This is a genomic window from Pseudofulvimonas gallinarii (assembly GCF_004343305.1).
Classification (GTDB): Bacteria; Pseudomonadota; Gammaproteobacteria; order Xanthomonadales; family UBA2363; genus Pseudofulvimonas; species Pseudofulvimonas gallinarii.
Genome location: NZ_SMAF01000002.1, coordinates 194971 through 252641, shown reverse-complemented (window position 1 = coordinate 252641; position 57671 = coordinate 194971). Strand labels below are relative to the sequence as shown.

The window sequence follows — 57671 nt, the reverse complement described above, 5'->3', positions numbered from 1 at the left end:
AAGACCTCATCTTCGCCGACGGCTTCGAGGACTGACCGCCTCCGGCAGCAGACCGCTGCCCGGCGCAAGCCCCGATTCTCATGGCGTACGCGGGAGCTTTCCAGTCGTCCTTCCCGCGAAGGCGGGAATCCAGTGCTCTTTGGGCACTGAAGCCACTGGATCCCCGCCTCCGTGGGGACAGCGCCCCGAAGTCAATGAGCATTGGAGCTTGCGCCGCACGATCTCCTGGTCTTGCGACGACGGTCGAGTTGGCGATTCGGCCGAGCGTTGCCTCACTCTTCCGGCAGGATCAGCCGTCGCTGTTCGCGGCTGTCGCAGGTCCAGCCCAGACCTTCCAGCGGCGGGCTGAGACGGTGGATGATGTAGTTTCCATCGGTCCAGTCCGGGTCGTCGGCCTGCCAGGTGACCTGTCCGGTCTGGCAATTGTCCAGGGCGACGCGCAGGCTGCCCCAACGTTCGCGGGTCACCAGAGCCGGGTTGTCGGTCGAGGCGAATTCGCCGCCGGTGGTCAGGTACATCTCCACATCGGCGAAGGCCTCCTCGTCGTCCATATCGGCCATGCCGGCCAGCCATACCTGCTCGCCGCTGCCGTCGGGAGTGAAGGTGTACCAGTACACCAGGATGCGCGGGTTCTGGCTGTCCGCCGCCGGCTCGACGAGTTCGATATTGAATCCCTCGCCGGCGCGCTCCGGGCTGTACCACGAGCCGGTGAGGCTGACCGGTGCCACCCAGCGGCTGATCTGCAACTGCCCGATGCGATAGCCGGGCCGGGAAAAATCGGCGTTGACGGGGTCGTAGAACGAATGTCCCGTGCTTCCGGACGGCACATACGAGGTGCTGCCACCCAGCACGCGCTGCGGCTGGCCGTCCGGATTGCGGTGCGAGCCGTTCAGGCCCGGATGCCAGGTCACCGTCCCGTCCTCGGCGCTGCAGGCCTGCCCGGTGAATTCGGCTACATCCAGGTTCGCCAGTTGTGCCTCGTTGTTCACGCACAGGCCCAAGTCGACGACCTGGTTGCCGTGGATGTTCAGCAGCAAGGGGCCGCGGAACCTGCCCTGGCTGTTGAACAACTCGATCTGGTACGGATCCTCGTTGGCGACCATGGCGTCGTTGGCCGGGTGCAGCAACGAAAAAAACGTCAGGAAACGATGTTGCGCGGGGTTGACCGTCACAACCGTCTGCCAGGGGATCGGGCGGTTGAAGCCCGGTGAAGGGATCGTGGCAGCCAGCGGCGGCTTCGGATTCAAAATCTGGCTGATCTTCGCGTCCGGCCAGGCCGCCAGGAACGCCGCATGGAACTCCGGCACTGGCGTGAAATTGCGTCCGGCCCACTCGGCGAGCACGGTCGGCAGCGGCTTGCCCAGATCGAACACATCGAATTGGCCGTTATGGAAGGCGACCTGCACCCGCGTGTTGTGCAGGGAATCGTCCGGCATGGTGTCGTACCAGCGCAGCAGCAGCTTCACCGGTGCATCGGCCGATTGCGCCAGGGCGGGCGTGGCAAAGGTGCTGGCGGCCAAAGCCAGCGCCGCGCCAGCCATGCTGGCGAGAGCCGCGCCACGCTTGCGCGAACGAAGAAAGATCAGGGAATGGGGGTCGTTCATCTCAATCCTCCGGCAGGATGAGGCGCGCCTCGTCCGGAAGCGCGCAGGGCCAGCCCAAGCCCTCGATCTGTGGACTCAGGCGGTTGATGAAGTAGTCGCCGCTGGGCCAGTCGGGATCGTCGGGCTGATAGAACACCCGTCCATGGCCGCAATCGCCGAAGCCGATACGGATCGTGCCCCAGCGCTGGCGATCCACCAGATCGGGGTTGCCGGTCGAGGCGAACTCGCCTCCGGTGGTGACATACATCTCCACATCGGAGGCGATGCCGCCGTCGGCATCCATCTCGCCCATGCCGGCCAGCCAGACCTGCTCGCCGCTGCCATCGGGCTTGAAGGTGTACCAGTAGACCAGGATGCGTGTGTGTGGCTGGCCCGGCTCCGGCTCCACCAGTTCGATGTTGAAGCCTTCGCCGGCGCGTTCGGGGCTGTAATACGAGCCGGACGTATAGCCACTGGACCAGCGGCGTGTGATCAGCAGGCGGCCGATCTTGTAGCCGGGACGGGAGAAGTCGGCGCGCTGGGCATCATAGTGCGGGTTGAGGGCAGGATTGTCATGATGGAAGTGGCCGGTGCCGCCTAGGACACGCTGCGGCGAGCCATCGGGATTCCGCCATGAGCCATTCAAGCCCGGATGCGGCATGACAACTCCGTTTTCGGGATCGCAAGTCTGTTCATCCCACAAACCGACGTCCAAGCGGGTCAGAACGGCTTCATCGTTCCGGCACAGGCCCGCATCGACAGTCTGGTTGCCGAACACGTCGATATAGAGCGGTCCTTTGAATTTTCCCTCGCTGTCGAACAGTTCGATCTCGAAGGGATCTTCGTTCGCTACGAACGCATCGTTCGCTGGATAGAGACGAAAGACATAGGACAAAAACCGGTGTTTTTCCGGATCCAGCGTCACCAATGCTTTCCACGGGGGAGTTCCTATGATGTGTCCGAGACCGTTTGGCTTGGGATTCCAGATCAGTCCCAGCTCGGCATCCGGGTAGTTCTGAAAAAAGTTCTCGATGAACGCATCTGCGGGGAGGAAGTCGGAGGGTATCCAGTTGCGCAGGAACGGCGGTAAGGGTTGGCCTCGGTCGAATGCATCGAATTCCCCGTTATGGAACGCCAGAACGATGCGGTCATTATTCAGCGAGTTGTCTGGCATCGTGTCGTGCCAAACGGCCAGAATTTCCACTTCGCTTGATGTGCTCTGAACAGGAGGGGGTGTGGCATTGCAAATCATACTGGCAGTTGCCAACAGCACCAGTAGCGGGAACGTTGAAGATTTCATCAGATGCACCATGGAGTATACGTTGCGGATATATCGCCATTCGTCCAGCTGCTGCAGCTTGGGCCGTTGCATGCGCGCACCCGCACCCATGTGGTTCCGGTTACGTCGATATGGGCAAATGCAGCGGTTCCCGAGTACAGCGAGAAGGGGGAAGAGTAGATCGATGAATACGATCCTTGGAGTTCATAGTGGCTGAATGGCCCGCTACTGCCTGACCAGTACACCCAGTTGGACCCATAGCAAAGCATCCGTTCGACTGTGGCAGTAGTGGGTGAGGTAGGTTTTGCCACCGCGTCGCCAAGCTGGATGAGTGGGATCGTGTAAGAGGTTGCGCCTTGGGTGAAGCTGATGGGCAAGCCGGTATCCTTCAAGTGATCGACGATAACATGCACAGGTACGCTGGTCTTCGGCCAAAGGTTGCGGAGTCCAGCAAATGCGCCGGCAACGTGCGGTGCGGCCATTGAGGTGCCGAAGGAATAACCATAACTGGATCCTGGAATGGCAGACAGGACACATTGATGAGTGCCAGTGCAAAGAAAGCTTGCGTTGCCCATTCCGCCGGGCGCAAGTATATCAAGTGCGCTGCTCGCATTACTGTAGTTCGCATGATTATTACTTTTGTCGGTTGCGCCAACCGCCAGAGTGTTCTCGATGCATGCGGGTGCGGCGATTATGTTGGCAAGTCCGTCCATTGCTGAATTCCCGGAAGCCGCTACAACCGCGACCCCCGCGCCGGTGAGAAGGTCTACCAGCTGCGCCAAGTCGGTATATGCGACATCACAATAACCTGGGAACCAGGCAAACCATCCATAACTCATGTTTACAGCAGCAATGTCCAGCGTGGATCGCATTGAGTAGACGTGCTCCAGCGCAGCTTCTGTGTCGCTTATGTCAAACCCCAAGCATGGCCCTGGATCCCAGCCACAGTTGTCGGACAAGGACCCGGTTCTTACCGTCATCAGGTTACCGGCATAGGCAACGCCTTTAAGAACCGGCCCAGATGGCGGAACGGTCTGCTGCGAGCCGATCGCAATGCCCGCCACATGGGTCCCGTGGTCGCAGGCGGCTGAGCCGGTGCACGTTTCGCCAGATCCGGCACTGACCGATCCCCAGCTGTGTCCGGCCGGGCAGCCGGCGTAGCTGAACTTATTGGTTGAAAAGCAGGCTTCTCCGACGATTTTTCCGCTGAACATCGGGTGGCTTCGTTGTACGCCGCTGTCGAGTATGGCGACAGTGTGCCCCGAGCCAGTCGCGCCGCCACTGTGTGCGGTCCCGGCTTGTATCTGCGGCAGGGTCTCCTGCAAAAAGGCTCGCATGGAAACTTCTTGATAGAGAACTTGAATGCCTGCATCAGCGAGGAGCCAAGTCAACCCTTGGGCGTCAGCTTCCACAATTGCCAACGGAAGGGGTAAGAGCTCCTTGATGATCGTTAGCGAATTGTTTGCAAGTTCCTCGGGAACCCGTTCGCGTAGCTGGTGGAAGGTTTCGGCATGACGGGTGCCGATCTGCTCCGCCAACTCGTCGTCTACGCCCATGGCATAGGGATCGTAGCCGGGCCCGGTGTAAACTTGGATGATCAGCCGTTGTGGCGATGACAGACCAGCAAACTCTTCGAGCAATTCGGTTGCAATACGTGGATCGAGCACGTTGCCCTCACCGTCCTTGCGCACGACCAAACGCTCAGGCGGCAACGCCTGAGCGAGCAAGGGGGGGGCGAATACGGAGATGGTGAGCGATGCGGCCAGCAATTTCGAGAAGAGGCGGCTCATGACGATGACTCCATGCAGGAGCGTGGTTCGACCGTAGCCCACTTCTCCACATGAATCAACCTGAAATGATCTTGTGTACGTAAATACTGTGTATTAGCGTCAAGTGCTCCCTTGAGTTGCCCCACCATTCACGACACCTAATCGGCCCTAAAAAAACCTGATGTCATGTCGCAGTTGTTGGTCTCGAGCGATACTGGTGTGCGGCGAGCTTGCCAGCGGCCTTGCGGCCGCAGCGGGCAGCAAGCTACCCGCCTACAGGGGCAGAATCCTGCGGCATGAATTCGACACGTGCGCTGCACGACGCAGGGTGTGCGCGTCAGCGCTTGCCCATGAACAGCAGGGCGAGGCCGCCGACGGCGGCGACGCCGCCGCCGATCAGATACCACATGGTGCCGTCGGTGTAGCGGCCGGTGACGCCTTCGACAACGCGTTCACTCAGGCTGTCAGTGGCGGTCAGGCCGAAATACAGGGCGATGGCGCCGCCGACCAGCAGGGCGATTCCGATAAAGGTGTTCGAGGACATGGGCAGGACTCCTTCGTCTGGGAGGGGTTGAGGGACGTCGTGTTGTGTGTTGCTGCGGCCATGAAGCCGTGCAACGGCTGGCCTGGCGCTGAACGGAGCCGGCAAAGCCCGTGCCTGCATGGCTTGGCGGGGTGCCGGCCTAATCAGTACAATTCTGGTCCCATTTGGAGTGCCGCGATGCTTCGCGTCAGCAAACTCACCGATTACGCGACCATCCTGCTGGCCGAAATGGCGCGCAAGCCGGATGCGCTGCGGGCCGCCACCGAGCTGGCGGAAGCGACACGACTGGAGCTGCCGACCGTCAGCAAGGTCCTGAAGCTGCTGGGTTCGGCGGCGCTGGTGCAGTCGCAGCGTGGCGTCGCCGGCGGCTACCGCCTGGCGCGTCCGGCACAGGAGATCAGCGTGGCGCAGATCGTCGAGGCCATCGACGGCCCGATCGGCATGACGCGTTGCAGTGCGTCGGCTGGCGAATGCAGCCATGAATCGCACTGCACCGCCCGCGTGTCCTGGCAGCACATCTCGCGCGCCATCGAACGCGTGCTCGCCGACATGACGCTGGCCGACATGCTCGGCGGCCTGCCGCCGGCACCTCCACCCGCACCTGCGCTGCGCACGGCCAATGGCGGACGCATCGACATCCGCCTGGGCTGAACCCCGAGCCAGCCAACGCCAGCTTGAGAATCCACGACATGGTTGCCACACCCGAACAGATCAGCGAACGCCTGGGCCAGCGCTACAAGGCCGGCTTCGTGACCGACATCGAGACCGACGTCGTCCCGCCCGGCCTGAGCGAGGACGTCATCCGTGCGATCTCGGCAAAGAAGGGCGAGCCGGACTGGCTGACGGAATGGCGGCTGGCCGCGTATCGCCACTGGCTGACCATGCCGATGCCGGACTGGGCCAAGCTGGAGATCGCGCCGATCGAATTCCAGGCAATCAGCTACTACGCCGCGCCAAACCTCAAGAACCGGCCGAAGTCGCTGGATGAGGTCGATCCCAAACTGCTGGAAACCTTCGACAAGCTCGGCGTGCCGCTGCACGAGCGCGCGCGCCTGGCCGGCGTCGCGGTCGATGCCGTGTTCGATTCGGTCAGCGTCGGCACCACGTTCAAGAAGGAACTGGCCGAGGCCGGCGTGATCTTCTGTTCGTTTTCCGAAGCGGTGCACAGCCATCCGGAGCTGGTGCGGAGGTACCTCGGTTCGGTCGTGCCGCATACCGACAATTTCTTCGCCGCGCTGAACTCCGCGGTGTTCACCGACGGCAGTTTCGTGTTCATTCCCAAGGGCGTTCGTTGCCCAATGGAGCTGAGCACCTATTTCCGCATCAACGCCCGTGACACCGGCCAGTTCGAGCGCACGCTCATCATCGCCGAGGACGATGCCTACGTGTCGTACCTGGAAGGCTGCACGGCGCCGATGCGCGACGAGAACCAGCTGCACGCCGCGGTGGTCGAGCTGGTTGCGCTGGAGCGCGCCGAGATCAAGTACTCGACGGTGCAGAACTGGTATCCGGGCGACGAGAACGGCGTCGGCGGCATCTACAACTTCGTCACCAAGCGCGGCGCCTGCCGTGGTGCGCGCTCGAAGATTTCCTGGACCCAGGTGGAAACGGGGTCGGCGATCACCTGGAAGTATCCCAGCTGCGTGCTGATGGGCGAGGAATCGGTCGGCGAGTTCTACTCGGTGGCGCTGACGAACCACATGCAGCAGGCCGATACCGGCACCAAGATGATCCACATCGGCAAGAACACCAAGAGCAAGATCATCAGCAAGGGCATTTCCGCCGGCCGTGGCCAGCAGACGTATCGCGGCCTGGTGCGCGTGCAGCCGACGGCCGCGAACGCGCGCAACTACACGCAGTGCGATTCGCTGCTGATCGGCAAGAAGTGCGGCGCGCACACCTTCCCGTACATCGAGGTGCGCCGCCCGGATGCCATCGTCGAGCACGAGGCCACCACCTCGAAGATTTCCGACGACCAGCTGTTCTACTGCCGCTCGCGCGGCATCGGCGAAGAAGACGCCGTGTCCATGATCGTCGACGGCTTCTGCCGTGACGTGTTCAAGGAGCTGCCAATGGAGTTCGCCGTCGAAGCCAAGCGCCTGCTGGAGGTGTCGCTGGAGGGCTCGGTCGGATGAAGCTTCGTCCCCACCAGCGCGCCGCCTACGACAACGAAATGGCGCAGGCCCGCCGCGCCGAAGCCGCAGGCGATCTCGACGCCGCCTTCAGTCATCTGGAGCGCGCGCACATCCTCGGCCAGCGCAACACCCGCGCGCATACACGCGCGCACCTGCACATGCTGCGCATCGGCTGGCGCCGTCGCGACCCGCGCGAGCTGGCCGGCCAGCTGCTGCGCATTCCCGCGGCGCTCACCAAGAGCCTGATCTGGGTGCCGGTCGGCAACACCGGTGGCGCCAATGTCTCCGCCATCAAGCCGATGCCGATCCCGGCCGACCTCAAGCCCTACCTGGACTGACCCGACATGCTGACCATCGACAACCTGCACGCGCGTACCGCCGGCAAGGACATCCTCAAGGGCCTGGACCTCAAGGTCGGCGCCGGTGAAGTGCACGCGATCATGGGGCCGAACGGTTCCGGCAAGAGCACGCTGGCCTCGGTGCTGTCCGGACGCGACGGCTACGAAGTCACCGCCGGTTCGGTGCGGTTCAACGGCCAGGACCTGCTGGAACTGGAGCCGGAAGAACGCGCCGCCGCCGGCGTGTTCCTGGCACTGCAGTATCCGGTCGAGATTCCCGGCGTCAACAACACCTATTTCCTGCGTGCGGCGCTGAATGCGCAGCGACGTTCGCGTGGCGAGGCGGAGATCGATTCGGTCGAGTTCCTGCGCCTGGTGCGCGAGAAGCTGAAGGTGCTGAGCCTGCCCGACGACCTGCTCAAGCGCGGCGTCAACAGCGGCTTCTCCGGCGGCGAGAAGAAGCGCAACGAGATCTTCCAGATGGCGGTGCTGGAACCGGCACTGGCCATCCTCGACGAAACCGATTCCGGCCTCGACATCGACGCCCTGCGCCAGGTCGCCGACGGCGTCAATGCGCTGCGTTCGCCGGAGCGCGGCTTCATCGTCATCACCCATTACCAGCGCCTGCTCGACTACATCCAGCCGGATTTCGTGCACGTCCTGGTCGATGGCCGCATCGTCGAATCCGGCGACCGTACGCTGGCCAGGGAACTGGAAGCGCACGGCTACGGCTGGGTCGCCGAACGCCACCTTGCCGACGCCGGGGCCTGAGCATGGACACCGTGCTGCAACAGACCCTGGCGGCGCAGTTGCCGCCACCCTCGGCAGGCTGGCCGGCATGGTTCATCGAACGCCGGCAGCGCGCGCTCGACGCCCTGGTATCCGCGCGCTGGCCGCAGCGGAAGGACGAGGCCTGGAAGTACACCAGCCTGCACGAACTGGCGCAGCAGGCGCCGCAGGTCGTGCAGGCAGCGGTGCCGGCCGCCGTGGACGATGCCGCAATGGTCTTCGTGGCAGGGCAGGGCGCGGTCGGCAATGCGCCGCCCTTCATGCGTCGCCTCGCCGATGCGCTGGCGTCCGGCCAGGCCGGACAGGCGCTGGCACCGGCCACCCCGGCGGCTGAAGGTGGCGACGTCTTCGACCATGCCAACGCCGCGTTTGCCAGCGATGGCGCGCTGATCGACGTGCCGGCCGGTTACGTCGACGACGACTGGTTCCGCATCCATATCCGTGGCGCCGGACAGGCGGCATCGACGCACTGGCACCTCGCCCACCGCATCCAGCTCGGCGAAGGCGCGAACCTGCGCCTGCACCTGGACCAGGAAGCCCTGTCCGGCAGCGGGCTGGCGACCATCGTCAGCGACATCCGCGTCGCCCGTGGCGCGCACCTGGAGCTGGCGTGGACACGCGCTGCCGGTGACATGGCCAGCATCGCGCGCACGCGCATCGAACTGGAAGCCGACGCGCGGCTGACGCTGCATGTCCTCGACGCCGGCGCGTCGCCTTCGCGCCATGACCTCACCGTCGTGCTCGCGGGCGAAAACGTGCAGTCCGATGTCGGTGGCGTGTTCATGCTCGAAGGCCGCCGCGTCGCCGACCTGCAGTTCGACCTGCGCCACGACAGCCCGAACGCCTCCAGCAACACGACCTGGCGCGCGATCGCCAACGAACGCTCGCGCGCCGTTTTCAACGGCCACATCAATGTCGCGAAAGGGGCCGACGGCACCGACGCGCAGCTGGGCTGCAAGAGCCTGCTCGGTTCGGTGCAGGCGGAAGTGGATGCGAAGCCGGTCCTCGAGATCTATGCCGACGACGTGAAGTGCGCGCATGGCGCCACCGTCGGCCAGCTGGATGCGCAGGCCCTTTTCTACCTGCGCAGCCGCGGCATCGGGCTGGACCAGGCGCGTTCGATGCTGACGCGCGCGTTTGCCGCCGAAGCCTTCGGCGAGCGACAGGATTCGCCAGCCGCCCTGCGCCTGGCGCAGTGGCTGGAGGTCGCGTGATCGCCACGGCGGAACGGCCCGGGCTGCCGGCCGCCTCGCGCGATTGGCAGACCCTGCGCGACGACTTCCCGGCGCTGCGCCGGCAGGTGCACGGCAAGCCGCTGGTGTACCTGGACAACGCCAACACCGGGCAGCGGCCCGAGGCCGTGCTGGCGGCGATGGAGCGCTACTACCGCCAGTACAACGCCAATGTCTCGCGCGCCGTGCACACGCTCGGCACCGAGGCGACCGAAGCCTACGAGGGCGTGCGCGACCGGCTGGCCGCGTTCGTCAACGCGCCGTCGCGCAATGAAATCATCTTCACACGGGGCAGCACCGAGGCCATCAACCTGGTCGCCTACAGCTGGGGCGGCGCCAACATCCAGGCCGGCGACGCCATCCTCGTCACCGGCATGGAGCACCACGCCAACATCGTGCCGTGGCAGCTGCTCTGCGAGCGCAGCGGCGCGACGCTGAAGGTGCTGCCGGTGCTGGACAGCGGCGAGCTGGATCTGGACGCGCTGCCGGCGCTGCTGACGCCCGAGGTGAAGCTGTTCGCCTTCACGCATGTCTCGAACGCGCTCGGCACCATCAATCCGGTCGTCGAGCTGTGCCGGCTGGCGCGCGAGCGCGGCATCACCACGCTGATCGACGGCTCGCAGGCGGCGCCGCACCTGCGCATCGACGTGCAGGCCATCGGCTGCGATTTCTACGCCTTTACCGGCCACAAGATGTTCGGGCCGACCGGCACCGGCGTGCTGTGGGCGCGCCATGCGCTGCTGGCGGCGATGCCGCCGTTCCTGTCCGGCGGCGAGATGATCCGCGAAGTGGATTTCGCCGGCACGACCTTCGCCGATCCGCCGCATCGCTTCGAAGCCGGCACGCCGAACATCGCCGGCGTGATCGGGCTGGGTGCCGCGGTCGATTACATCGAAGCGCTGGGCATGGAGGCGATCGCCGCCCGCGAACAGGCCCTGGCCGACTACGCGCTGTCCCGCCTGCAGGCGATGCCGAGCCTGCGCCTGGTCGGCGCCGGCGCGCGCGAGCGCGTACCGGTGTTCTCGTTCCTGGTCGAAGGCGTGCAGGCACAGGACCTCGCCACGCTGATCGACCTGGAAGGCGTGGCCGTTCGTTCCGGCCATCATTGCGCGCATCCGCTGATGAAGCGTTTCGGCGTGTCCGCCACCTGCCGCGCCTCGCTGGCGTTCTACAACCAGGAAGGCGAGGTGGACCAGCTGGTCAACGCGCTGGAGCGAGCGCGCACGCTGCTGGCCTGAGCGGCACAATCGCGGTGTCATGACCGACCCCTCCCGCATTCCGCTGCGCTACCGCTGGGCGACGGCCGGCGATGCCGATGCCATCGTCGCGCTGGCGCAGTCCGCCTACCGTGGCGACGCCAGCCGTGCCGGCTGGACGACCGAAGCGGATTTCCTCGACGGCCAGCGCATCGACCGCGAAGGCGTGCTTGAACTCATCGGTGAAGGGCAGGGCATCGTCCTGGCCGAGCGCGACGACGTCGAAGCCGCGCTGGTCGGCTGCTGCCATGTCAGTCGCGAGGGCGATGACGCCTGGTTCGGCCTCTTCGCTGTCGATCCGGGGCTGCAGGGCCACGGCATCGGCGACCGCCTGCTCATTGAAGCCGAGCGCCGCGTCGTCGAATCCTTCCACAGCCGCCGCCTGCGCATGAAAGTGATCTGGCTGCGCGACAGCCTGATCGCCTGGTACCAGCGCCGCGGTTTCCAGCGCTGCGAAGATACGCATCCGTTTCCCTATGGCGAGCCGCGCTTCGGCCTGCCCCGGCGCGACGACCTCTACTTCATCGTGCTGGAAAAACCGCTCGTCCCGGCGTGATCGCGCACGCGGCGGGTTTGCCCCCGGTTTCCCCTACTTCTATCCTGCCCACCTCCCGACTTTCCGGAAACAACCCATGCGCGTCCTGCCCGGTTTACTGCTGAGCCTGTCCCTCGTATTGCCCGCCATGCACGGCCACGCCGACGAAGGCATGTGGCAGCCGGCGCAACTGCCGGACCTGGAAGTCCAGCTCAAGGCCCGCGGCCTCGACCTGGAACCGGAAGACCTGGCGCGCCTGACCGAATACCCGCTCGGTGCCATCGTCGGCTTCGGTTTCTGCACGGCGTCGTTCGTGTCGCCGGATGGCCTGGTGGTCACCAACCATCACTGCGCCTATGGCGCCATCCAGTACAACTCGACGCCGGAGCGCAACCTGCTCGCCGACGGCTTCCTGGCCGCGACCCACAAGGACGAGCTGCCGGCTGAGCCGACGATGCGCATCTTCGTCACCGAATCCATCGAGGACGTGACCGCGCGCATCACCGAAGGCCTGGACGACAGCGTCACCGGTACCGCGCGCCACCAGGCCATCGACCGCGCCAGCAAGGCCGTCGTCGCCGAATGCGAGGCGACGCCGGGCTACCGCTGCGACGTGTACGTCTTCCATCAAGGCCTGTCCTTCCAGCTCGTTCGCCAGCTGGAAGTGCGCGACGTGCGCCTGGTCTATGCCCCGGCCAGCGCCATCGGCAAGTTCGGCGGCGACATCGACAACTGGATGTGGCCGCGCCATACCGGCGACTTCAGCTTCCTGCGCGCCTACGTCGGCCCGGACGGCAAGCCGGCCGCCTATTCCGAAGACAACGTGCCCTACAAGCCACGCCACCACCTGAAGGTGCAGCCGGAGGGCGTCTCCGCCGGCGACTTCGTGATGGTCACCGGTTATCCCGGTCGCACCAACCGCTACCGCCTGTCGGAGGAAGTGCGCGACGCCATCGAGTGGCAGTACCCGACCACCATCGAGCTGTACCAGCGTTACGTCGATATCGTCGAAGGCCATCCGGATGCCGAGGCGCGCCTGAAGTACGCCGGCAACATCGCCTCGTGGAACAACACACTGAAGAACTTCGGCGGCCAGATCGAAGGCCTTCGCCGCGCCGATGCCGTCGCCGTGAAGGCCCGGGGCGAAGAGGAGCTGGAGCGCTGGCTCGACCGCAACCGCGACGGCGAACGCCTGAAGGCCGGTGTCGCCCGCCTCCGCGAAGAGCTGGCGAAGGCGCGTGGCACGCGCGAGCGCGACCTGCTGTTCCGCCAGTTCAGTGGCCTGGCGATGCTGCGCGCCGGCTACAGCATCGAGCGCCTGGCGATGGAACGCGGCAAGCCGGATGCCGAACGCGAATACGGCTTCCAGCAGCGCGACGAGGCACGCCTGGAAGGATTCCTGCGCACGATCGACCGCCGCTTCGACCCGGCCGTCGAGGTGAAGCTGGGCACCGAGCTGCTGGTGCGCTACGCACGCCTGCCTGCCGACCAGCGCATCGCCGAGCTGGACGCCTGGCTCGATGGCGCCAGCACCGCCGAAGCGATCAGCGCCCGGCTCACCGCGCTGTATGCGGGCTCCAGCCTCACCGATCCGGCCAGGCGCCTTGAGTGGTTCGCCGCCGATCTCGACGCCATCAAGGCCAGCGACGACGCCCTGCTGCGTTTCGTCGATGCGCTGATGCCGGCCTGGCTGCGTGCCGAGGAACAGGACAAGCAGGCCAGCGGCAACGCCTTCCTGTACCGCCCGCAGTACATGCAGGCGATGATCGACTACAACCGAAGCCGCAACCGTCCGATCTACCCGGATGCCAACAACTCGCTGCGCGTCAGCTACGGCACCGTCACCGGCTATTCGCCGCGCGACGGCATGCAGTACCTGCCGTTCACGACGCTGGAAGGCCTGGCCGCCAAGCACACCGGCGAGGATCCCTTCGACGCCACGCAGCGGCAGCTGGACGAGATCGCCGCCAGGCGCCACGGCAGCTATGCCGATCCGGCGCTGGGTTCGGTACCGGTCAACTTCCTCGCCGATCTCGACATCACCGGCGGCAACTCCGGTTCGCCGACGCTCAACGGCAAGGGCGAACTGATCGGCCTGGCCTTCGACGGCAACATCGAATCGGTCAGCGCCAGCTGGCTGTTCGAGCCGGCCATCACCCGTTCGATCCATGTCGACGTGCGCTACATGCTGTGGGTGATGGACGTCGTCGATGGCGCCCACCACCTGCTGCGCGAAATGGGCCTGTCCGCGGCGCGACGCTGAGCCTGCCGCCGCGCCCCGCGGCCATGACAGGCGGCATCGACAACCGGCCCCCGGCGATCGCGCTGATGGGGCCGACGGCCAGCGGCAAGACCGACCTGGCCATCGCACTGGCTGGGCGGTTCCCGCTCGGCCTGGTCAGTGCCGATTCGGCGCTGGTCTATCGCGGCCTGGACATCGGGTCGGCGAAGCCGGATGCCGGCACGCTTGCGGTGCATCCGCACGAGCTGGTCGACATCCGTGAGCCCGACCAGCCGTTCTCGGCCGGTGATTTCCGCACCGAAGCACTGGCCGCCATGGCGCGCATCCATGCCGCCGGCAAGGTGCCGCTGCTGGTCGGCGGCACCGGCCTGTACTTCCGCGCCCTGACACGCGGCCTGGCCGAACTGCCGGTCGCCCAGCCGGCCCTGCGCCAGGCGCTGTCGGCACGCGGGGGCCGCGAAGGCTGGCCGGCACTTCACGCCGAACTGGCAAGGCTGGATCCCGTCGCCGCCACGCGCATCCGGCCCACCGATCCGCAACGCATCCAGCGCGCGCTCGAGGTCTGCCTCAGCACCGGCCAGCCGCTCAGCGTGCTGCAGGCGCAGTCGTCGCAGCGGCCGCCGTGGCGCCTGCTCAAGCTGGTGCTGCTGCCGGCGGACCGCGCGCAATTGCATCGCCGCATCGCCCGGCGGTTCGACATCATGCTGGCGGCCGGCTTCCTCGACGAGGTGAGGCGCCTGCGCGCCGATCCGCGCCTGGCTGGCCGTCCCGACCTGCCGGCGCTGCGGGCCGTCGGTTACCGCCAGGCCTGGTCGCATCTGGACGGCCAGACCGATACCGACGGCTTCCGCCAGCAGGCCATCGAGGCGACGCGCCAGCTGGCCAAGCGCCAGCTCACCTGGTTCCGCGGCGAACGCGACGCCTTCGCCCTGGATCCACTGGCCGCCGACCCCTTGCCGGCGGCGGTCCGCTATGTCGAAGCCTTCCTCGGCGACCGGTCTGAATGAACGGATGCCAATCCGAGTGAAAGTTTCCGTAAGTCACTGAACTATAAGAATTGCCGGGCCGTCGACCCGCTCTCCTGCGTGGCGGCCTCGACGCGATTTCCTTGTCGAACAACGACTTGCGACACAGATCCGGGCGCCCGCGCGCCGGGCCAACCAACGGCAGGGGCAAGGCCGGATCGGATCACCTATACTCGGGCGACTTGAAAAAGCCGGTGCGCCCCTTAGGTCGTGGTCAGTTCGCGGCCCGTATCAGGCAGAAAATACAACAGGTTGCACGCATAAGGAGAAGCACCATGTCGAAGGGCCAGTCACTGCAGGATCCTTTTCTGAACGCACTGCGCAAAGAGCGCGTGCCGGTTTCGGTTTACCTGGTCAATGGCATCAAGTTGCAGGGCACGATCGAGTCGTTCGACCAGTTCGTGGTTCTCCTGCGCAACCAGGTCAACCAGATGGTCTACAAGCACGCCATCTCCACCGTGGTTCCCGCGCGCAACGTGCGCATGACCGAACATGGTCCGCAGGTCGCCCCGGCGCCGGGTGGCAGCCATGACCACGGCAATGGCCACGGCAACGGCAACGACGACGATTGAACGAGTCGAACCCGCAGATCGACCGGCCTGACATCGAGGCCGGTCCCGATCCTTTCAGCCGTGCCCGCGGCGGCGAGCGAGCCATCCTCCTGGTTCCGCTCGCCACGGGCGAGGATGCCGACGGCGAGATCGCCGAATTCTCCGAACTGGCCGCGTCGGCCGGTGCGCAGGTCGTCGCCGTCGTCACGGCGCGCATCAATCGACCGCACTCCGCCACCTACGTCGGTTCCGGCAAGGTCGAGGAGGTTGCGACGCTGCGCCAGTTGCACGACGCCGACGTTGTCCTGGTGGACCAGGCGCTGTCGCCGGTGCAGGAGCGCAACCTCGAACGCCACTGCAAGTGCCGCGTCATCGACCGCACCGGGCTGATCCTCGACATCTTCGCGCAGCGTGCGCGCAGTTTCGAAGGCAAGCTGCAGGTCGAACTGGCGCAGCTGCGCCACCTGTCCACGCGCCTGGTGCGCGGCTGGACCCATCTCGAACGACAGCGCGGCGGCAGCATCGGCCTGCGCGGTCCAGGTGAAACGCAGCTGGAAACCGACCGCCGGCTGCTCGCCGAGCGCGTCAAGATCCTCAAGCGCCGCCTCGACCAGGTGCAGGTGCAGCGCAGCCAGTCACGGCGTTCGCGCCGCCGGGGCGAGCTGCCGACGCTGGCGCTGGTCGGCTACACCAACGCCGGCAAGTCCACGCTGTTCAACCAGCTGACCGGTGCCGGGGTCTATGCCGCCGACCAGCTGTTCGCCACGCTGGATCCGACGCTGCGTCGCATCGAAGGCCTGCCCTGCGGTCCACTGCTGCTGGCCGACACCGTCGGCTTCATCCGCGAGCTGCCGCACGAGGTCGTCGCCGCGTTCCGCTCGACGCTGGCGGAGGCGCGCGAAGCCGACCTGTTGCTGCACGTCGTCGACGCCGCCGATCCCGAACACACCGAACGCATCCGCCAGGTTGATGCCGTCCTTGAGGAAATCGGTGCCGGCGACCTGCCGCGCATCCTGGTGATGAACAAGATCGACTGCCTGGAAGGCCGGGTGCCGCATCGCGACCGCATCGACGGCGACAACCAGCCGCGTGTGTGGCTGTCGGCCGCGAAAGGCGAGGGCATGGACCTGCTGTTCGAGGCCATCGGCGAACACTTCGCCGAACGCCGCCTGCGCTACCGGCTGTTCGTGCCGCACAGCCAGGGTTCGGTGCGCGCCGCGCTGTATCGCCAGCAGGCCATCGAATCGGAAGCGTCGACGGACGAAGGCTGGCAGTTGCAGGTCCGCCTGGGCGACGCCGAGGCCAACCGCCTGCGGCAGCGCGGGGAGGCCGACGGCCTGCTTATCAGGGCCATCGATGTCCGCGCCGCCGACGATGACGACGATGACGCCTTCGACTTCGGCGAACCGCCCGACGACACGCTTGATCCGCGCGGCGGCAGCGACGACGCGGCGGCATGACAGGCAGGACGACACACCCCTTCCCCGGCCGGACGCTTCCGACGGCTGGGGTACAATCAGCAGCCCTGTGGTGCGCCGTAAAGGGCGTACTCCACCGGTCGGCGCCCTGCGCCGGCCGCAACGACGGAGCAGTCGATGGCTTGGAATGAACCCGGCGGCGGCCAGCGCGACCCCTGGTCCGGTGGCGGCAACAACAAAGGTGGCGGTGGAAACGGCGGCAATGGCCCCGATTTCGATCGCTGGCTGAAGAACATGGGCGATCGCCTGAACCGCCTGTTCGGCGGTGGCCGCGGCAAGCGCGGCGGCGGCGGTGACGGCCTGGGTTCCGGTGGTCCCGGTTTTGGCGGTATTGCGCTGATCGCGCTGGCCGCGTTGCTGATCTGGGCCGCGTTCGATTCGGTCGTCGTCATCGAGGAACGCGAGCGCGGCGCCGTGCTGCGCTTCGGCAAGTTCGACCGCCAGATGAATCCCGGCCTCAACTTCAAGTGGCCGCGTCCGATCGAGGATGTGCGCAAGGTCGATTTCACCTCGGTGCGTTCGGTCAACGCCGAAGCGCGCATGCTGACGCGCGACGAGAACCTCGTCGTCATGCGTTTCAACGTGCAGTACCGCGTCGCCGATCCCAACCTCTACCTGTTCGGCAGCCGTGATCCGGACCTCGCCCTGAGCGAGGCGGCCGAAGCGGCCGTTCGCCAGGTCATCGGCGCCAATACGCTGGACGAAGTGCTGATCGGCCAGCGCGCGGTGCTGGTCGCATCGGTGCGCGACCACCTGCAGGAAGCGCTGAACGACTACAGGACCGGCATCGAGATCAGCGACGTCAACTTCCAGGGCGTCGAGCCGCCGCAGGAAGTGAAGGCCGCCTTCGACGACGCCATCGCCGCGCGTGAGGACCGCGAGCGCCTGGTGCGCGAGGCCGAGGCCTACGCCAGCCGCGTCGTCCCGGAAGCGCGCGGTGAGGCCGCCCGCATCACGCTGGATGCCGAAGGCTACAAGGAAGTCACCATCGCCCGCGCCGAAGGTGAATCCAAGCGCTTCAGCCTGCTCGTGGACGAATACCGCAAGGCACCGGAAGTCACGCGCAAGCGCCTGCTGCTGGAGACCATGCAGGAAGTGCTGGCGCGCAATCCGAAGATCATGGTCGACGTCAGCGGCGGCGGCAGCCAGTCGCTGATGTACCTGCCGCTGGACCAGCTGCTCAAGGGCCGCCAGGCCCAGCTCTTCGAGCCGCCCGCCGCGTCCGGCAGCGTCGCGCCCGGCCGCGCCGAACCGTCGACCGGCAGCAGCGCGTCCAGCAGCCGTGACAACCGTTCCACCGGACGGGAGAGCCGCCGATGAGACCCGCCATCCTGATCGTCGCCGCACTGGTCCTGCTGGTGCTGGCCAACAGCCTGTTCACCGTCAGTGAACACCAGACCGCGGCGCTGTTCCGCCTGGGCGCCATCACCCGTTCGGACATCCAGCCGGGCCTGCACTTCAAGGTGCCCTTCATCGAGTCGGTGCGCCGCTTCGACCGCCGCCTGCTGACGCTGGACGCGCAGCCGGAGCGCTACCTCACTTCGGAAAAGAAGGACGTCAGCGTCGACTTCTTCGTGCGCTGGCGCATCGTCGATGTGTCGCGTTTCTACCAGGCCACCGGTGGCAACGAGAGCAACGCGCTGGCGCGCCTGAACCCGATCGTCAAGGAAGCCCTGCGCAACGAATTCAACCAGCGCACGCTGGCCGAAGTCGTCGCCGACGTGCGCACCAACCTCACCGACGTGCTGAAGGCGAAGTCGGACGAGGCGGCGCGCGCGCTGGGCATCACCGTGGTCGACGTGCGCATCAAGCGCATCGAGCTGCCCGAGGACAGCGAAGTCATCGACTCGGTGTTCCGCCGCATGCGCGAAGAGCGCCGCCGCGTCGCCAACGAACTGCGCGCGCAGGGTGGCGAAGCCGCCGAGCGCGTCCGCGCCGATGCCGACCGCCAGGCCAATGTGCTGCTTGCGGAGGCCGAGCGTGACGCCCAGACCCTGCGCGGTGAGGGCGATGCCCGCGCCGCCGAAGTCTATGCCGCCGCCTATGGCAGCGACGCCGAGTTCTACGGTTTCTACCGCAGCCTGCAGGCCTACCGCGAAGCGTTCCGCGGCGGCACCGACGTGATGGTGCTCGACCCGAATTCGGAATTCTTCCGTTACTTCGGCGAAGGCGCGCGCGCCCGCTGACCCGGCCGCCGCAGCCATGAGCGAGCTCTGGGCCGCGCTGTGCCTGGTCATGGTGCTGGAAGGGCTGATGCTCTTCGTGTCTCCCGATGGCTGGAAGCAGATGGCGATGCGCATCCAGGAGCTGCCCTCGCGGCAGCTCCGCATCGGCGGCGCGATCATGATCGTGCTCGGCCTCATCAGCCTGCAGTTCGTGCGCGGCTGATCCGCCCGCACCCGGCCGCGTCCGATCGTCTGCACTCGACCCCGCCCGATCTCCGCATTCGACCCCGCCGATCGCCCGCATCCGATCGTCCGCAATACACCGCATCCGATCAGCCCAACACCGCCGCCACACACCAGCCAACCCCGTCGTCATTCCCGCGCAGGCGGGAATCCAGCGCTCCGGAAGCGTGGTCGTGACTGGATCCCCGCCTTCGCAGGGATGACGAGCCCCAGCGACTCGCCGGGCGACGAATCGATGCTGCCCGCATTGCCGTCATTCCCGCGCAGGCGGGAATCCAGCGCTCCGGAAGCGTGGTCGTGACTGGATCCCCGCCTTCGCGGGGATGACGAGCCCAAATCGATTCGCGAAGTACTGACCTGAAGTGTGCCGAGTTCGAGGGGCCGCCGGAACGCGACCATTGCCGAGCGGGCATGACCGGCCAGGTCTGCTCTGCGCCGTCATTCCCGCGCAGGCGGGTATCCAGCCTTCCAAGAGCGTGATCGTGACTGGATCCCCGCGAAGGCGGGAATCCAGCGCTCCGGAAGCGTGGTCGTGACTGGATCCCCGCGCAGGCGGGAATCCAGCCTTCCAAAAGCGTGATCCTGACTGGATCCCCCCTTCGCGGGGATGACGACCAATCCGATTCGCGGGATGCCAACCAAGCTGATGACGGGATGCCAACCAAGCTGATTCGCGGAATGGAGACGCAGCCTGATTCCAGGATGGGGCGCCCCGGCCGCGCCGCCTCGGTCACGCCACGGTCGCCCAGCCTCGACAACGCCACTTGAACCCGCGCCGACCCGGGATCGGTCGGCGCTGGCATTGCCCGCGGCGAGCCCTCATACTTCCGAAAAGCCGGTCGGGGCAACCCGCCGGCTTTCTCCGTGTCTGGGCCTTGCGTGGCGGGCGCTTCCCCGATGGAACCGCCCAGCGCCTTCGCCAGGACCAGCGCGGCTCACCAGCGCGGCCCCGATGGCCGCACGAATACAGGAGTCAGCGGTCATGGGTCAGTCGGTCGTGGTGTTGGGCGCCCAATGGGGCGATGAGGGCAAGGGCAAGATCGTCGATCTGCTCACCGAGGAAATCGGCGCCGTCGTGCGCTTCCAGGGCGGCCACAACGCCGGCCACACGCTGGTCATCGGTGGCAGGAAGACCGTGCTGCACCTCATTCCATCCGGCATCCTGCGCGAAGGGGCGCTGTGCCTGATCGGCAACGGCGTGGTGCTGTCTCCGGCCGCGCTGCGCAAGGAGATCGAAGAGCTGGAAGCCAACGGCGTCGAAGTGCGTTCTCGGCTGAAGATCTCGCCGGCCACGCCGCTGATCATGCAGTACCACATCGCCCTGGACCAGGCGCGCGAACGCGCCGCCGGCGGCAAGGCCATCGGCACCACCGGCCGCGGTATCGGTCCGGCCTACGAGGACAAGGTCGCGCGTCGCGGCATCCGCGTCGCCGACCTGCACTATCCGGCCCAGCTCGAGGAAGTCCTGCGCACCGCGCTGGACTACCACAACTTCGTGCTGACCAAGTACCTCAACACCGACGCCGTCGATTTCCAGCAGACCTACGACGAGGCGCTGGCCTTCGGCGAATACGTCGAGCCGATGAAGTCCGACGTCGCCGGCATCCTTCACGACCTGCGCAAGCAGGGCAAGCGCGTGCTGTTCGAAGGCGCGCAGGGTGCACTGCTCGACATCGACCACGGCACCTATCCCTATGTCACCAGCTCCAACACGACGGTGGGCGGCGCGCTGGCCGGCACCGGCGTCGGCGCGCAGGACATCGACTACGTGCTGGGCATCTGCAAGGCCTACGCCACGCGCGTCGGTGGCGGCCCGTTCCCGACCGAACTCAACGACGACATCGGCCAGGGCATCCGCGACCGCGGCGCCGAGTACGGCGCCTCCACCGGCCGTCCGCGCCGCTGCGGCTGGCTCGACATCGTCGCGCTCAAGCGCGCCGTCGCCATCAACGGCATCACCGGCCTGTGCATCACCAAGCTGGACGTGCTCGACGGCATGGACAAGCTGAAGATCTGCATCGCCTACGAATACCGCGGCAAGCGCAGCGAATACGCGCCGCTGGACGCGCAGGGCTGGGAAGAGTGCACGCCGGTGTACCTGGAATTCCCGGGCTGGGAAGAAAGCACCCACGGCATCACCGAATGGGACAAGCTGCCGCCGGCCGCCCGCGCCTACCTGCGCGCGCTGGAAGAACTCGCCGGATGTCCGCTGGCCATCGTCAGCACCGGCCCGGACCGCGAGCACACGATGGTGCTGCAGGATCCGTGGGGCTGAGAGGCTCTGATCGAATTTGAAGGAAAAGCCCCGCGAAAGCGGGGCTGTCGCCGTGAGGCGGTGAGCCCAGGTCAAGGCTGCTTCCTGGGGGCTTCTTTCGGTCGGAGAGCTGACCTATATTCGCTATTCGCGAATAGCGAATAAGACCATGGACCTCAAGCCGCAAGAACTACTGGTGATTCTCAAGGTGTCGGCCCATCCGGACCGGCACTTTACCTTTGCCGCCCTGGCCCAGGAGCTGGGAATGAGCCCTGCCGAGGTTCACGCCAGCGTCAAGCGTGCCAAGGGTGCGGGTCTGGTGAACATCCGGGGCAGGGGGGACTGGTCTCCGGTCCGGCCCGCCGTGCAGGAGTTCCTAGTGCATGGGGCGCGCTATGCCTTCCCGGCGGAGATCGGGCCTGTGAAGCGGGGCGTTCCCACGGCGCATGGCGCGGAACCGCTTGTCAGCCTGCTGCACAGCGAGGGCGACCCACCCGTCTGGGCGCATCCCCAAGGCAATGCGCGCGGCCCATCGGTTTCCCCGATCTATCGCACGGCGCCACAGGCTGCCTTGGCGGACCCGGCCTTGCATCGCCTCCTGGCGCTACTCGATGCCTTGCGTATGGGGCGGGCCCGCGAGCGGGAGCTTGCGGCGAAGCTGTTGGCCGATGCTCTGAAGCCTCACGATGCCGCGGCCTGACTCAGACCTTCCCCGCCTTCAGGCGATTGCACTGGCCCTTGGTGATCTCTGCGAGCAGGTTGTATTCGTAGCGGGTTCCACGGCCGGCCTGTTGCTTACCGATCCGTTCGTGGAAGGGATCCGCCCCACCATGGACGTCGATGCCATCGTCCCTGCCGAAACACTCCCGCAGTTCTACCGCGTGGAAGAGCAGCTGGAGCAGCGCGGATTCGTTCGTGACGCCGCCAGTGGGGTCATCTGCCGCTGGCTGCATCGCGAGTCGGGTGTTGTGTTCGACCTCATGCCCACTGCTGGCGCCGTCCTCGGCTTTACCAATCGCTGGTATGAGGAGGCAATCGCAACCGCCTCCCCGTTTGAGCTGGGTAACGGAATAACCATCCGGCTGGTTTCGGCGCCCGCGTTTGTCGCTACCAAGCTTGAGGCCTTCATGAGTCGCGGCAAAGGCGACTTCCTGACGAGCCACGATCTGGAGGACGTAATCCAGGTCGTGGATGGGCGCCCCGAACTCGTGGAGGAACTTGCCGCTGCCTCGGAACCGCTCAGGCGGTCGGTGGGGCAAACATTCGCCGGGCTGCTGGCGAATGACGATTTCAACAACAGCCTGCCGGGCCTGGTCGAAGACCCGGATCGGGCAGATGTAGTCCGCGAGCGCCTGCAGCAGATGGCGCTCCATGCAATTACCAGGAACACCTGAATCATGCCACTGACGTTAACCCAGCTTGAACGCCACCTGTTCAAAGCCGCCGACATCCTGCGCGGCAAGATGGATGCCTCGGAGTTCAAGGAATACATCTTCGGAATGCTGTTCCTCAAGCGCTGCTCCGACGTGTTCGAGCAACGTCGCGAGGAAGTGATCCGCCTGGAAACGGAAAGCGGCAAGACCGAGGCCGAGGCGCAGCAGTCCGCCGAGAACCCGCGCTGGTACAAGAAGGAGAACTCATTCTGGGTGCCACCGCAGTCGCGTTACGCGTTCCTGCTCAATGAGGCTCATCAGAACGTCGGCGACTACCTCAACAAGGCGCTGGCGGGTATCGAGAGTGTCAACGTCAGCCTGGACGGAGTGCTGGAGCACATCGACTTCACCCGCAAGGTCGGCCAGAGCAAGATCCCCGACATCAAGCTGCGCCAGTTGATCTCGCACTTCGGCACCTACCGGCTGCGCAACGAAGATTTCGAGTTCCCCGACCTGCTGGGCGCCGCCTACGAATACCTGATCGGCGAGTTTGCCGACTCGGCCGGCAAGAAGGGCGGCGAGTTCTACACGCCGCGCTCGGTGGTGCGGATGATGGTGCGGCTGATCAAGCCCTCATTGGCCCACGACATCTACGACCCCTGCTGCGGCTCCGGCGGCATGCTGATCGCTGCCAAGGAATACATCGACGAGCATGGCGAAGACGGCCGCAAGGCCAACCTCTTCGGCCAGGAGTTCAACGGCACGGTGTGGTCCATCGCCAAGATGAACATGCTGCTGCACGGCATCAGCACCGCCGACCTGCAGAACGAGGACACCTTCGCCGATCCCAGACATATCGAGAATGGAGAGCTGAGGCGCTTCGACCGCGTGCTCACCAATCCCCCCTTCTCGATCAACTGGGGCAACACCGAGAAGAACGCCGACGGCACGCCCGCCTGGGCGCCGAAGTTCCCCGAGCGCTTCCGCTTCGGCCAAGTGCCGCTGGGTGCCAAGAAGGCCGACCTGATGTTCCTGCAGCACATGATCGCCGTCACTCGCGACGGCGGCATGATCGCCACCGTCATGCCGCACGGTGTGCTGTTCCGTGGGGGTGAAGAAAAGACCATCCGCGCCGGCATCATTAACGAAGACCTGCTGGAAGCCGTGATCGGCGTCGCACCCAATCTGTTCTACGGCACCGGCATCCCCGCCTGCATCCTGGTGCTGCGCCAGCAGGTGCAGAACGGCGCTCAGCGCGTCAGCGGCAAGCCGAAAGAGCGCCTGGGCAAGGTGCTGTTCATCAATGCCGACCGCGAATACTTCGAAGGCCGGGCGCAGAACTTCCTGCTGCCCGAGCACATCGAGAAAATCGTCACCACCTTCGACGAATTCAAGGAAGTGCCCGGCTTTTCGGCCATCGTCGACAACGCCACGCTCAAGGCCAACGACTACAACCTCAACATCCGCCGCTACGCCGACAACGCCCCACCGCCCGAGCCGCACGACGTGCGCGCGCATCTGGTCGGTGGCGTGCCCAAGACCGAAGTGACTGACAAGGCCGCGCTGTTCCAGGCCCACGGGCTGGACCCGCTGGATCTGCTCGTCGAGCGCGATGCGAAGTACTTCGACTTCAAGCCCGGGCTGACCAGGCGCCAGGACCTCAAGCCCGCCATCGAAGGCAACGCCGGCATCACTGCCAGGGAAGCCGCCATCCGTGAAGCCTTCGAGCAATGGTGGCAGGCGCACAGCGGCCGCATCACGGCACTGGCCGGTCAGATGGACAACCCCGCCAGTCTCGTCGCCCTGCGCAATGACCTGCTGGCCAGCTTCAGCCAGAGCCTGGAGGCCATCGGCCTGCTCGACCCCTTCCAGGTGCGCGGCATCGTCGCCGGCTTCTGGTACCAGACCAAGTACGACTTCCTCACGCTGATGGCGCGCGGCGCCAAGGGTGTGGCCGACGCCTGGCGCACCAGCATCGTCACCGCGCTGGAAGACAAGGCCAGCAAGGAAAGCCCGCTGGAGCACAAGCTGGTCAAGTTCCTGATGGGCGATTTCGTCGAGGCCATCAACGAACTGGAGGCAAAGAAGGCCGAGCTGGTCAGCCAGATCAAGGCGGCGGATCCCAAGTCCGCCAAGGATGCCGACGGCGAGGATGGCGAAGCTGCCGACGCTGAGGGTGAGGGCGACGAGGAGAACGCCGTCGACGAAGCCCAGCTGAAGGCCTGGAAGAAGGAGCTCGCCGCCGTGAAGAAGGCCCTGAAGGCCAAGAAGGACAGCTTTGCGGCGCACATCAACGCCGCCGTCGATGGCCTGTCACCCGAGCAAGCCGCCGAGCTGCTGCTGACCATCCTGCACGACGACATGCGCGCCATCGTCGAGCGCTACATCGCCGCCCAGCGCAAGGCCATCGTTGCCGCGTTCGAGAACTGGTGGGACAAGTACCGGGTGACGCTGACCGAGATCGAGGGCAAGCGGGATGCGGCGGCGAAGGCGCTGGAGGGGTTCTTGAAGGGATTGGGGTATGTCTGACTTCAGCTCGGTTCCCGATAACTGGACGTCAAAGAAACTTGCGGAAGTGGTTAATCCTCATCGCAGGATTACATACGGAATCGTCCAGCCAGGCCCTCGATTTACCCCAGAGCTCGGCGTCCCAATGATTCGCGGCCAGGATTACAGCGGCGGCGAAGTTCGTGTCGATGACCTCTACTATGTTTCCCCTCGACTTGCGGCAAGCTTCGACAGAGCCTCGGTTCGAGGTGGCGACATCCTTTTGTCCATTGTTGGCTACGTTGGCCTAGTCGCAGAAGTGCCGGAGATTCTGTCCGGTGCCAACCTAACGCAGACCACAGCGCGCATCGCAATCCAAGAGGAACTCCACTCACGATTTTTCCTTCACTTCTTCCGCTCGAAGGCATTTCACTCTGAGGTGAAGAAGTACATGAAGGGCTCCGCGCAGCCGGGGCTTAACCTTGCCGATGTCGAGAAGATGAAGGTGATCTTCCCGGAGCGTAGGGAAGAACAGGCGGCTATTTCGAAAATCCTCGACACCCTCGACACCGCCATCCAGGAAACCGAAGCGATCATCGCCAAGCTCAAGGCCGTCAAGCAGGGCCTGCTGCACGACCTGCTGACGCGCGGCATCGACGCCAACGGCGAACTGCGCCCGCCCCAATCCGAGGCGCCGAATCTCTACAAGCCGTCGCCGCTGGGGTGGATTCCGAAGGAGTGGGATATCGCCACATTGGAGGCGGTGTCCTCCACTGTCACTAGCGGCTCTCGTGACTGGGCGCGCTTCTATGCCGAAAGCGGCGCGCTGTTCGTGCGCATCGGAAATCTTACGCGCGAGCACATCAACTTTCGGTTTGACTCCACCATCTACGTGTGCCCGCCACACAACGCAGACGGTCAACGAACGCGGTTGGAACCGGGCGATATCCTGATTTCGATCACGGCCGATCTGGGTATTGTTGGAGTCGTTCCAGATGGCATGGGCGAGGCGTATATCAATCAGCATATCGCCCTCGTGCGGCCCAATATCGGTGCCGTCAACCCGCGCTTCGTAGGCCACTATTTGGCCAGCCCCGTCGCTCAAGCCTATATCAGCAAGCTGAACGATGCCGGTGCGAAAGCTGGTCTGAACCTCCCAACCATTCGCGGGCTGCTGACAGCAAGGCCCGAGCATACCGAGCAGAACCTCATCGCCGAGCGGTTGGACGAGATCGACAACCGCATCCAGAACGCGACAAGGGAATCGGCGAAGCTTCGTGACCTCAAATTCGGTCTCATGGACGACCTCCTCATCGGCCGCGTCCGCGTCACCCCTCTGCTACAGGAGGCGCAACAAGCATGACGCCCAGGCTGCCACCTGCCGAATCCCTGACGGTCGAATTCAAGAGCGACCGCCAGCGCCTGTCGGACCACGATCTGGTCGAGGCCATTGTCTGCCTTGCCAATGCAGAGGGCGGCGAGCTGTGGCTAGGTGTTGAAGATGACGGCACGCCTACGGGACTGCATGCGGAGCACCGGATGCTCGATGGCCTGCCCGGCCTGGTGGCGGCACGGACCTCCCCTTCGGTCAACGTGACGGTGCAGGCCTTGGGAGTGGATGGCCTTGTACCGGCTGGGGGAACGGGGATTGAAATTGGATAAAAACGGATGAAAACGGATGCAATTGGCACGCTGCATCCGATTTCACCAGAGGAGTCTTTGATGGGGTGGGAACTCGAAGACGTTGAAAAGCCGCTCGTAGCTCAGCTTGCGGGACTGGGCTGGGTCCATGTCGAGGGCAGCCTGGACGACCCGGAGGTGACGGGGCGCGGCAGCTTCTCGGAAGTGATCCAGGAGGGCGTGCTGCGCGAGCGGCTGCGGGCTTTGAACCCCGGCCCGGACGGCCAGCCCTGGCTGGACGATGCACGCCTGTCGGAAGCCGTGGCCGCCATCACCCGGCTCGGTACGCACAAGCTGATGGAGGCCAACCAGAAGGCCACCGAGTTGCTGATCAAGGGTCTGACGGTCGAGGGCCTGCCGGGCTGGGATGGCGGGCGCGGCCAGACGATCCGCTACTTCGACTGGGATACGCCGGCCAACAACCGCTTCACCGTCGTCAACCAGTACCGCGTCGATTGCCCGCCCGGCTACAACAGCGGCAAGGCTTTCATCGTGCCCGACCTGGTGCTGCTGGTGAACGGCATCCCGCTGGTGGTGGTGGAATGCAAGAGTCCGTCCATCCCCGAGCCGCTGACCGAGGCCGTGAACCAGCTGCGCCGCTACAGCAATCAGCGCAAGACTGCGTTGGAGGTCGAAGATAACGAGGGCAACGAGGCATTGTTCGCCACCAATCAGTTGCTGATCGCGACAAGCTTCGACGAAGCGCGCGTGGGCAGCATTGGTGCGACCTTCGAGCACTACGCGCAGTGGAAGACCGTCGTCGGGCCTGATGGCTCCGGCAGCGAGATCGAGGTGGCGCAGAAGCTGGGCAAGTCCAGCCTGTCGGAGCAGGAACGGCTGGTCGCCGGCCTGCTGGCTCCGGCACACCTGCTGGACGTGATCAAGAACTTCCTGCTGTTCATGCAGGTGGGTGGCCAGACCATCAAGTCGGTCTGCCGTTACCAGCAGTACAGGGCCGTCAACCGCGCCCTTGCCCGGCTCAAGACCGGCAAGACGCGCCTGCAGCACGGCGAACATGACCAGCGCGGCGGCATCATCTGGCACACCCAGGGCTCGGGCAAGAGCCTGACGATGGTGTTCCTGGTGCGCAAGATGCGCGCCGACGCGCAACTGCGGCGCTTCAAGGTCATCGTCGTTACCGACCGCAAGGATCTGCAGCGCCAGCTTTCGGAAACCGCCACCCTGACCGGCGAGGTGGTGGAGGTGGCCGAAAGCACGGCCGGCGTGAAGGCGCTGGCGCGGCGCAAGGGACCGGGCCTGATCTTCGCCACGATCCAGAAGTACCGCGACGCGGATACGGCGGGCGAGGTGCCGCTGACAGCCGACGACCTGCCCAAGGTGGAAGAGCCGAAGGGCGCCTACAAGGCCGGTGAAAAGTTCGAAGTGCTGAACGAGGACGACAGCATCCTCGTGCTGGTGGACGAGGCGCACCGCACCCAGGCGGGCGACCTGCACGCCAACCTGTTGGCCGGGCTGCCCAACTGCGCGCGCATCGGCTTCACCGGCACGCCGATCATCATGGGCGAGAAGAAGCGCACCCATGAGATCTTCGGCGAGTTCATCGACCGCTACACGATCAAGCAGGCCGAGGCCGACGGCGCCACGGTGCCGGTGCTGTACGAGGGTCGCACCGCCAAGGGTGCGGTCAAGGACGGCGCCAGCCTGGATGCGCTGTTCGAGGACCTGTTCCGGCAGCGCACGCCCGAGGAGCTGGAGGCGATCAAGCAGAAGTACGCCACCAAGGGCCATATCTTCGACGCTCCGGCGCTGATCGCCGACAAGGCGCGCGACATGCTGCGTCACTACGTGACCAACATCCTGCCCAATGGCTACAAGGCCCAGGTGGTGGCCTACAGCCGGCTGGCGGCGATCCGTTACTTCGCGGCACTGAAGACCGCGCGCGACGAGCTGCTGGCCGAGGCCGAGGGCCTGAGTCCGCAGGACAAGGCGCTGGATGACGAGGCGTTATGCCAGCGCCCGCCCAAGGTCCAAGCCTTGGTGCAGGCCTGGCGCCACCGCGACACGCTGGCGCGCCTCGAGTTCGCGCCCATCATCTCGGGCAGCAACAACGACGATCCGGCGTGGAAAGCCTGGACCGATGGCGCTGCGCACGAGCAACTGATCAAGCGCTTCAAGAAGCCGCTGTTCCACGCCGATCCTGCGAAGACCGACCCGCTGGCCTTCCTGGTGGTGAAGTCGATGCTGCTCACCGGCTTCGATGCACCCATCGAGGGCGTCATGTATCTGGATCGGCCGATCCGGGAAGCCGAGCTGCTGCAGGCCATCGCCCGCGTCAACCGCACCGGCTTCGGCAAGCGCTGCGGCATCGTGGTGGACTACTACGGCGTGGCGCAGCACCTGAAGGAAGCCCTCGCCGCTTACGCTGACGAGGACGTGGAAGGCGCGCTGGCCAGCCTCAAGGATGAAATCCCGGTGCTGCGCGACCGGCACCTGCGCGTGGTGGACCTGTTCCGCCAGCAGGGCATCGAGTCTCTCGATGACACCGAGGCCTGCGTCGAGGCGCTGGGCAGCGAGAGGCTGCGGGCCGAGTTCGCGGTCAAGCTCAAGGCCTTCCTGGCATCGCTGGACACGGTGCTGCCGCGCCCGGAGGGGCTGCCGTACTCGGGCGACGCCAAACGACTGGCCTACATCTACGCGCGGGCACGCAACCGCTACAAGGACACGCCGGTTCTCGGCAAGGACGTCGGCGCCAAGGTGCGCAAGCTGATCGACGACCACGTGATCTCGCTGGGCATCGATCCCAAGATCCCGCCGATCCAGCTGACCGACGCCGAGTTCGATACCCACCTGGCTCGCGCGGCCAATGATCGCGCCAAGGCCTCGGAAATGGAGCACGCGATCCGCTCGCACATCCGGAAGCATGCGGACGAGGACCCGGTGCTGTACCGCAAGCTGTCCGAGCGGCTGAACGAGATTCTCAAGTCCCTGGGTGAGCAGTGGAACGAGGTCATCGCGCAGCTGCAGAAGATCATCGACGAACTGCGCACGGGCACGGCGGGGGCTGTCGATGTGCCCGGCGACCTGCCGGAGCATTGTGCGCCATTCCTGCGCACGGTGCTGGACGTGGCCTTTGCGGGTCAGGCGCCCACGTCGGCCGAACTGCTGCGCCTGAAGGATGTGACGGTCGAACTCGTCGATCTGCTTGTGCAGGAGCTGAAAGCCAACCCGCGCATCTGGAGTCCCAACAAGATGCCCGATCAGGAGAACCTGCGCGACGGCATCCTGTTCGACCACCTGATGAATCTGAAGCCGCGACTGATCGACGCCGAAATGGCCGGTCTTCTGGCTGACCGACTGATCGAGCAGGCTCGCGCCAACCACGACAAACTGGTGCAGGTATGAACCGATGCTGGCACCTGTGAAATCGCCCAGCCTTCAGGTGGATGACCTGCACTTCGTGCTCCGACGCAGCACGCGCCGCAAGACGATGCAGATCACCGTGGAGCGTGACGGCGAGCTGGTGCTGTCGGCACCGCCCAAAGTGGACGAGTCCGCGCTGCGCGCCTTCGTGTTGGAAAAGCGCTTCTGGATCTATACCAAGCTGGCCGAGAAGGATCGCTTGCAACGCCAGGTGCCACGCAAGGAGTTCGTTGGCGGAGAGGGCTTCCTGTACCTCGGGCGCAGCCATCGGCTGAAACTTGTGGACGAGCAGGACGTTCCGCTGAAGCTGGCGGCGGGCAGCTTCTGCCTGCGCCGGGATGCCTTGCCTGCCGCGCGCGAGCACTTCATCCGCTGGTACAGCGAGCGTGCCAAGGCCTGGTTGTCCAGTCGCGTGGCCGACTACCGGTCGCGTATGGAGGTATCGCCCGCCGGCGTGAAGGTACAGGACCTGGGCTACCGTTGGGGCTCATGCGGCAAGGGCGACTGGCTGTACTTCCACTGGAAGGCAATCCTGCTGCCGGCGCGTATTGCCGAGTACGTGGTGGTGCACGAGATCGCCCACTTGCACGAGTCGCACCACACGCCCGCGTTCTGGCTGCGCGTGGAGCGCGCAATGCCGGACTACGCGCAGCGCAAGGCGTGGCTGGCCGAGTTCGGCATGAACGTTGAAGGATTGTGATCGTTCGCCCGCGACAGTGTGTGCGATCAGCCCAGCAGCTGCGCCACCGCCGCATCCGCGCAGACGCGGTTGCGGCCGGCGGCCTTGGCGCGGTAGGTCTGGACGTCGGCCTGGTTGAGCAGGGTCTGGACATCGGCGCCGCGCGTGCGTGAGGACAGGCCGACGCTGACGGTATAGCGGATGACGCGGCCGTCGGCGAGGACCACGGGCGATGATTCGACGGCACTGCGCAGTGCCTCGCAGCATTCCAGCGCATCTTCCTGCGACAGGTCGGGCAGGATCATCAGGAATTCCTCGCCGCCCAGGCGGGTGCAGGTGCCGCGGCCGGCGACGGTGTCGCGCAGGTGGTCGCCGAGCGCGACCAGCACGCGGTCGCCGGCGTCGTGGCCCCAGGTGTCGTTGATGTGCTTGAAGTGGTCGGCATCGACCAGCGCCACCTGCATGATGCGTTGTTCGTCCACCAGGCGCGCCAGCTCGCGGCGCGCGGCGCGGCGGTTGGGCAGGCCGGTCAGTTCGTCGTGGGTGGCCTGCAGTTCCAGTTGTTCCAGCAGCTGCTGGCGTTCGCGCGATGCCACTTCCAGCGCCTTGTTCTTCTCCTGCAGTTCGGCGGTGCGCTTCTCGACCAGCAGCGACAGCGCGCGCTGGCGGCGGATGTGCACCATCTGCGTCGCCCGCTGCACCAGCGCGAAGATGATCAGGAACAGCGCCAGCATGGCGAAGCGGAACGGCCAGGATTCCCAGAACGGCGGCGAGGCATGCAGCGAAACCGACGCGGTGCCGACGCGCTGGCGCATGCCCCAGTCGTCGGGCCGGATGATCGACTCGACATGGAAGACGAGGTGTCCGGCCGGCAGGTTGGTGTACACCGCCTCGGTGCTGGTGCCGGCTTCGATCCAGTGGCTGTCCACGCCGTCGAGGCGGTAGCGGTAGACCATGTTGCCGAGGTTGCGGAAGTTCAGGCCGGCGAAGCTGAAGATGACGCGGTTGAGGTCGCGCGATCTGGCGTGCAGCGAGTCGCCGGCCGGATGCACTTCGCCGTTGATGGAAATGGAATGGATGACCGTGCGCGGCGCGGTCGCCTGCTGCGCCGACATGGCGCGCGGGTCGACGGTGACGACGCCGTCGGCGGTGGGAATCCACAGGTGACCGTCGCGATCCAGCGCGCCGGCGGGAAAGGTGTTGCCGTTGGCCTGGTTGCTGCGCATGCCGTCGGCGCGATCGACGATTTCCGGCGCCAGGCGGTTGCGCTGGCCGCTGTCGATTTCGGCGAACTGCGTGCGGCTGATGCGGAACACGCCCTGGTCGCTGGTCAGCCACAGCCCGTCTTCGTTCGCGGGCAGGATGCGGAACAGTGATTCGTTCGGCATGCCCAGTTTATGGCCGAAGGTCTTGAACCGGCCATCGCGGAAGCGGATCAGGCCGCCATCGCTGCCGATCCACACCGTGCCGTCGCTGTCGGCGAGGAAGTCGAACGCGGTTTCGACCGGATAGGCCGGATCGGTGCGGCGGTCGTAGTGGCGTAGCGTGCCGTCCGGCGCGCGGTAACCGACACCGTTGGCGGTGCCGATCCACAGTCCGCCGTTGGCATCCTCGTGCAGAGAACGCACGACGCCGTTCTCCGGCAGCGGCATGCCACGGATGTCTTCCAGCCGGCCGTCCGGAAAGCGCCGCACCAGGCCGACGATGGTGCCGATCCACAGGCTGCCGTCGCGGCCGCCGAGCAGTGCGCGGATCTGGTTCGCGGGCAGGCCGTCGGCGCGGCCGATGCGCAGGACGGGCTGCTTCGGGTCATGCGGCAGCCGGATCAGGCCCTGGTTGTCGGTGCCCAGCCAGATGCCTTCGCTGTCCTCGGCCAGGCCCATGACGGAGCCTTCGCGGCCGTCCTGCCAGGGCACGTCGATGGTCTGCAGCTGGCCATCGTGCCAGCGGTTGACACCACGGGCGCTGCCGATCCAGATGCTGCCGTCGCTCGCTGCGAAGGCGCTGCGCACGTAGTTGTCCACCAGCCCGAGGTCGGCGTGCAACGTGCGTGCGACGCCGTCGGCGACACGCACCAGACCATCGCTGGTGCCGGCCCAGACCAGGCCTTCGCGGTCCTGCATCAGCGCGAAGGTGGCGCGGCCACGCAGGCCCATGGCGCTGTCGATGCGCGAGAAGTCGCGGTCGCCGTCCCAGATCAGCAGGCCGTTGTCGTTGGTGTTGGCCCAGATGTTGCCTTCGTCGTCCTGCAGCAGCGCATCGACGCGCAGCGCGGAAATCTGCGGCACCGATTCGAAGCGCGCGCCGGGCGTGTTGCGTACATAGACGCCATTGTCAGCGCCGACCAGCAGGCGGCCGTCGCGCAGGCGCAGCGCCGCCAGCACCATCGACGAGGGCAGGCCGTCGTTTTCGTTGAACAGCGTGCCAGGCGAGGTGTCGGAAACGCCGGTGAACAGGCCGTCCTCGCTGCTGACCATGATGGTGCCGTCGCCATCGGGGGCGATGCCGTTGATCCAGGCGCTGGCAACCACCGCGCCTTCCGGCCACTGGTCGAGGCGGCGGCCATTGCGATCGATGTGCACCAGGCCGCGTTCGGTGCCGACCCACCAGCCGAGCTGGCCGTCGGACATCACTGTCGTCACCCAGAGGTTGTCGAGCGTCTCCGGCGACAGCGCGGTCCAGTGGCCATTGAGATAGCGCCAGATGCCCTGGCGGCTGGAACCGGCAATGAGGTCTCCCTGCGCGTTGCTGGCGACGGACTTGAAGCCGCGCGTGCGCAGGCCGGGCGTGTTGCGGGTGTCGAACAGCGTGAAGCGGTCGCCGTCGAAGCGCACCAGGCCGTTCCAGGTCGCCACCCAGATGAAACCTTCGGCGTCCTGGGTGATGCCATGGATCTTGTTGTGCGGCAGGCTGTCGAGCGTGGTCCACTGCCGGATGTTGTAGCGCCACGCCGGCTTGATCTGCGGCGTGTCGGCGGACACCGGCGGACCGGAAACCAGCAGCAGGCAGAAGGCTGCGCAGGCAATCCGGATGGCGGTGCGGACACGATCCATGGCAGCCATTATGTGAAGGTCCCCAGCGGCAAAGGTACCACCCGATCGGGGGTGGCGCGCTACGGGCGACGGGCTGTTGCCGTGGCGCGTGTGCCCGTAATCGTCTGGACCCGGACTGTGGCTGCGGCGCCGCGCGCGTGTTTTTCAGAAGGATCCCGAGGCGATCGACGCGCTGCGCACGCCTTGATCCGGTGTGGTTGCCAGCCGCACCGGGCATGGCGCTAGACTCGGTGGCAGGGATGTCTGGGGCCGGGAGAGCAATGACGGGCAGGCAGCGGAACATCGGCAGCAGTGTCGTCGTGATGCTGGGGCTGGTGTTGTGCACCTGGGCAACGATTTCGCCGGCGAAGGAGCAGGTGTTTGAACTGGCCGGGTACCGCCTGCGCGCCGCCAGCAACCGGGCCGCCGGCATCGCCGAGGGCCGCGCGGCGCTGGACGCCGACGTCTTCAAGGACGACCCGGTCGGCGAGCGGTCGCTGCTGTGGTACATGGGCGGCGCCGCCCTCGGCATTCCCGACGCGGTGGCACTGGACGAAGTCGTCCTGCGGCTGCGCAGCCTGCACGACCAGAACGGGGATGTGGTGGCCGGTGCCTACGCCGGCTTCCTGCGCGGATCGCGCATGATCGAACTCGGGCAGGTCGGCGCCGGCATGGCCGAAGTGCTGCGCGCGGCGAACGTGCTGGACGTCAACGCCGATCCGGCGCAGCGCTCCATCGCCGCTTCCGAACTGTGCCGCTCCTACCTGCTGGCCGAGTGGCCGGGCCAGGCCATCGACCATTGCCGACGCTACTCCGCGCTGGCTGAAGAGCTCGGCGACCCGGTGACCCTCGCGCGCGCCCGCTATCTCGAGGCCTCGGCGAACAGCAACGCCGGCGAGCTGGATCGCGCCGTCGGCCTGTGGCGACAGTCGCGCGAGGGATTCCTTGCGGCGGGACTGGATACGCTGGCCGGACGCGCCGCCGGCAGCCTTGCCGGCGACCTGGTCGCGATGCATCGATTTGAAGAGGCCCTGGCGCTGGCGCAGGAAGCGATCGCCGCGGCCGAAGCGGCCGGCAATCCGATCAGCGTTGGCCTCGTCCGGGGCGTGCGCGCCGAAGCGCTGGCCGGGCTGGACCGCGTGCAGGAGGCGCTGGCGGACATCGACGCCGCCATTGCCATCGTGGAGGACCTGGACGCGCCGTCGCAGCTGTCCACGCTGCTGCGCACGAAGAAGAATATCCTCCAGGGTCACTATGGCGGCGCCCGAACCGGTGCCGCGGCCGGCGCCGATGCCGGCAAGCCGGAGGTCGCCGCGCTGGGCGACCGCATCCGCGCGCTGGAGGCGGCGATTCCCGATGCCAGCGAAAGCGAGGAGATCGTTTCGCTGGAATCGCGCCACATGCAACGCGAACAGACGTTGCGCATCCGCGAGCTGGAACACGAGAACCGCCTGCGCCAGCACGAACTGCGGGTGGCGGAACTGGAAGCCACCCGGCAGGAACTGCTGTTGCGCGAGCAGCGCCGCTTCATGCTGATGGCCACGGTCGTCGTCGTGCTGCTGGTGATCACCTTGGTGGCGCTGGCGCTGCTGCTGCGCACCCAGCGGCGCCTGGCGCGCAGTTTCCGCGACCAGGCCTACCGCGATGCGCTGACCTCGCTGCCGAACCGGCGGGCGATCATGGAGCGCATCGGCCAACTGCTGCGCGAGCCGCACGCCGCCGAGCAGGGCCAGTGCTGCTGATGATCGACCTGGACCACTTCAAGACCATCAACGATGTCGGCGGCCATCCCTTCGGTGACGCGGTGCTGGCCGATCTCGGCCGCTGCCTGCTGCAGCTGGTGCCGGAAGACGGCATGATCGCGCGCCTGGGCGGCGAGGAATTCCTGATGCTGTGCCCGCGGCTGGGTCGCGAGCACGCGCTGGCGCTGGCCGATCGCATCCGCTTCGCCGTGCACGGCCTGTCACGGCATGCCGGTGAGCGCTTCATGCCGGTGACGGTGAGCCAGGGCCTGGCCGTGTTCGACGGCGTCGACTGCCACGACCAGTCCAGCTGGATGCAGCGGGCGGACCACGCCGTCTATCGCGCCAAGGCCAACGGCCGCGACCGCGTCGAGGTCGCCGTGCCGACAGTGCGAACGGCGGGCGATGCGGTGTGCACGTAAAGGCCGACAACCCAGGCTGGACAGAGGCTCATGCGAAGTCCACTAAAAATGTGAATGACGGCGCATAATTTCCGGTGCACGATCAGGGCCCATGCGGCCGTGGGGGGACGGGTGCCAGCCGGCGCGACAGGGCGTTCGCAGCCTGGTGGGCCCGCAACGGCATGCACATCAGGCTGGGCACCGGGAGGATTCGATATGCGTAACAGGATGGGGGTATGGCTGGCGTCCGGGCTGGTCGCTGCCATGGGCACGGCCGCTGCGGTGCAGGGCGGTCCCGCAATGGACAAGGAAGGGCGCCGTACGGCGGCTGCCCCGGGTGGCGCCGCGGCGCCGCAGGGCTCGCCGGCCGCCGGTCCAGGCGTCATCAGTGACGGCTTCGCCCGGATCGTGTTCGCCGTGGAAGGCACAAGCAGTGACCGTGATGGTGGATTCGAGCTGAATATCGAATTTCCCTATGCCCATGATCACGGCTACGAAGTGGGCTGGTTCATCCGCGGCCCCGGCGATGAAACGCAGGTGCGCCAGCCGTTGCCCGCGACCGCGACCTACCAGGGCGATACCGCCGTCTTCACCTGGACCGATGTCGCCACCATCGCCGCCGAGGCCACGCTGGAAGTGAAGGTGGATGACACGTCGGCGGGCAGGGATGGCAGCAAGGGCGCGACGACGTGGACGCTCACCATTTCCAACACGACCAGCCAGCCGCAGGAGATCAACGTCTTCACCTACGTGGACCTGGACCTGGCGGATTCGTCCTCCGACCATACCGCCACGTTGCTGCAGGCCAACAACTGGATGGAAGTCCTTGGCAATGACAAGGGGCCGACGATCGGTGAAATCCGCGGCATCGGTGCGGATCGATACGCCGTGACCACGCACTCCGACCTGCGCGACGAGCTCAACGGCCCAGAGCCGATCACGCTGGGAAATACCGGACTCCCCTACGGCCCGGGCGATTTCACCGGCGGGCTGCAGTGGCAGAACCGCACGCTGCCGGCGAATGGCAGCCTGCAGTTCCAGTGGGTCATCTCGGTCGACGAATCGGCCTTGCTGGGTGATCGACTGTTTGCCGACGAGTTCGATTGCAGCTGGTTCGAGAGCTGCCCGGGCCAGGTGTTCACCAACCTGCCGGCGCTGGAGGAGGACGATGCGACGACCGGCCTCAGCGATGTGCGCCGCAAGGCCGTGATGTTCTATACCGAGTACTACGAGGCGACCACCATCGACCAGCTGGTGCTGCGTCTGCAGGACTACGACCTGACGGGCGAAGTGGTTGCCAGCCTGAAGGCGTTCGACGTGGACAACATGCAGGCGCCCGGTGAGTTGCTGGTGTCCTTCACCGCGCCGCCGCCGGGCGGCGCGGGAATCCAGGAGTACGTGTTCACCACGGCAAGCCCTTTCGTGCTGCAGCCGAACACCATGTACTGGCTGGAAGTCGGTGGTATCGCGGGTGGCAGCTTCGACTGGATGGCATCGACCACGCAGGGCTACGAGGGGCTGTCGTATTTCTGGCATGCCGCCGCCACCGCCGATGGCGTCAACTGGTCGGATGATTTCTCGGTCTTCAACTATTTCGGATTGACCGGAACGCGTGCGCACTAGGCGTTCTTGACCGATCCGGCGAGCGGCGTGGAGGGCGACCTTCACGCCGCTCGCGTGTTCTGACCCTTCGGCGCCGTTCGGCCGGATCAGCACACCGGTCCGTGCGTCTTCAGGCAGCGGCAGGGCGCACAGTCGCGTCAGCGCGGTCGGTACCAGGCCACCGCGCAGCCGCGGGGCACCGGGGCGCGTCCGGCGCCACGGCTTCGTGATCACGCCCACGGGTACAGCTGCTCGACGGACAGCGGCGGTGCATGCTTCGTCGCGCCGGCGTGCAGGGCGCGCCGGCCTTCCACTGCGTGGATAGAGGCCTGAACGTCAGTGTCCCATGACTGGCGGGAAGCTGCCGCGCGCTCGCGCGTCCAACGGCGATGGAAACATCGGACGGCGGGGACCTGCGATCCCGCGCAGACACATCGAACCGGCATTTAGCCGGCGCTCGCCCTGTCGCCATCCTGATGGGCGACAATCGGGGCTGACCTTTTCCTGCCCCGGACCTGGTGAGACGCGAACGCCTGCTGCCGCTGATCGTTGCCAGCGCCCTGTTCATCGAGAACATGGAGTCGACGGCGATCTCCACCTCGCTGCCGGAAATCGCGGCGGACCTGGGCGTGGAAGCGGTGGTGCTGAAGCTCGCGCTGACTGCCTACATGCTCGCGCTGGCGGTGTTCATTCCCATCAGTGGCTGGGTGTCCGACCGCTTTGGTTCGCAGCGCACCTTCATGGCGGCGATCGCCGTGTTCATGTGCGGCTCGATCGCCTGCGCCGCCAGCCACACGCTGGGCGGGCTGATCACCGCGCGCTTCATGCAGGGCATCGGCGGCGCGATGATGGTGCCGGTCGGCCGACTGGTCCTGTTGCGCAGTATCGAGAAGTCGCAGCTGGTGCGCGCACTGAGCTGGCTGACCGTGCCGGCGCTGCTCGGGCCGATGCTCGGGCCGGTCGTCGGTGGCTTCATCACCACCTACAGCCACTGGCGCTACATCTTCCTGGTCAACCTGCCGATCGGCGCGCTCGGCATCTGGTTCGCGTGGCGGCATATCCCGCAGCTTTACGGTCCGGTCGGACGGCTGGACTGGGTCGGTTTCTTCCTGTCGAGCATGGGCCTGGCGGCAACGATGTTCGGCCTGTCCATGCTGGGGCGGCAGATGGCCGGCACCGCGCTCCTGCTGGGCGTCAGCGTGGTCGGCGTCAGCCTGCTCGTGATGTACGTCCTGCATGCGAAGCGGCATCCGCATCCGCTGATCAACCTCGAGCTGTTCCGCGTGCCGACCTACCGCATCGGCGTGCTCGGCGGCGCACTGTTCCGCATCGGCGTCGGCGCGACGCCGCTGCTGCTGCCGCTGATGCTGCAGCTCGGCTTCGGCTACGACCCGCTTGAATCGGGCCTGATCACCTTCGCCGGTGCGGCCGGGGCCATGTTCATGAAGACCGTCGCGGCGTGGATCCTCAAGCGCTTCGGTTTCCGCCGGGTGCTGGTTTTCAACGCTGTCGTCGCCTCGCTGTTCCTGGTGCCGCTGGGCCTGTTCCGCGCCGACACGCCTTACGTGATGATGGTCGGCGTGCTGCTGATCGGCGGCTGCTTCCGCTCGCTGCAGTTCACCAGCCTCAACGCGATCATCTACGCCGACATCGACCAGGCGCGCATGTCGCAGGCGAGCAGCCTTGCCGCCATGGTCCAGCAGATCGCACTGGCCACCGGCGTCACCATCGGCGGCTATGCGCTGTCGCTGGCCAGCATCGCCACCGGTCAGCCGGTCGGGGACAGCATCAACTTCACGCTGGCCTTCGCCACCATCGCGTTGATCTCGCTGGGCTCGGTGTTCTCGCTGCGCCGCCTGGCACCCGACGCCGGCGCCGAAATGTCCGGCCGCGCCCAGCCGGGCCAGGAAATCGCCGAGCCCAAGCCCACCGCACGGCCGGGCACCTGAGGGTGGCATGGGCTATTTCGTGACGGGGCGAAACGTGAGCTGCGTGCTTCACGGCCTTTCATCCTGCGTGTGTTCGTTGCCGCGTCTGGTCACGGGCGAGTTTGCGCAGCTTCATCTGGGCGACGGCAGGGCATGGCGCTGCCGTGCGTAGTGACGGTAGCGCCGCTGCGAGGACGCGCTACTACGGCGTGCGCCCCTTCGAACTCGTGAGCGCGTCGACAGGTCCATGCCGTGCGGGTGCGGCATCGGTGCCCCTTCGCTCACGCAAGGTTATCCACGGATCGTGTGCGCAACGCTGTGGATGACGCTGTGGGCGTCGCCAGAAAATCCAGTACGGTCAACGCGGTTCATCGGTTTGGCGAGTTTGTATTCACGCCTCGACGCTGCAGTCGTCACAGGGCGCGCGCGGTGAATTTCCGGCGCAGGGATTGACCAGGATCGCGGCGAGGGTGCCGCCGGGGGGGCGGTCCTTGCCCCACTGAGCCGGATCCCGGCCCGGCCGCGATCGTCCGTCAAGGCTGCGATCTGGTCGATGCGCCCGTGCGACGTGGACGCTTGTGCGTGTTGTGAATGCGTGGCGTGGGATGGACGCACGCTTCCCGCTCCATGCCGTCCTTATGCCGGAGCGGGCGACGCACGTGGACGCAGTCGTCAAGCGCAGGGTGCCACCCCGTCGATGCGCATGCCTTGCGTGGACGTGATCGTTCAATCCGGTTGCACCTGCATGGGGCCCGCGCGCGCCTGTTATCCACGGAACGTGTGCGCAACGCTGTGGACGAGTCTGTGCGTGCGCCGGAAAAATCCATGCGCGTCAGGGATGTGTCTCACTTTGGCGAGTTTGTATTCAACCGCGGCCATCCCCTTAAATGTGCGCGGAGGTGCGCGGAAACGCTTGACATCCGCGTGTCGCGCCGCGCCCGGCACCGGGCATCTCGCGGCGGGTGGCCTGTGTGGACGCGACTGTCCAGGCGCGTACACGCGGACGGAGAACGACCGTGCCGATGTTTTCCACGGATCGTGTGCGCAACGCTGTGGATGACTCTGTGGGCGCGCAGGAAAAAGCGAAGCACATCAGCGACGTGCTTCAGATTGGCGAGTTTGTATTCACGCCGTAGCGCCATCGCGGGGTGCGCTGCGGGCTCACGATCCGGTGTAGACAGCCACGGTGGCCGAGTGATCGGGGCGCACTGGCACGATTGCGGGCGCCTCCACCCATTCGAATCGCTGAGCGGGCGCCGCGGGCCGCATCGTCGTGTCGTTACCCGACGTACCGGCAATGGTCGGGTAATCCGGCCGGCAGCGCACGCGGCGGCAATGCCGGTTCGCTGGATCCTGCAGGTTGCCGGCTACTCCGACTCCACGCGCGCCAGTTCGAGCACCCACTTCGGTACCACCGGCTCGCCGGCGAAGAAGTCGCCGCGCCTGCCTTCGCCCATCGCCCAGCGGTGCAGCCAGCTGGGTCCGTAGCGGCCGTCATAGCCTTCGGCGCCGCGATCGTAGGCCGGGTCCCGCATCGCTTCTTCCAGCGTCACAACGCGGTAGCCGCGCCGCTGTACGCCGGAGACGAGGTCTGCGTAGGCGACGGCGTTGAGTTCGTTGGCGTGCAGCAGCCAGACCTGCGGCAGGGCGTAACCCAGCAGCGCCTGCGACTGCTTCTCGAAGTAGTCGACCTTGTCGAGCATGTACGGGATGTAGCCACGACGCAGGCGCTCGAGCGTGGCCGCGCGCCCGGGCGTATCGGGTTCTTCGTCGAGCACGTTGGCATAGGCGAACGCCCAGACCCATTCGCCGTTGTCCACGGTCACCGGCGCGATGCGGTAGTCGTGGCCAGAAAGAAAGGCTTCCAGCGCGGCGCGATCCTCGCGCGTGCGCCCGGCGCGCAGGTAGGGATGACGGAACCAGCGCGGCACCTGGCCGAATCCGGCGAGCAGCGGACGCAACACGCGCTCGCCTTTGAGGATGTCGTCCCGGTAGGCATCGAGGCCGACCGCATGCAGGTCGAGGTGGCCGTGCGTGTGGTTGCCCAGTTCGAAACCGGCAACAAGCCAGTCGCGCAGCATCGCGAGCCGCTCGGGCTGGACGACTCCGTCGACTTCCAGCTTGCCTTCGTTGACGAACCCGGTGGCCGGTACGCCGGCCTGCCTGAGTAGCGCCATCAGCTGCCGGTGCCGGCCGGCGACCTCGCCGGCGGGCGTGGTGCCCATGCGCTGCCAGGGCAGGTCGTCGATGGTGATGGCGATGCGCCGGTCCGGTTCGGTGGCGTGCGCCGCGAAGCAGGCCAGCAGGGAAAGCAGCAGCAGGATTCTCGACATGCGCGCGGTCCGTAAACCAGCGCCGATCATAGTGCCGCCGCCGGTTGCCTGCCGGGGATCCTGATGCACAACCGGCGGCGGCAAGTTATCCACGGATTCTGTGCACAGGCGTGTGGATGACGCTGGGGATGCCGCCGGAAACCGCCCACGGATCAAGGGGCTCGCTCACATTGGCTATACCGTGACCGCCACCCGGATGGCACACGGCCACCCGATGAGGGTGGCCGTGCGGGTGTTGCCGGTGCGGCCGCAGGCGCTCAGGCTTCCGCCGGCTCGTCCTTGAACTCTTCGACCGGAATGCAGGCGCAGAAGACGTTCTTGTCGCCGTGGACGTTGTCCACGCGGGCCACCGGCGGCCAGTACTTCTGCTGCCGCAGGCTGTCGAGCGGGAACACCGCCTGTTCACGCGGATAGGCGTGCGACCACTCGCTGCCGGCGACGGCGGCCGCGGTGTGCGGCGCGTTCTTCAGCGGGTTGTCCTCGCGGTCGAGGCGGCCGTCCTCGATGGCGCGGATTTCTTCGCGGATCTGGATCATGGCGTCGACGAAGCGGTCGAGTTCGTGCAGGGACTCGCTTTCGGTCGGCTCGACCATCAACGTGCCGGCGACCGGGAAGCTCAGCGTCGGGGCATGGAAGCCGTAGTCGATCAGGCGCTTGGCGACGTCCTCGGCGGTGATGCCGGTGGCCTTTTCCAGCGGCCGCAGGTCGAGGATGCACTCGTGCGCGACCAGGCCGTTGCGGCCGGTGTACAGCGTGCGGTAGTGCGGGGCCAGTCGCCGGGAGATGTAGTTGGCGTTGAGCAGCGCGACCTGGGTGGCCTTGCGCAGGCCGGCCTTGCCCATCATGGCGATGTACATCCAGCTGATCGGCAGGATGCTGGCGCTGCCGTGCGCGGCGGCAGACACCATGCCGACCTTGCCCTGCGCGTCCTTGTGACCGCGCGGCAGGAACGGTGCCAGGTGCGCCTTCACGGCGCAGGGACCGACGCCGGGACCACCGCCGCCGTGCGGGATGCAGAAGGTCTTGTGCAGGTTGAGGTGCGAAACGTCCGATCCCCACTTGCCCGGCTTGGCGAGGCCGACCAGCGCATTGAGGTTGGCGCCGTCGGTGTACACCTGGCCGCCGTGCTGGTGGATGATCTCGCAGATCTCGACGACGTCTTCCTCGAATACGCCGTGCGTGGACGGGTAGGTCATCATGATCGCCGCCAGGTTGGCGGAGTGCTTCTCGGCCTGGGCGCGGATGTCGCCAACGTCGACATTGCCGTTGGCGTCGCACTTGGTGACCACGACCTTCATGCCGCACATCTGCGCACTGGCTGGATTGGTGCCGTGCGCCGATTCCGGGATCAGGCAGATGTTGCGATGGCTCTGGCCACGAGAGGCGTGGTAGGCGCGGATGGCGAGCAGGCCCGCGTATTCGCCCTGCGCACCGGAGTTGGGCTGGAAGCTCACCGCGTCATAGCCGGTGATGTCGACCAGCATGGCTTCCAGCGAATCGATCAGTTCGCGGTAGCCCTGCGCCTGCCCGGCCGGCGCCAGCGGATGGATCTGCGAGAACTCCGGCCAGGTGATCGGGATCATCTCGGCCGTGGCGTTGAGCTTCATGGTGCAGGAGCCGAGCGGGATCATCGTGCGATCCATCGCCAGGTCCTTGTCGGCCAGCGAACGCAGGTAGCGCAGCATCTCGTGCTCGCTGTGGTGCGTGTTGAACACCGGGTGCGTCAGGAAAGCGCTGCGGCGTTCCAGCACGGCCGGGACCAGCGACGGCGCGCTGGCGTCCAGTTCGTCGATCAGCGGCAGTGTTGCGTTGTCGCCGGCGAAGATGCGCCACAGCAGCTCGATGTCTGCGCGCGTCGTGGTTTCATCCAGTGACACGCACAGCGAACCGTCACCGCGCACGCGCAGGTTGACGCCATTCGCTTCCGCGCGCTGCAAGATGCCGGCGGTGCGTTCGTCGGCGCCGAAGCACAGCGTGTCGAAGGCGGTGTCGTGCATCGGCGCATGGCCGAGCTGGCGCAGGCCGGCGGCGAGGATCGCGGCCAGGCGCGAGACGCGACGCGCGATCCGCGTCAGGCCTTCCGGGCCGTGGTAAACCGCATACATCGACGCCATCACCGCAAGCAGTACCTGGGCGGTACAGATGTTCGAGGTCGCCTTCTCGCGGCGGATGTGCTGTTCGCGCGTCTGCAGGGTCAGGCGGTAGGCATGGCGGCCTTCGGCATCGACGGACACGCCGATCAGCCGGCCCGGCATCGAGCGCTTGAAGGCATCGCGGCAGGCCATGAAGGCGGCATGCGGACCGCCGAAGCCAAACGGCACGCCGAAGCGCTGGGTGTTGCCGATGACGATGTCGGCGCCCATCTCGCCCGGCGCCTTCAGCAGCGTCAGCGCCAGCAGGTCGGTGGCGACCACGAACAGCGCGTCATGCGCGTGGATGGCCTCGGCATCCTTTTCCCAGTCGGCGACCCAGCCGCTCGACGCCGGGTACTGGACCAGCACGCCGAAGTAGTCGCCGGCAGCCAGCCTGGCGTGGAACTCGTCGGTGGAGCGCGCGATCTCCACCTGCAGGCCCAGCGGCGTCGCGCGGGTCTGCAGCACCTCCAGCGTCTGCGGATGCGTGTCGCCGGCGACCAGGAAGGTGTTCGACTTCGAGCGCGCGGCGCGCTTGGCCAGCGTCATCGCCTCGGCGGCGGCGGTGGCTTCGTCCAGCAGCGAGGCGTTGGCGATGTCCATGGCCGTCAGGTCGGCGCACATCTGCTGGAAGTTGATGAGCGCTTCCATACGGCCCTGCGAGATCTCCGCCTGGTACGGCGTGTAGGCCGTGTACCAGGCGGGATTCTCGAGGATATTGCGCAGGATGACGTTCGGCGTGTGCGTGCCGTAGTAGCCCTGGCCGATGAAGCTGCGGAACACGCGGTTGCGCCCAGCGATGTCGCGGATGCGCGCCAGTGCCTCGACTTCGGTCAGGCTGTCGTCGAGCTGCAGCGTGCCGGTGGGCGCGATGGTGCCGGGCACGATGGCGTCGGTCAGCGCGTCCAGCGAGTCGTGTCCGATCGCGCGCAGCATCTGCGCGATCTCGGTGTCGTTCGGGCCGATGTGGCGGTCGACGAAGGCGTCGTGGTGCTCGAGGTCGCGCAGGGAGGGCTTGGACATGGCGGCGTTCCGGGAAGTGGAGGGGCATCGTCGGCGCACGCAGGCGCGCGGGTGTTGTCGGGATGACGCATGGCTGCGCCGGCTCCCGCGTGCCCCTCTGTCCTTTTGCCTGAGAGTTTGGAGGCGACCGGACCTGCGTCCGCCTGCCTCGTGCCCCTTCGGCGCCGGTTCCGGCCAGGCCGGTCGGTCTCTCCAGAGTGTTTGCCGCTGCGGTGGTATCGGGCCTGAGCGATTACGGGCGTTTGCGCCTTCGGCAGCCGGCCGGACCGGCTTCTCCCACCGTGTGTGTTGCAGCCGGGAGTATAGCGGCAGTGGATGAACCGGGCCGGCAAAGCACAACCGCCGCCCGGGGTGCGGGCGGCGGTTGTGCGACCGGTCACGGCGGGTCCGGCCTGATCGGGCCGGGACAGCCGGTTATCAGGGCATCTGGAAGCCGTTGTCGAAGATCCGGTCTTCGCCGCCAGGCTGGTACTCGACGGCGCCGATGTCGCAGCCGCCACCTTGCGGGCGCGACACGCCGCGCTGGTCCAGTTCGGCGCAGGTGTCGGCATCGCCGGCGTCGATGGCCGGGCTGGGCGGTTGCGGCACCAGGGTCGGGGCGCCGCCGCCGCTGTACGACAGCGGCGCCAGCAGCGGATCGGCGCCCGACACATCCGGCCCGCACAGGCCGCCGGTCGGGCAGCCACCGGCGATCAGGCTGGCGGTGAACGTCGCCAGCGTGTTGTGCAGATTGCAGATTTCCATGTCGCACTCCGGCTCGTCGGGAATCGTCATGAAGCCGCCCCAGGCGATGACGTTGCTGAACACCGGTTCGCTGGTTCCGTTGTACGACGTGTTCATCACCGAAGAGCCACCGAAGCGGCTGCTGTTGTCGCTGAAGGTGACATGGTTGAGCCAGGGGCTGCTGACACCGCCGTAACCGCCGTCATTGACCAGGGCGTTGAAGGTGTTGCCGATGAAGGTGACGTTGCTCAGCAGCGGACTGGATTCGCCGGACTGCCAGCCCTGGTTGTACATGCCGCCGCCGCCATAGATGCCGACGTTGTTGCGGAAGGTGGTGTTGCTGACGGTGGGATTGGCGCGTCCTCCGTTGCCGCCGGCGTTGAAGATGCCGCCGCCCTGAACGCCCATGTTGGCGCTGAACAGCAGGTTGGTCAGGGTCGGACTGCATTCATTGCCGGCGCCGCTGCCACGGCAGTACAGGCCGCCGCCGTCGAAGTCGAAGCTCCTGCCGGCGGTGATGGCAAAGCCGTCCAGCACGGTCGTGGCCAGGATCGGGCCGGCGCCGGTGCTGCCGTCCATCAACACTACCCGATGGCTGTTGCTGCCGACGATATCGGCGGTGCTGATCACGATGCCATGCGCGTCGGTGCTGTCGTCGCCGCCGATGTCGCCGGACAGCACGGTCGGATTGGCCGCCGGGTCACGCTGTTGCAGCGTTGTTTCGTTGCCGGCGAAGCCGCCGTACAGGCGCTGCCCGGGACGGACATTGAAACTGATGTTGATGTCGCTGCCACTGGTCGGCGTGTAGACGCCGCGGGCGACACGGATCTCGCCGCAGCTGCTGTTGGCCAGCGCCGTCTGCAGGCTGGTGTAGGCATTGGTCCAGCTGCTGCCGTTGTTGCTGCCGCCGGCATTGGCGCGCACGTAGCACGGTGCCGCCTCGACCTCGAAGGCGCCGATGTCGCAGCGCAGGCCTTGCGCGCGCGGCACACCGCGCTGGTCGATCACCGGGCAGTCGGCGTCGGCGGCGGCATTGATCGCCGGGCTGCCGTTGCCGGGCTTCATCGTCCATGACCAGCCACCGTTGTCGGCCAGCGCGCCCAGCAGCGGATTGCCGGCAAGCACGCCGATGCACTGTGCTCCGGCCGGGCAGCCGCCGGCGACGATGCTGTGGCGCAGGACCGGCTGCGCGTTCTGGTTGTGGATTTCCGCGCCCTGCTGGCTGGCCTGGTTGCCCCACAGGATGACATTGCTCAGGGTCGGGTTGGCGCCGGTCGGATTGTTGCTGCCACCGATATTGGCGATGGCGCCGCCGCGCGCCGCGGTATTGCCGCTGAACGTGACATGGCGCAGCGTTGCCCGGCCATCGCCGGAGCTGCTCGCATGGTTGTAGATCGCGCCGCCGTCATTGCTGGCCGTGTTGCCCTGGAAGGTGGCGTTGGTAATGACCGGGCGTGCCTGGCCACCGCCTGTGGAGTCGTTGTAGATGGCGCCGCCGTAGGTCGCGTTGTTGCCGCTGAACTGCACCTGGTCGATCAGGGCGCTGGCTTTGCCGCCGGCGGAGGCATCACTGTAGATGGCGCCGCCGTAACTGCCGGCGCGGTTGCCGGTAAAGCGCACATCACGCAGTACCGGGCTGGCGTCACCGGCATTGCTGCCGTCATTGCCCATCCCGCCGCCGTACGAGGTGGCATGGTTGGCGGTGAAATGCACGCGGTGAAGCAGAGGCTGGCTGACACCGCCGGTGATGCCCAGGTTGTACAGCGCGGCACCGTAGCCGGCGACGTTGCCGCTGAACACGATGTCGCGCAGCGTCGGGCTGCATCGGTGGCCGCTGTTGGTGGCGCGACAGAACAGGCCGCCGCCGACATTGAACCGATCGGACGAGCTGCCATTGCCGCGGCCGGCGGTGATGACCACGCCATCGAGTACGGTGTCGCGGTTGATCGGCCCGGCGGCGGTGCCGCCGTCCATCAACAGCACGTGGTAGCTGTTGGAAAAACGCACCCCTTGCGGATCGGTGACGATGCCATTGGCATCGGTGGTGTCGTCGTTGTCGATGTCGCCTGAAAGCACGCTCAGGTGCTGCGCCGGATCGCGCTGGTCGCGGCGGGTTTCATTGCCGGCGAAACCGCCGTACACGCGCAGGCCGGGACGGATGACGAAACTGATGCGACGCTCGGCCTGGGTCGGGTTGCTCGGATTGGCTGGTTGCACCGGCTTGTACAGGCCGGCGCGGATCCAGATTTCGCCGCAGTTCGACGCGGCCAGCGCCGCCTGCAAGGCCATCGGCGACGACCACGATGAGCCGTTGCCGGTGCCGGTCGGCATCACCCGGCAAGTCGCGGCCTCGACCGCGGCGGTGCCGGCAAAGGCAAGAATCAGTACGGATGAAAGCAGATGTGTTCGGCGCACGCCGGTCTCCTGAATATGGGGCAATACTTGCCCGATAGGCAGTACTACGCATTCGCCGCGGCAATCCCATCATGCGGCTGCTGGCAGCGGCCTGGCGGTCGCAGCGGGCAGCAAGCTACCCGTCCACAAGGGCGCAGCGCGGTGCGGGTCGGTACGCAGTCGCCGCTCGTCGCAGCCGCGCCGACGACGCATCGACACCGGAAACGAAAAACCCCGCTTTCGCGGGGTCTTCTGGCGCCGGCTCGGGCTGCTGGCCGGATCGGCGGTCAATGCCATGGTGCCCAGGAGAGGACTCGAACCTCCACGGTTTTACCCGCTAGTACCTGAAACTAGTGCGTCTACCAATTCCGCCACCTGGGCAGGTGAGCGCGGCTTGCGCCGAGCCGCAAAGAATAGGCACTTGCCGCGGGCTTGTCAACGGACATTGAACAGGAAATCCGACCGGCCGGTCGGGACGGGGCCGCCCCTGTACCATCCCCGCCATGACAAAACGAAAAGCAACAGGCGGCGCAGGCCGCGACAAGACACAGCGGGCCGCCAGCAAGGGCGGCGGCATCCCCACCGCGCCTTCGGGCAGGGCGTCGAAGGTGGTGAAGGGCGCCGGCGCGACGGCCGGTAAAGGCCCGGCCGGCAAGGGCGGTCGATCCGTCGGGACCGGTGTCGCAACCGGGGCGCCAGCTGGCGTGAAGGGAAAGCGCGGCGCGAAATCGACGTTGCCACCCTGGATGCCGGAGGTGATGCGCAACGACGCCCCGCCGGCACCCACGGCTCGGAAGTCGTCCCGCAACACGCCGGCCGCCGCGCCGGCTGCCCGGCGCTCGCGTGCCCCGGCCATGCCGGACGCCGGCTGGTTCGATCCGCAGGCCGAACGCGAGCGCCAACGCTACGCCAATCCCATTCCCAGCCGCGAGGCCATCATCGCCTTCCTCGAGGGCGAGGGTCGCCTGCTCGGCGCCGCGGATATCGCCAATGGCCTCGGGCTGACCACGCCGGACCGCCAGGAAGCGCTCGCCAAGCGTCTCGGCGCGATGCTGCGCGACGGCCAGCTGCACATGAATCGCCGCGGAGGCTACGGCGTCGCAAATCGCCTCAACCTGATCGCCGGCACCGTACTGGGCAAGGAAGACGGTTTCGGCTTCCTGCGTCCCGACGCCGGTGGCGACGACATATTCCTGGCGCCGGCGCAGATGCGCCGCGTGCTGCATGGTGACCGCGTCATGGTCGGCGTCACCGGCATCGACCGCCGAGGTCGCCGGGAAGGCGTGATCGTCGAAGTGCTGGAACGGCGCGCGACGCGCCTGGTCGGCGTGTACAACGAGCGCGGTGGTGTCGGCCTGGTCGATCCCGACGACGCCCGCATCCACATGGATGTCGTGATTCCGGTGCAGGATCGCGGCGACGCACGCAACGGCCAGCTGGTGGTCTGCGAGATCGTCGAGCCGCCGTCGGGCACGCGACCGCCGCTGGGCCGCATCCTCACCGTGCTCGGTGATCGCCTGACCGCCAGCCTGGTGGTCGAAACCGCGATCCACAGCCATGGCATCCCGCACGAGTGGCCGGCTGACACGCTGCGCGAGGCGGAAGCGACTTCGCTCGAAGTCGGCCAGGCCGACATTGAAGGACGCGTCGACCTGCGCGATCTTCCGCTGGTCACCATCGACGGCGAGGACGCCAAGGATTTCGACGACGCGGTGTATTGCGAGCAGGACCGCGAAGGCTTCCGCCTGATCGTCGCCATCGCCGACGTGTCGAACTACGTGCGGCCGGGCACGCCGCTGGACCGGGAGGCGACCCACCGCGCGACCAGCGTCTATTTCCCTGGCTTCGTGGTGCCGATGCTGCCGGAGACGCTGTCGAACGGCATCTGTTCCCTGCGTCCCAAGGTGGACCGGCTGTGCATGGTCTGCGAGATGCGCGTCGATCGCGATGGCAATGTCAGTGGCTCGAGGTTCTATCGCGCCGTCATGCGTTCGCATGCGCGCCTGACCTATACGCAGGTGTGGCAGGCGGTGGGCGAGGACAACGCCGAGGCGCAGGCGCAGCTGGGTGACGTGCTGGACCCGGTGCGACGCCTGTTCAAGCTTTACCGTGTGTTCGCGCGCCGCCGCGCGCAACGGGGCGCGCTGGAATTCGAGTCGACGGAAGTCAGCTTCCGCCTGGCGCCGAACGGCAGCGTCGAATCGATGGGTGCCTACGAGCGCAACGACGCGCACAAGCTGATCGAGGAATGCATGATCGCCGCCAATGTCCAGGCGGCGAAGTTCCTGCTGAAGAAGCAGATGCCGGCGCCGTTCCGCGTCCATGACCGGCCGCCGGAAAGCAAGTACGAGGAGCTGCAGGAATTCCTGGCCGAGTTCGGGATGATGCTGCCGTCGCACGCCAGCGTCACGCCGCTGGACTACGCCAGGCTGCTGACGAAGGTACGCAAGCGCGCCGATGCCACGCTGCTGGAGTCGGTGCTGCTGCGTTCGATGAGCCTGGCCGTTTACCAGCCGGAAAACATCGGCCACTTCGGCCTGGCGCTGGACGCCTACGCGCACTTCACCTCGCCGATCCGCCGCTACGCGGACCTGCTTGTGCACCGCGCGATCGGCCATGTGCTCGATGGGGGCAAGCCGTCGAACTTCCATTACGGTGCCCACGACATCGCCGCGCTGGCGGTGCACTGCTCGGAGAACTCGCGTCGTGCCGAAGAGGCCGAGCGCGACGTCGACGAACGTTACAAGTGCGCCTGGATGGAACAGCATGTCGGCAGCACCTTCGAGGGGACGATCAGCGGCGTGACCAGCTTCGGACTGTTTGTCGAGCTGGACGAGTCGCGCGTCAACGGCCTCGTGCACGTTACCCAGCTGCCCAACGACTACTACCACTTCGATCCGGTGCGCAAGCTGCTGACCGGCGAGCGGCGCCGGCGCAGCTTCCGCCTGGGTGACCGCGTCAACGTGCTGGTGCTGCGCGCGAGCCTGGAGGAACGGAAGATCGACTTCCGCCTCGTCGAGGACACCGCCGCGGCGACCCCGCGCGCTGCCGCCCGCAAGGCGGCGCGCTGACATGTCCGCGACGTCCTGGATGGGTGGCATCCATGCGGTCGCGGCCGTGGTCGACAACGATCCGGCTTCTGTGCTGGAACTGATGGTGGCGCGCGAAGCGAAGAATGCCCGTGTCGAAGAGCTGGCCGCTGCGGCGCGCGGCGCCGGCATCGCCGTTCAACGCGCGCCGCGCGCCACGCTGGACCGCCTCGGCGAAGGTGCCAGGCACCAGGATGTGCTGGCGCGCGTGCGCGAAAAGCCGGCACTGGACGAACGCGACCTGCCAGCGCTGGTCGAGGGCGCCGGTGCCGCGGCGCTGTTCCTGATCCTCGATGGCGTCACCGATCCGCACAACCTCGGCGCCTGCCTGCGCTCGGCAGCCGCAGCCGATGCGACGGCCGTCATCGTGCCCAAGGACCGCAGTGCGCCGCTCAACGTGGCCGCGAAGAAGTCCGCGGCCGGCGGCGCCGAGATCGTTCCGCTGCTGCGCGTGACCAATCTGGCGCGCTCGATGGAAACCTTGAAGCAGGCCGGCGTGTGGATCGTCGGGCTGGCCGGCGAAGCCGACAGGTCGCTGTACGCGCACGACCTGCGTGGCCCGACCGCGCTGGTGATGGGTGCCGAAGGCGAGGGCATGCGTCGCCTCACCGGCGAACGCTGCGACTTCCTCGCTCGCATCCCGATCAGCGACAACATGGAAAGCCTCAACGTTTCCGTCGCCGCCGGCGTCTGCCTGTTCGAAGCGCGCCGCCAGCGCACGCACGCTTCATGAGCGTCGACGCCGCCACTGTCGGCGTGCAGTCTGCTGAGCAGTCGTCGCGCAGCAACGGCGCTCGCGTTTGGCCGGTACGCCTGGAGGCGCTGGATGCGTTGCGTGCACTGGCGGCGCTGATGGTCGTCGCCTACCACCTGTTCGAGCTGTCGCCGGTGGTGGTCAAGTACCTGCTGTTGTGGCCGCCCAATCCCTATGGCTGGATTGGTGTCGACCTGTTCTTCGTGCTCAGTGGATTTTTCATCGGGCGGTTGGTTATACAGCCGGCGCGATTCGATGGCGCGCACTTCATGCGTCGCCGCGCCTGGCGCATTCTGCCGGCGTATTACCTGTCGATGTTGCTGATCATCGTGCTGGCGCAGTCGCACCTGCTTGAGAGCGCCTCCGGCTGGTGGCAGATCACCAGCCACGTCCTGCTGATCCATCACATGATTCCCGGCCACCACGGTGGTATCAACGGCGTGTACTGGACGCTGGGGGTGGAATGGCAGTTCTACCTGCTGATGCTGCTGCTGGCGCCCTGGTTGCGTCGGCCCAGGGCCTTGCCCTGGCTGCTGCTGGCCGGTGTGTTGATGTGCTGGGGCTGGCGGGCCTGGATATTCCTGGCGTGGCCAGAGGATTCGGGTGTGCGCTTCCGCATGGCGACGCAGTTGCCGGGCATGCTTGACCTGTTTGTGGCCGGTATTGCAACGGCGTGGATTTCGTTGCGACACCCGCAACGGCTGCGCAGATGGGCGCATTGGCTGCTGCCATGGGCCGTGCTGGCCTGCGTCATCGCCTGCGCCTTCGTGCAGCGGCACCTGGGCGACTTCTGGCATCACGCCGGCGCCATGGTGTTTGCCCGCAGCGGCCTGGCGCTCGCGTTCGGTCTACTGGTGCTGGCTATGTTGTATCCGCCACGCTGGCTGCTCGCCGGGTTTCGCTGGCTGGGCCTGGCCGCCGTCGGGCGCTGGAGTTACAGCCTGTACCTGGCGCACCTGCCCATTCTGCTGGCCTTGTGGTCGCGTGTTCCCGATGGTCTGGACAGCGTCGGCTGGCTGTGGGTCCTGGCCGGATACCTGGCCCTGGTATTGGCGGTGTCGGCACTGGCCTGGCGACTGGTGGAATGGCCGTGCATGGCACGGGGCCGCACTGTCTCGACCGGTGTCGCCGACGCAGCGCACTGACGCTGCGACGAAACCCGAAACCGAATCATTCCCGGCCATCGACTGGCGGCAAACGCTCGTCCCACAGGGCCGGCGACCTCGCGGTCGCCGGCCCTGTCGCCAGACAAGATTCAGCGGTCTGAGGTATCCAGGCCGGTGTGGTGGGCAAGGAAACCGAGGATGTCCGCCCATTCGGCGATCTGCTTCGCAGTCGGCTTGCCGGCGCCATGGCCGGCGCGGACATCGATGCGGATCAGCGCCGGGCGCGGCGGATTCACGGCCTGCAAGGCGGCGGCGTACTTGAAGCTGTGCGCCGGGAATACACGGTCGTCGTGGTCACCGGTGGTGATGAGGAACGCCGGATAGTCCACGCCTTCACGGATGTTGTGCAGCGGCGAATAGGCGCGGATGGCGCGGAATTCGTCCTCGTCGAGGACGCTGCCGTAGTCGCTTTCCCAGGCCCAGCCGATGGTGAATTCGCGGAAGCGCAGCATGTCGAGTACGCCGACGCCGGGGACGGACGCGGCGAACAGGTCGGGACGCTGCATCGCCACGGCCGCCGCCAGAAGGCCGCCGTTCGAGCGCCCATGGATCGCCATGTTCGCCGGCGAGGTGTAGCGGTTGGCGATCAGGTATTCAGCCGCTGCCGCCATGTCGTCGAAGACATTCTGCTTGCGCGTCCGGGTGCCGGCGTGGTGCCAGTCGCGGCCGTATTCGCCGCCGCCGCGCAGGTTGACCGAGGCGTAGATGCCGCCTTCTTCCAGCCACGCCATCGAATAGGCGGCGTAGCCCGGCGTCAGTGCGATGTCGAAACCACCGTAACCGTAGAGGATCGTCGGCTGCCTGCCATCCAGCTGCACATCCTTGCGCGCGGTGATGAACATCGGCACGCGCGTGCCGTCCTTGCTGTTGAAGAACACCTGGCGCGTTTCGTAGTTCGACGGATCGAAGGGCAGCTTGGGCGCGCGGAACAGGGTCGATTCGCCGGTGGCGACATCGAGGCGATGGATGGTCGCCGGCTGGATGAAGCTGGTGAAGGCGAAGAAGGTCTCGCTGCCTTCGGTGCTGCGATCGAAGCCGCCGACGGTGCCGATGCCCGGCAGCTTCACGTCGCCCTGCAGCGAACCGTCGAGGGCGAAGATGCGGGCCTGGCCGGCGGCGTCGCGCAGGTACTGCGCGACGAGGCGGTCGCCGACGCGGGTGACGCTGCCCAGCGTGGCATCGCTCTCGGCGATCACTTCTTCCCAGTTCGCGCGGGCGGGGCGCGTGATGTCGATGGCGATGACGCGCTTGCGTGCGGCGCCGTCGTCGGTGAGGAAAAGGTAGCGGTTGCCGGTATTGCCCACGAAGTCGTAGCTGTATTCGAATTCGGGAATCAGCTCGACGACCGGCGCGGTGCTGTCGGCCACCGGCTTGAGGAACACGAGGTTCTTGTTTTCGGTGCCCCGCCAGACGCTGATCAGCAGCGTGCCGCCGTCATCGCTCAGCACTGGCGCGAAGCCCCAGTCCGGCTGGTCATCGCGCTCGTACACCAGGACGTCGGCGTCCTGCGCCGTGCCGAGGCGGTGGAAGTACAGCTTTTGGAACTTGTTGACCGCCTTCAGGGCGTGTTCGCCCTCGGGCGCGTCGTAGCGGCCATACCAGAAGCCGGATCCATCCCTGGCCCAGGTGGCGGCCGAGAACTTCACCCAGCGGATGTGGTCGTCGAGCGTCTGGCCGTTCTCGACATCGAGGACGCGCCATTCCTGCCAGTCCGAACCGCCCGACGACGTACCGTAGGCCAGGTGTCGGCCATCCTTGCTGGGCACCAGGCCGCTGAGTGCGACCGTGCCGTCCTCGGACAGCGTGTTCGGATCCAGCAGCGTACGCGGCTCGCCGTCGATGCCCTCCTGGATGAGGATGACGGGCTGGTTGCGCAGGCCGTCGTTGTAGCTGTAGAGGTAGTGGTCGCCGACCTTGCTCGGCACACCGAAGCGCTCGTAGTTCCACAGCGCGGTCAGGCGCTCGCGGAACGCATCGCGCTGTCCGATGGTGGCGAGGTGCCCATCGGTGACGCGGTTCTGCGCCTCGATCCATGCCAGCGTTTCATCCGAGTCGATGTCTTCCAGCCAGCGGTAGGGATCGGCGATGCGCTCACCGTGGTATTCATCGAAATGGTCGACGGTGCGGGCCTGCGGATAGTTCATCGCTTTCGAAGTCGTGTCCGTGCCGGCGGGCTGCTCCGGCGTCGAAGGGGTCGGTGCACAGGCGGCCAGCGTCGCGGCGACGGCCGTGGCCAGCAGGATTCTCGGCATTGGATTCATGTGTCTGGGCCTGGAGGGCAGCGAACGGGCTGCCGAGAGTAGCCGCATTGGCTGCCACGGCCCAAGTGCCCGGGGTGATGCAGGCGCCGGCACGGGCGCAATGGACGCTGGACGGTGCTGCGGGCCGGCGCGTGGCCGGAATCAGTCGCCCGGATCGCTGATGATCGCCGGGCCCTTGCCGGCGGTCTTCTCGTAAACGCCTTTCTCGAGCCGCTTGTATTGCGTGAAGCCGTGGTTCGAGAAGTGGCTTTCCTTCATCAGGTGGGCGCCGCCGGTGGCGATGGCCGGCGCGGAAATCTGCCGGGTGCCGGGCTGGCCGCACTGCGGGCAGGGCGCGGCGGTGTCGTCGCCCAGGCGCTGCAAGCGGTCGTAGTGCCCGCTGTGCGAGGGGCAGTCCGGGTTGTCGCAGCGGTATTCGAAGATCGGCATGGCGCATCCAGACGCGGGGTCGTGCCCGCCATTATGGGGTCGGCGACGGACTTTTCAGCCCCGCCAGCCGCCGTGTGCCTTCCAGGTGTTCACCATGGTGCAGAACAGTTCGCTGGTGCGCTCGACGTCGTAGCGCGCCGAGTGCGCGTCGTGGCCGTTCCATTCCAGGCCGGCCGCCTGCAGCGCGCGGCTCAGCACGGTCTGGCCATAGACCAGCCCGGCCAGCGAGGCGGTATCCAGGACGCTGAAGTTGTGGAACGGATTGCGCTTGTAGCCGATACGCCGGATCGCGGCATTGATGAACGCCAGGTCGAAGTGGGCGTTGTGGCCGACGAGGATCGCGCGCTGGCAGCCGCTCTCGGAAAGCGCGGCCCGGACCGGCTTGAAGACGAAATCCAGCGCCTGGCGCTCATGGCGCGCGGCGCGCAGTGGATGGTGCGGATCGATGCCGTTCACCGCCAGAGACCGCGGGTCCAGTTCGCCGCCTTCGTAGGGAATCACGTGCGTGCTGGTGATCGGGCCCGGTTGCAGCAGGCCTTCGGCGTCCATGGTGACGGGCGCCACGGCGATTTCCAGCAGGGCGTGCCGGTCCGGCTCGAAACCGCCGGTTTCCACATCCACCACCACAGGCAGGAAGCCGCGGAAGCGCTCTGCAATCGTTCCGCGCGACGCGGGCTGGCCGTCCATATGGCAGGATGATAACTGAGCCTGCCGTCCCGCCGTCACCCGTTGCGCATCGCCGGTGCGCGAATCCGTCCGCATTCCGTAAGACCATCCTGACCTGCCGCGCCATGTCGATCAAAGTCCTGCCCGATGCCCTGATCAACCAGATTGCCGCGGGCGAAGTGGTCGAACGGCCGGCCTCCGTGGTCCGCGAACTGGTGGACAACGCCCTGGACGCTGGCGCCCGCCGCGTCGAGATCGAGATCGAGAACGGCGGTACGCGGCTGATCCGGGTCCGCGACGACGGCCATGGCATCGCCCGCGACGAGCTGGCGCTGGCGCTGACACGGCATGCGACCAGCAAGATCGCCGACATCGACGACCTGATGCGGGTGGCCAGCCTGGGTTTCCGTGGCGAGGCCCTGCCCTCGATCGCTTCGGTATCGCGCTTCGCCCTGGTGTCGCGTCGCGATGGCGAAGCGCACGCGTGGCGGATCGAGGCAGCGCACGGGCGGCTGTCGGAGACGCAACCGGCGTCACATCCGCGCGGCAGCACGGTGGAAGTGCGCGAGCTGTTCTTCAACATCCCGGCCCGGCGCAAGTTCCTGCGCAGCGAACGCACCGAGTTCAGCCACATCCAGGAACTGGTGCGCACGGCGGCGCTGGCGCACCCGGAAGTCGAGTTCCGCCTGGCGCACAATGGCCGTCCGGCGATCTGGCTGAAGGCCGTCGATGATGCCTTCGAACGGCAGCGGTTGGCGGCCGTGCTCGACGAGACCTTCCTGGACCACGCTGGCCGGCTGGACCAGTCCGGTGCCGGCCTGCGCCTGCGCGGCCTGCTTGGCGCGCCGACATCGGCGCGGGGTCAGGCCGACCTGCAATACTTCTTTGTCAATGGCCGGCCGGTGCGCGACCGCGTCGTCGCCCACGCCGTTCGCCAGGCCTACGCCGATGTCCTGCACCACGGGCGCCATCCGGCCT

Annotated in this window: 41 protein-coding genes, 1 tRNA gene, 1 pseudogene and 1 riboswitch (2 of these 44 only partly in view); of the genes and pseudogenes, 31 read left to right on the top strand and 12 right to left on the bottom strand. The window is 66.6% G+C overall.

Going from position 1 to position 57671, the window contains the following annotated elements:
• Window positions 1-35: the end of a polysaccharide lyase domain-containing protein gene (locus EDC25_RS02750; RefSeq protein ID WP_123522136.1), read on the top strand. Its footprint begins 1303 nt before the window's first position; the window shows 35 of its 1338 coding nt (coding positions 1304-1338); its start codon lies off the left edge, out of view; the stop codon is at window positions 33-35.
• Between the two features lie 237 nt (window positions 36-272).
• Here EDC25_RS02750 and EDC25_RS02745 read toward each other — a convergent pair whose 3' ends face one another.
• The 4 genes from EDC25_RS02745 to EDC25_RS02730 all read right to left on the bottom strand — a co-directional run bounded on the left by EDC25_RS02745 (window position 273) and on the right by EDC25_RS02730 (window position 5175).
• The gene (locus EDC25_RS02745; protein WP_123522135.1) at window positions 273-1604 is read right to left on the bottom strand and encodes a spondin domain-containing protein; all 1332 of its coding nucleotides are present in this window, start codon (window positions 1602-1604) and stop codon (window positions 273-275) included.
• A gap of 1 nt (window position 1605) precedes the next feature.
• Window positions 1606-2895, bottom strand: a complete 1290-nt coding sequence (locus EDC25_RS02740; protein ID WP_164484050.1) for a spondin domain-containing protein — start codon at window positions 2893-2895, stop codon at window positions 1606-1608.
• Window positions 2883-4652 (bottom strand): S8 family peptidase, encoded by a 1770-nt coding sequence (locus EDC25_RS02735; protein WP_132577210.1) that lies wholly within the window; start codon window positions 4650-4652, stop codon window positions 2883-2885. Before EDC25_RS02735 ends, EDC25_RS02740 begins: the two co-directional genes overlap by 13 nt.
• A 316-nt stretch (window positions 4653-4968) precedes the next feature.
• Window positions 4969-5175, bottom strand: coding sequence for a DUF3185 family protein (locus EDC25_RS02730; RefSeq protein ID WP_123522132.1), 207 nt, complete (start codon window positions 5173-5175; stop codon window positions 4969-4971).
• Window positions 5176-5352: 177 nt separating this feature from the next.
• Here EDC25_RS02730 and EDC25_RS02725 point away from each other — a divergent pair, with 177 nt between their 5' ends.
• The 22 genes and pseudogenes from EDC25_RS02725 to EDC25_RS02615 all read left to right on the top strand — a co-directional run bounded on the left by EDC25_RS02725 (window position 5353) and on the right by EDC25_RS02615 (window position 31039).
• On the top strand, window positions 5353-5826 hold the full coding sequence (locus tag EDC25_RS02725; RefSeq protein ID WP_123522131.1) for an SUF system Fe-S cluster assembly regulator: 474 nt from the start codon (window positions 5353-5355) through the stop codon (window positions 5824-5826).
• A gap of 38 nt (window positions 5827-5864) precedes the next feature.
• Window positions 5865-7310, top strand: coding sequence for a Fe-S cluster assembly protein SufB (sufB, locus tag EDC25_RS02720; RefSeq protein WP_164484049.1), 1446 nt, complete (start codon window positions 5865-5867; stop codon window positions 7308-7310).
• Window positions 7307-7648 (top strand): DUF3703 domain-containing protein, encoded by a 342-nt coding sequence (locus EDC25_RS02715; protein WP_123522130.1) that lies wholly within the window; start codon window positions 7307-7309, stop codon window positions 7646-7648. The genes sufB and EDC25_RS02715 overlap by 4 nt, the downstream gene beginning before the upstream one ends.
• A gap of 6 nt (window positions 7649-7654) precedes the next feature.
• Window positions 7655-8419, top strand: a complete 765-nt coding sequence (gene sufC / locus EDC25_RS02710) for a Fe-S cluster assembly ATPase SufC (RefSeq protein ID WP_123522129.1) — start codon at window positions 7655-7657, stop codon at window positions 8417-8419.
• A gap of 11 nt (window positions 8420-8430) precedes the next feature.
• Window positions 8431-9651, top strand: a complete 1221-nt coding sequence (locus EDC25_RS02705; protein ID WP_132577209.1) for a SufB/SufD family protein — start codon at window positions 8431-8433, stop codon at window positions 9649-9651.
• Window positions 9648-10907: a cysteine desulfurase gene (locus EDC25_RS02700; RefSeq protein WP_377599905.1), complete on the top strand. Its 1260-nt coding sequence runs from the start codon at window positions 9648-9650 to the stop codon at window positions 10905-10907. Before EDC25_RS02705 ends, EDC25_RS02700 begins: the two co-directional genes overlap by 4 nt.
• Window positions 10908-10926: 19 nt before the next feature.
• Complete coding sequence (locus tag EDC25_RS02695; protein WP_123522127.1) at window positions 10927-11481, top strand: GNAT family N-acetyltransferase; 555 nt, start codon at window positions 10927-10929, stop codon at window positions 11479-11481.
• A gap of 76 nt (window positions 11482-11557) precedes the next feature.
• A complete protein-coding gene (locus EDC25_RS02690; RefSeq protein ID WP_205984973.1) occupies window positions 11558-13723 on the top strand; it encodes a S46 family peptidase in 2166 nt (721 codons plus the stop codon).
• A gap of 23 nt (window positions 13724-13746) precedes the next feature.
• Window positions 13747-14709, top strand: coding sequence for a tRNA (adenosine(37)-N6)-dimethylallyltransferase MiaA (gene miaA, locus EDC25_RS02685; protein WP_123522126.1), 963 nt, complete (start codon window positions 13747-13749; stop codon window positions 14707-14709).
• 293 nt (window positions 14710-15002) lie between these two features.
• Window positions 15003-15299 (top strand): RNA chaperone Hfq, encoded by a 297-nt coding sequence (gene hfq / locus EDC25_RS02680; RefSeq protein WP_205984972.1) that lies wholly within the window; start codon window positions 15003-15005, stop codon window positions 15297-15299.
• A 32-nt stretch (window positions 15300-15331) separates the two neighbouring features.
• A pseudogene (gene hflX / locus EDC25_RS02675) lies at window positions 15332-16633 on the top strand (ribosome rescue GTPase HflX); the annotation flags it as partial.
• Window positions 16634-16873: 240 nt separating this feature from the next.
• Window positions 16874-18076: an FtsH protease activity modulator HflK gene (gene hflK / locus EDC25_RS02670; RefSeq protein ID WP_123522125.1), complete on the top strand. Its 1203-nt coding sequence runs from the start codon at window positions 16874-16876 to the stop codon at window positions 18074-18076.
• A complete protein-coding gene (hflC, locus tag EDC25_RS02665; protein WP_123522124.1) occupies window positions 18073-18942 on the top strand; it encodes a protease modulator HflC in 870 nt (289 codons plus the stop codon). Before hflK ends, hflC begins: the two co-directional genes overlap by 4 nt.
• A 16-nt stretch (window positions 18943-18958) precedes the next feature.
• Complete coding sequence (locus tag EDC25_RS02660; RefSeq protein WP_123522123.1) at window positions 18959-19144, top strand: DUF2065 domain-containing protein; 186 nt, start codon at window positions 18959-18961, stop codon at window positions 19142-19144.
• Between the two features lie 1002 nt (window positions 19145-20146).
• Complete coding sequence (locus EDC25_RS02650; RefSeq protein WP_123522121.1) at window positions 20147-21439, top strand: adenylosuccinate synthase; 1293 nt, start codon at window positions 20147-20149, stop codon at window positions 21437-21439.
• 148 nt (window positions 21440-21587) lie between these two features.
• Entirely contained in the window at window positions 21588-22118 is a 531-nt protein-coding gene (locus EDC25_RS02645; RefSeq protein WP_123522120.1) for a MarR family transcriptional regulator, read from the top strand.
• Window positions 22105-22812: a hypothetical protein gene (locus EDC25_RS02640; protein WP_123522119.1), complete on the top strand. Its 708-nt coding sequence runs from the start codon at window positions 22105-22107 to the stop codon at window positions 22810-22812. The genes EDC25_RS02645 and EDC25_RS02640 overlap by 14 nt, the downstream gene beginning before the upstream one ends.
• 3 nt (window positions 22813-22815) lie before the next feature.
• Window positions 22816-25320 (top strand): type I restriction-modification system subunit M, encoded by a 2505-nt coding sequence (locus EDC25_RS02635; RefSeq protein ID WP_123522118.1) that lies wholly within the window; start codon window positions 22816-22818, stop codon window positions 25318-25320.
• On the top strand, window positions 25313-26641 hold the full coding sequence (locus EDC25_RS02630; protein WP_123522117.1) for a restriction endonuclease subunit S: 1329 nt from the start codon (window positions 25313-25315) through the stop codon (window positions 26639-26641). The genes EDC25_RS02635 and EDC25_RS02630 overlap by 8 nt, the downstream gene beginning before the upstream one ends.
• Entirely contained in the window at window positions 26638-26940 is a 303-nt protein-coding gene (locus EDC25_RS02625) for an AlbA family DNA-binding domain-containing protein (RefSeq protein ID WP_123522116.1), read from the top strand. Before EDC25_RS02630 ends, EDC25_RS02625 begins: the two co-directional genes overlap by 4 nt.
• Before the next feature lie 60 nt (window positions 26941-27000).
• Window positions 27001-30321 (top strand): type I restriction endonuclease subunit R, encoded by a 3321-nt coding sequence (locus EDC25_RS02620; RefSeq protein WP_132577208.1) that lies wholly within the window; start codon window positions 27001-27003, stop codon window positions 30319-30321.
• A 4-nt stretch (window positions 30322-30325) separates the two neighbouring features.
• The gene (locus EDC25_RS02615) at window positions 30326-31039 is read left to right on the top strand and encodes a M48 family metallopeptidase (protein WP_123522115.1); all 714 of its coding nucleotides are present in this window, start codon (window positions 30326-30328) and stop codon (window positions 31037-31039) included.
• A gap of 26 nt (window positions 31040-31065) precedes the next feature.
• Here the strand turns inward: EDC25_RS02615 and EDC25_RS02610 are convergent, their stop codons facing one another.
• Window positions 31066-34071: a ligand-binding sensor domain-containing diguanylate cyclase gene (locus EDC25_RS02610; protein WP_164484048.1), complete on the bottom strand. Its 3006-nt coding sequence runs from the start codon at window positions 34069-34071 to the stop codon at window positions 31066-31068.
• Window positions 34072-34331: 260 nt separating this feature from the next.
• Here EDC25_RS02610 and EDC25_RS02605 point away from each other — a divergent pair, with 260 nt between their 5' ends.
• The 4 genes from EDC25_RS02605 to EDC25_RS02590 all read left to right on the top strand — a co-directional run bounded on the left by EDC25_RS02605 (window position 34332) and on the right by EDC25_RS02590 (window position 39744).
• Window positions 34332-35792 carry a GGDEF domain-containing protein gene (locus EDC25_RS02605; RefSeq protein WP_123522113.1) on the top strand — a complete coding sequence of 487 codons (1461 nt, stop codon included), beginning with the start codon at window positions 34332-34334 and terminating at the stop codon, window positions 35790-35792.
• Window positions 35792-36214 carry a GGDEF domain-containing protein gene (locus EDC25_RS02600; protein ID WP_132577207.1) on the top strand — a complete coding sequence of 141 codons (423 nt, stop codon included), beginning with the start codon at window positions 35792-35794 and terminating at the stop codon, window positions 36212-36214. The genes EDC25_RS02605 and EDC25_RS02600 overlap by 1 nt, the downstream gene beginning before the upstream one ends.
• A 195-nt stretch (window positions 36215-36409) precedes the next feature.
• Window positions 36410-37816: a choice-of-anchor R domain-containing protein gene (locus tag EDC25_RS02595; RefSeq protein ID WP_132577206.1), complete on the top strand. Its 1407-nt coding sequence runs from the start codon at window positions 36410-36412 to the stop codon at window positions 37814-37816.
• Between the two features lie 497 nt (window positions 37817-38313).
• Entirely contained in the window at window positions 38314-39744 is a 1431-nt protein-coding gene (locus tag EDC25_RS02590) for an MFS transporter (protein WP_123522110.1), read from the top strand.
• Window positions 39745-41090: 1346 nt separating this feature from the next.
• Here the strand turns inward: EDC25_RS02590 and EDC25_RS02585 are convergent.
• From EDC25_RS02585 to EDC25_RS02570, 4 genes are all read right to left on the bottom strand, one after another.
• Complete coding sequence (locus tag EDC25_RS02585) at window positions 41091-42056, bottom strand: polysaccharide deacetylase family protein (protein WP_123522109.1); 966 nt, start codon at window positions 42054-42056, stop codon at window positions 41091-41093.
• A 257-nt stretch (window positions 42057-42313) separates the two neighbouring features.
• Window positions 42314-45211, bottom strand: a complete 2898-nt coding sequence (gcvP, locus tag EDC25_RS02580; protein ID WP_132577205.1) for an aminomethyl-transferring glycine dehydrogenase — start codon at window positions 45209-45211, stop codon at window positions 42314-42316.
• 87 nt (window positions 45212-45298) lie between these two features.
• Window positions 45299-45417: riboswitch (glycine riboswitch) on the bottom strand.
• A gap of 211 nt (window positions 45418-45628) precedes the next feature.
• Window positions 45629-48349: a choice-of-anchor Q domain-containing protein gene (locus EDC25_RS02575; RefSeq protein WP_132577204.1), complete on the bottom strand. Its 2721-nt coding sequence runs from the start codon at window positions 48347-48349 to the stop codon at window positions 45629-45631.
• A gap of 275 nt (window positions 48350-48624) precedes the next feature.
• Window positions 48625-48709 (bottom strand) — tRNA-Leu (locus tag EDC25_RS02570).
• 122 nt (window positions 48710-48831) lie between these two features.
• Here EDC25_RS02570 and rnr point away from each other — a divergent pair.
• The 3 genes from rnr to EDC25_RS02555 are packed head-to-tail and all read left to right on the top strand — an operon-like array spanning window position 48832 to window position 53316.
• A complete protein-coding gene (gene rnr, locus EDC25_RS02565; RefSeq protein WP_377599888.1) occupies window positions 48832-51399 on the top strand; it encodes a ribonuclease R in 2568 nt (855 codons plus the stop codon).
• 1 nt (window position 51400) lies between these two features.
• Complete coding sequence (gene rlmB, locus EDC25_RS02560) at window positions 51401-52150, top strand: 23S rRNA (guanosine(2251)-2'-O)-methyltransferase RlmB (RefSeq protein WP_123522106.1); 750 nt, start codon at window positions 51401-51403, stop codon at window positions 52148-52150.
• Window positions 52147-53316 (top strand): acyltransferase family protein, encoded by a 1170-nt coding sequence (locus EDC25_RS02555; RefSeq protein WP_123522105.1) that lies wholly within the window; start codon window positions 52147-52149, stop codon window positions 53314-53316. The genes rlmB and EDC25_RS02555 overlap by 4 nt, the downstream gene beginning before the upstream one ends.
• A 110-nt stretch (window positions 53317-53426) precedes the next feature.
• On the opposite strand, the gene EDC25_RS02550 is transcribed toward EDC25_RS02555, so the two are convergent.
• From EDC25_RS02550 to rnt, 3 genes are all read right to left on the bottom strand, one after another.
• Window positions 53427-55589 carry a prolyl oligopeptidase family serine peptidase gene (locus EDC25_RS02550; protein ID WP_165910865.1) on the bottom strand — a complete coding sequence of 721 codons (2163 nt, stop codon included), beginning with the start codon at window positions 55587-55589 and terminating at the stop codon, window positions 53427-53429.
• A 150-nt stretch (window positions 55590-55739) separates the two neighbouring features.
• On the bottom strand, window positions 55740-56027 hold the full coding sequence (locus EDC25_RS02545) for an FmdB family zinc ribbon protein (protein WP_123522104.1): 288 nt from the start codon (window positions 56025-56027) through the stop codon (window positions 55740-55742).
• Between the two features lie 54 nt (window positions 56028-56081).
• On the bottom strand, window positions 56082-56714 hold the full coding sequence (rnt, locus tag EDC25_RS02540) for a ribonuclease T (RefSeq protein ID WP_123522103.1): 633 nt from the start codon (window positions 56712-56714) through the stop codon (window positions 56082-56084).
• Window positions 56715-56818: 104 nt separating this feature from the next.
• Here rnt and mutL point away from each other — a divergent pair, with 104 nt between their 5' ends.
• Window positions 56819-57671 carry the 5' portion of a DNA mismatch repair endonuclease MutL gene (mutL, locus tag EDC25_RS02535; protein ID WP_123522102.1) on the top strand. The gene runs 971 nt beyond the window's last position, so only the first 853 of its 1824 coding nucleotides appear in the window; it begins with the start codon at window positions 56819-56821; its stop codon lies off the right edge, out of view.

Coding starts and splice junctions, on each gene's coding strand:
- EDC25_RS02725 (WP_123522131.1), top strand. CDS start 5,353: ATGCTTCGCGTCAGCAAACTCACCGATTACGCGACCATCCTGCTGGCC.
- rlmB (WP_123522106.1), top strand. CDS start 51,401: ATGTCCGCGACGTCCTGGATGGGTGGCATCCATGCGGTCGCGGCCGTG.
- EDC25_RS02635 (WP_123522118.1), top strand. CDS start 22,816: ATGCCACTGACGTTAACCCAGCTTGAACGCCACCTGTTCAAAGCCGCC.
- EDC25_RS02660 (WP_123522123.1), top strand. CDS start 18,959: ATGAGCGAGCTCTGGGCCGCGCTGTGCCTGGTCATGGTGCTGGAAGGG.
- EDC25_RS02645 (WP_123522120.1), top strand. CDS start 21,588: ATGGACCTCAAGCCGCAAGAACTACTGGTGATTCTCAAGGTGTCGGCC.
- EDC25_RS02610 (WP_164484048.1), bottom strand. CDS start 34,071: ATGGATCGTGTCCGCACCGCCATCCGGATTGCCTGCGCAGCCTTCTGC.
- rnt (WP_123522103.1), bottom strand. CDS start 56,714: ATGGACGGCCAGCCCGCGTCGCGCGGAACGATTGCAGAGCGCTTCCGC.
- EDC25_RS02545 (WP_123522104.1), bottom strand. CDS start 56,027: ATGCCGATCTTCGAATACCGCTGCGACAACCCGGACTGCCCCTCGCAC.
- EDC25_RS02615 (WP_123522115.1), top strand. CDS start 30,326: ATGCTGGCACCTGTGAAATCGCCCAGCCTTCAGGTGGATGACCTGCAC.
- miaA (WP_123522126.1), top strand. CDS start 13,747: ATGACAGGCGGCATCGACAACCGGCCCCCGGCGATCGCGCTGATGGGG.
- EDC25_RS02555 (WP_123522105.1), top strand. CDS start 52,147: ATGAGCGTCGACGCCGCCACTGTCGGCGTGCAGTCTGCTGAGCAGTCG.
- hflK (WP_123522125.1), top strand. CDS start 16,874: ATGGCTTGGAATGAACCCGGCGGCGGCCAGCGCGACCCCTGGTCCGGT.
- hflC (WP_123522124.1), top strand. CDS start 18,073: ATGAGACCCGCCATCCTGATCGTCGCCGCACTGGTCCTGCTGGTGCTG.
- EDC25_RS02625 (WP_123522116.1), top strand. CDS start 26,638: ATGACGCCCAGGCTGCCACCTGCCGAATCCCTGACGGTCGAATTCAAG.
- EDC25_RS02735 (WP_132577210.1), bottom strand. CDS start 4,652: ATGAGCCGCCTCTTCTCGAAATTGCTGGCCGCATCGCTCACCATCTCC.
- EDC25_RS02595 (WP_132577206.1), top strand. CDS start 36,410: ATGCGTAACAGGATGGGGGTATGGCTGGCGTCCGGGCTGGTCGCTGCC.
- EDC25_RS02640 (WP_123522119.1), top strand. CDS start 22,105: ATGCCGCGGCCTGACTCAGACCTTCCCCGCCTTCAGGCGATTGCACTG.
- EDC25_RS02600 (WP_132577207.1), top strand. CDS start 35,792: ATGATCGACCTGGACCACTTCAAGACCATCAACGATGTCGGCGGCCAT.
- rnr (WP_377599888.1), top strand. CDS start 48,832: ATGACAAAACGAAAAGCAACAGGCGGCGCAGGCCGCGACAAGACACAG.
- gcvP (WP_132577205.1), bottom strand. CDS start 45,211: ATGTCCAAGCCCTCCCTGCGCGACCTCGAGCACCACGACGCCTTCGTC.
- EDC25_RS02695 (WP_123522127.1), top strand. CDS start 10,927: ATGACCGACCCCTCCCGCATTCCGCTGCGCTACCGCTGGGCGACGGCC.
- EDC25_RS02730 (WP_123522132.1), bottom strand. CDS start 5,175: ATGTCCTCGAACACCTTTATCGGAATCGCCCTGCTGGTCGGCGGCGCC.
- EDC25_RS02745 (WP_123522135.1), bottom strand. CDS start 1,604: ATGAACGACCCCCATTCCCTGATCTTTCTTCGTTCGCGCAAGCGTGGC.
- EDC25_RS02585 (WP_123522109.1), bottom strand. CDS start 42,056: ATGTCGAGAATCCTGCTGCTGCTTTCCCTGCTGGCCTGCTTCGCGGCG.
- EDC25_RS02690 (WP_205984973.1), top strand. CDS start 11,558: ATGCGCGTCCTGCCCGGTTTACTGCTGAGCCTGTCCCTCGTATTGCCC.
- EDC25_RS02740 (WP_164484050.1), bottom strand. CDS start 2,895: ATGGTGCATCTGATGAAATCTTCAACGTTCCCGCTACTGGTGCTGTTG.
- sufC (WP_123522129.1), top strand. CDS start 7,655: ATGCTGACCATCGACAACCTGCACGCGCGTACCGCCGGCAAGGACATC.
- hfq (WP_205984972.1), top strand. CDS start 15,003: ATGTCGAAGGGCCAGTCACTGCAGGATCCTTTTCTGAACGCACTGCGC.
- sufB (WP_164484049.1), top strand. CDS start 5,865: ATGGTTGCCACACCCGAACAGATCAGCGAACGCCTGGGCCAGCGCTAC.
- EDC25_RS02715 (WP_123522130.1), top strand. CDS start 7,307: ATGAAGCTTCGTCCCCACCAGCGCGCCGCCTACGACAACGAAATGGCG.
- EDC25_RS02620 (WP_132577208.1), top strand. CDS start 27,001: ATGGGGTGGGAACTCGAAGACGTTGAAAAGCCGCTCGTAGCTCAGCTT.
- EDC25_RS02550 (WP_165910865.1), bottom strand. CDS start 55,589: ATGCCGAGAATCCTGCTGGCCACGGCCGTCGCCGCGACGCTGGCCGCC.
- EDC25_RS02605 (WP_123522113.1), top strand. CDS start 34,332: ATGACGGGCAGGCAGCGGAACATCGGCAGCAGTGTCGTCGTGATGCTG.
- EDC25_RS02650 (WP_123522121.1), top strand. CDS start 20,147: ATGGGTCAGTCGGTCGTGGTGTTGGGCGCCCAATGGGGCGATGAGGGC.
- EDC25_RS02630 (WP_123522117.1), top strand. CDS start 25,313: ATGTCTGACTTCAGCTCGGTTCCCGATAACTGGACGTCAAAGAAACTT.